This is a genomic window from Corallococcus sp. CA054B, assembly GCF_003611625.1.
Taxonomy (GTDB): domain Bacteria; phylum Myxococcota; class Myxococcia; order Myxococcales; family Myxococcaceae; genus Corallococcus; species Corallococcus coralloides.
Genome location: NZ_RAVY01000038.1, coordinates 1 through 57184, shown reverse-complemented (window position 1 = coordinate 57184; position 57184 = coordinate 1). Strand labels below are relative to the sequence as shown.

Here is a 57184-nt window from a genome sequence, read left to right as displayed (position 1 = left end):
GCACGCTGGTGGGAGGCGCCTCCATCTCGCCGGGCAATGCGCTGACGCGCTCGTCGCCGGACTCGCTGTGGCAGCCGCACGGCAAGGGCAAGGCGCTGGTGTTGCCCGGCGGGAGCGCGCTCACGGTGAACCTGGCGGACCCGTCCGGCACGGTGCCCGGGGTGGGCGCGTTCGTGCGCGGCCTGTCGGTGGAGTTCGCGGTGCGGCCGGACGCGGACATCCAGCAGGGGTGCACCACCGGCAATCCCTACCGCTACCTGATGCACAAGGCGGGCGGGCTGGACATCATCTACGAGGCCAGCAACCAGGTGCAGTTCTCCCTGGTCGTCAACGGCCAGCGCGTGCGGCTGGGCGGCGGCCGGTGCTGCCGGTGGGCCAGTGGAGCCACCTGGCCTATACGTGGGACGGCACCACCGGCGTCTTCAACGAATACCTCAACGGCGTGCCCACGAACCGCGCGCTGCCCGTCGCGCCGGGGACGGCCCGGCTGGGCACGGGGACGCTCTCCATTGGCGCGGGCGCGAACCTGGACACGCAGCGCTGCCCGGTGAACGGCGAGGGCTCGTTCCGGGGCGCCATCGACGAGGTGCGCATCTTCACGCACGCGCGCTCCAACCGGAGCATCTGCATGACGGCGCACGGCGCCAACTGCCGCGAAGAGGCCATCCAGCACACGCCCTCCGCGGGCCAGTTCGTGATGAGCGCCCAGGCGCCCGCGTGCAACGGCACCAGCGCGCTGAATTCGGCGGCGTGCCTGTCCGCGATGCACCGGGCCTGCGCGCAGCGGGGCGCGGGCGACGCGCTGGCGAACACGTCCAATACCTGGGACACCATCATGCAGCTCGTCAGCAACCGGCCGCCCATCTCGCTGGCGGGCGTGCCGGTGACTTCCACGGCCACGGACCTGACGGTGGCGTGCGCGCCCATCCAGCATGAGAGCGTGGCCGTGACGTTCGAGGAGCTGGCGCGCATCCACGCCGGCTGCACCGACGAGCGCGGCGTGACGAGCACCCACTGCACCGCGGCGGCGCACCGCTTCTGCAACAGCCAGGGCTGGACGACGGGGCAGGTGTTCGAGGTGACGTCCCGGCCGTGGGTGGGCTGCTTCAACTCCGGGCTCCGGACGGACGTGGAGAAGTCCGTGCTGGGGCCGGTGTCCAACCTGGGCGACTACACCGCCCCGGGTTCGCGCCTGGAGGTGAGCCAGTGGTGCCGCACGCAGGGCTACGGGGCTGGCGTCGTGCAAGAAATCCCCAGCGCCACCAAGGCCCACGTGCACTGCTTCCAGCCGGCCGCGACGGCGCCGTGGCGGTACCTGCCGTAAGGCCTTGCATGGCCTGTCAGTCTCCGGGGTTGTGGGCCTGGGGCCACGACGGCAACGGCCAGCTGGGCACCGGCAACGACGGCTACCGCGTGGCGCCCGACCAGGTGTCGCCCAGGCCCTGAGCGTCAGGGCCTGGGAGGCCTCCGCTGAAGTGGAGGCAGCGGGGGCCTTCAGCGGCGGGAGGCGATGTCGCCCGCGCGGACCACGCCCGCCCCCTTGCCGCCGGCCGCGGTCCGCCTCCGCGGTCGTGGACGCTCAAGACCCGGCATCAGACGCGGTGGAGGAGGGTTTCGAAGACCATCAGGTTGAGCCCCACGCCCGCCAGCCCTACCACCGCCACGGTCAGCAGCGCGGTGGACACGCGGCGCCGGAAGGACGCCTCCTTCGCCATGCTCCGGATGAGCGGGATGTTCACCACGATGCTGGTGAGGCTGGAGAGGATGACGCCGTTGACGCCCGTGACCGCGGAAATCTCATTGTGGCTGATGAGCGTGGCGGCGGAGGCGATGGAGGAAGCGCTCGACAGGAGGCCCCCCAGGATGCTGACGAAGTAGAAGCTCCCGGACCCGAAGTTGCGCTGCGCCAGCGCGCCCGCGACGTTGAGCGCCAGGAACACGGCGCCGAACTTGAGGGCCGCCATCAGGCGGAAGGGCGACTCCAACTCCAGGCGGGGCGCGCCCTCCGTGGGCGCCTGCCCGGGCGAACGGCGCCACAGCACCGCGCTCACCAGCAGCATGAGCGTGAACGGGATGGCGCAGTGCACGGCGGCCTGCGAGGCGAAGATGATGACGATGAGGCCGTTGCGCAGCAGCATCGCGACGGTGGCCAGGAGGATGCCCCGGTAGGCGGAAGGAAGCAGCGGCGCGCCCACCTCCTTCAGGCGCGTGGCCAGCTCCACGATGACCTTGCGGCTGTTCACCAGCCCGCCGAAGAACGCGGTGACCTCCATGCCCCTGGGCCCCAGCGTCTTCAGGAGCATGTAGTTCACGAAGCCCACCGCCGCGATGATGATGACGCTGGCCCAGTTGGACTGGGGCTCGATGAGGCCCCACGGGTCCACCGGGTGCGCGGGCAGGATGGGGAACACGACGAACGTCAGCACCGCGAGCAGGACGGCGGAACGCAGCTCCTTGTCGGACAAGCCGCCCACGAAGCCCACGAGGGACTGCTTCCAGGCGAGCAGCGCCGTCGTCAGCACGCCCACGAAGATGGGCGTGAACGTGTGGCCCATGCCGCACAGGATGCCGCAGAAGGCCACCACCATCAGGGCGGTGGACGTGGTGAGCGCCAGGCGCTGGTGGAGCAGCAGCTCCCGGGCGTTCATCAGCAGCACCAGCAGCGTGACGAAGCCCACGGCCACCAGCGCGAAGGCCTGACCGGTGAGCCCGCCCAGACAGCCCATCAGCGCGGTGAGCGCGAATGTGCGCACGCCCGTCTTGCGGCTGTGCTCTCGCTCCAGGCCAATGAAGAGGCCAATGGCGATGGCCAGCCCCACCCGGGTCATCACGGGCACCAAGGGCCATTGCGACGCCTGGGCAAGGAGGGGGGGCAGCTCTGCGGGTGCATCCATGGGGCGCTCCAGTCTCTCTGGCCTCACGGCCAGCGAAGACGACTGGACCGCGCGCCCCGGTGCCTGCTGGAGCGACCCACTCTCATGTCAATGATGATGGCCCCTGTCAACGCGACCGCCCAGCGAGCCAGCGAGGTGCTCGCGAGGGGGCGGTCGCCTGCCGGACGCCAGGCGCTAGATGCGCTCGATGATGGTGGCGATGCCCTGGCCGCCGCCGATGCACATGGTGACGAGCGCTGTCCCCTTGCCCGTGCGCTCCAACTCGTCCAGGGCGGTGCCCAGGAGCATCGCGCCGGTGGCGCCCAGCGGATGGCCCAGCGCGATGGAGCCGCCGTTGACGTTCACCCGGTCCGGGTCGAGGCCCAGCGCGCGCGTCGTCTGGAGGACCACGGCGGCGAAGGCCTCGTTGATCTCCCACAGGTCGATGTCACCGGCCTTCATGCCGGCCATGCGCAGGGCCTTCTCGCTCACGGGCGCGGGGGCGGTGAGCATGATGAGCGGCTCGGTGCCCAGCGTCGCCATGGCGCGGATGCGGGCGCGGGGCTTGAGCCCCTTCTGCTTCACGTAGCGCTCGGACGCCAGCGCCACCACGGCGGCCCCGTCCACGATGCCGCTGGAGTTGCCCGCGGTGTGCACGTGCTGGATGCGCTTCGCCTGCGGGTACGCGGCCAGCGCGATGCCGTCCAGCGTCTCTCCGTTCGGGCCCACGGCCGTCTCACCCATGGCGACGAACGCGGGCTTGAGCGCGGCCAGTCCCTGCGCGGTGGTGTCCGGGCGAGGGTACTCGTCGCGCTCCAGCAACACGGCGCCGGTGGCCGGGTCCTTCACCGCGAAGAGGGCCTTGGCGAAGCGGTTCTCCTCGATGGCGCGGGCCGCCTGACGCTGCGAGCGCAGGGCCCACGCGTCCACGTCCTCGCGGGTGATGCCCTCCAGCGTCGCGATGAGGTCCGCGCTGATGCCCTGGGGCACCTGGTAGACGCGCTCGCGCAGCCGCACGTTGCCGCCATCCTGGCCGCCACCGTCCGCGCCCAGCGACAGGTGCGACATGCTCTCCACGCCGCCCGTCACCACGAAGTCCATGGCGCCGGAGGCGACCCCCATGGCGCCGAAGTTCACCGCCTGGAGCCCGGAGCCGCAGAAGCGGTTGAGCGACACGGCGGATACGTCCTGAGGCCACCCCGCGGCGAGCACCGCGTTGCGAGCGATGTTCGCGCCCTGCTCGTTCACCTGAGACACGCATCCCGCGATGACGTCGCCCACCTCCCGCGCATCCCAACCGCCGCGCCGCTGGAGCGCGTTGAGCGTCTGGGCGAGCAGCTCCTGCGGATGCAGTCCCGTCAGGGCCCCCTTGCCCATCTTCCCGCGTCCACGCGGGGTCCGGACGGCGTCGATGATGTAGCTGGCGGTCATGTGCGGCTCCTTTGATTTTGAGTGTAATATTATCGTCGTAATTTGTAAGTCAAGGCGACCTGGGGTCGGAAGGCACGACGGGCCCGGCGCCTGGGGTTGGCACCGGGCCCGCGGTGGGGATGGAGCGTGGGAAGGCGGACCTATGCGGCGGGCAGCATGGAGAGGTGGATGGGGGTGGCGTGGGCCAGGTTGTCGCTGACAGGGCAGCGCGTCTCCACCTCGCGGAGCAGCCGCGCGAGCTGCTCCTGCGTGACGTCGCCCCGCACGTGGATGGTGGCGGTGAGGGACTGGTAGCCGGCGCGCACCTCGCGGTGGGTGCCGGCGAACTTCGCGGGGTCCAGCGAGCCCTGCACGGTGATTTCAGTGCCGGTGACGGGGATGCCCAGCTCGCGGGCGATGAAGAAGGTCATGTAGTTCAGGCAGCCCGCGTGCGCCGCGAGGATGAAGTCGAGCGGGCTGGGCGCGCCGTTGCGGCCTCCCAGCTCCACGGGCTCGTCCATGAAGATCTTGAACGCCTGCGCCTCCGTGGTGCTGCGGGCCATGCTCTCTCCCACGGTGCGGACCTGTCCGGTGTACAGCGGCTGTGCCATGACGTTGGCCTCCTGTCCTTCATACGGAGGCAGGGCGCTGGATGGGCCGGCCGAGCAGTGTTGATGACCTGGAAGTCCACGGCGTCCGGGGCAGACAGCGCGGCGGGAGGCTCGCTACAAGGGGTCGAGCGTCCCGAACTCCCCGGGCACGCGGGGGCGGCACACCTTGGGGGAGTTGGCGGATACCTTGACGCCTCCACAGCGGCTGGTCCTGGGAATCGCCGTGCTCGCCTCGCTCGTCACGTTCCTGGACGGGGCGATCATCAACGTCGCGCTCCCCGCGATGGTGCGGGACCTGGGCGGTGGGCTCAAGCTTCAGCAGTGGGTGGTGGATGCCTACCTCATCACGCTGGGCTCGCTGATGCTGGCCGCGGGCTCGCTGTCGGATGTGTTCGGGCGCAAGCGCATCCTGCGGCTGGGGTTGTTGGGCTTCGGGGCCACGTCGCTCCTGTGCGCGGTGGCTCCGACGGGCGCGGTGCTCGTCCTCGCGCGTGCGTTGCAGGGGGCCACGGGCGCGCTCCTGGTGCCGGGCTCGCTGGCACTCATCCTGTCCTTCTTCTCCGGCCCCGAGCAGGCGAAGGCCATTGGCGCGTGGACCGGCTGGACGGGTGGGGCGTTCATCGCGGGTCCGCTGGTCGGTGGGCTGCTGGTGGACACGGTGGGCTGGCGTTGGATCTTCGCCATCAACGTGCTGCCCATCGGGCTGACGCTGGCGCTGCTCGCGCGCATGGAGGAGCCCACGCGCCCGGAAGGCGCACGCATCGACGTGCTGGGCGCAGTGCTGGCGTGCGTGGGATTGGGTGGGCCCGTCTACGCGCTGATTGAGCAGGGGACGGTGGGCTGGACGCATCCCACGGTGCTGGCGTCGCTGGGCGTGGGCGTGCCGGCGTTCATCGCGTTCCTCTGGCAGGAGCGGCGGTCGCCGCACCCGATGATGCCCCTGGGGCTCTTCCGGACGCGGAACTTCTGGGTGGGCAACCTGGCCACCACGCTCATCTATGGGGCGCTGGCGCTGAGTGAGTTCCTCATCACGCTGTTCCTCCAGCAGGTGGGAGGCTTTCGCGCGACGCTGGCGGGGCTGTCGCTGCTGCCGACGACGATCATCATGTTGCTGCTGTCGTCGACGTTCGGTGGGCTCGCGGGCAAATTCGGTCCGCGCCTGTTCATGGCGGTGGGGCCGTGTGTCGCGGGCGCGGGGTTCCTGCTCATGCTGCGCGTCGGCACGCCGCTGGACTTCTGGACGCAGATGCTGCCGGGCGTGCTGGTGTTCGGGCTGGGGCTGACGACGACGGTGGCGCCGTTGACGGCGGCGGTGCTCGGCTCCGTCCAGAAGGCGCAGGCGGGCATCGGCTCGGCCATCAACAACGCCATCGCCCGGGTCGCGGGGCTCATCGCCATCGCGTTCGCGGGGCTCATCGTGGGCCCGCGACTGGATGTCGCGGGCTTCCACCGGGCGATGATCGTCTCCGCCGTGCTGCTGGTGCTGGGCGGAGTCACCTCCGCCCTGGGCATCCGCGATCCTCCGCGGAAGGCCTGAGCGCGTCAGTCCTCGGCAGGCTGGAGGGAGAAGTACACGGCTTCGGTCCCCAGGTTGAAGGTGTCCCCGTCCGCGATCTTCTGGCGCTTGATGCGCTGGTGGTTGATCCAGGTCCCGTTGGACGAGCCCAGGTCCTCGATGAAGTAGTCAGCGCCAGCGCGCGTGACGGCGGCGTGCTCGCGGGAGACCCTGCCGGACTTCACGACGAGGCTGCACTGCGGGCCGCGTCCCAGCGTGAAGCGCTCCACGTCCACCCGTGTGGCGGGACCGTCCGGGCTCAGCCGCACGAACAGGTCCATGCGCGCGGGGGCCCGGGCGGTGGAGGGCTTGCGGGGCGCGTCGTCCTCCGGCGTGGAAGGACGGAGCACACGGCCCTGCTTGCGGGCGGCGGGGGCCTTCGCGGCCGGAGGCGCCACGAAGGGCAGGTCCTGTTCCTCGGGTTCGCCGGAGCCCGAGTCCTGCTCTTCGTCCTCGCTGGAGGAGGTGGCCCGTGCATCAGGCTCATCGGCCGCGTCGTCTTCCTCGGAGCCCGTGGCCTCCTCTCCCGTCCTGGCTTCTTCGGGCTCGGAGTCGTCATCGGTGCCGGGGAGTTCCTCGGAGCCGATCGCCGCTGCGATGTCGGCCGCGGCGGCGTCGTCCTCCTCGGAGGACTGCGACGCGTCCTCGTCGTCAGAGTCCTGGTCCGCGGCGGCGGCGGCCTCGGATGCATCCTCGTCGTCCGAATCCTCAGCCGCTGCTTCGGAGGCGTCGTCGTCCGAGTCCTCTTCCTCGGACTCCTCGTCGTCCGAAGCTTCTTCGTCGGACTCTTCGTCGTCCGAGGATTCATCGGCCGCTTCGTCGTCGGAATCCTCGTCGTCCGAAGAGTCTTCGTCAGACTCCTCGTCGTCAGAAGATTCGTCAGACGCTTCGTCGTCGGACGCTTCGTCGTCCGAGTCCTCATCGTCGTCGGACTCTTCCTCCTCGTCCGCCTCCTCTTCCTCTTCGGACGCCACCGGCACGTCGCGGGGCTGCGTGACCGCATCCACCGCCGCGAGGACCTCCTGCATGCGCGCCCGCGCGTGAGCGGCCTCGTCCACGGCGGACTGGGGCTTCACGGGTTCGGACACCACGGCCGCCGGAGCGGCGGCCACGGGCTCCTTCGCAGGGACAGCGGCAGCCGCGGGGATGACGACAGCCGCGGGGACGACGGCAGTCGCGGGAACAGCGGCTGCGGCAGGGCGCTCCGCCGGACGCACGACGGGCTCCGGGGCCCGGACCGCTGGAGCCCGCACGGGCTCACCCGCGCCCGTCACTCCGAGCGCCACGGGCGTGGGCGCCACGTACCCGTTCTGTCTCGCGAGCATGAACAGCGCCTGGGCGACCAGGGCATTCCGATCCACGCCCAGGTCGTGGCTCATCTGCTCCAGCGCCCGCCACAGGGGCTCCGCGACCTCGATGGTTTCACGAATCCGATTCATGCCTAGCTGCCCCTCAGATTGCTCTGCCACGGAGAGACGTGATCCGGGTCATTGAGCCAATAGAACATCGCTTGCGTCTCCGCGTACTGCCGCTCCGCGATGGACACCAGGTTCGGGTGCAGGTCGCCCAGCGCCACGCCTTCGAACAGGAAGCCCTGGCCGGGCTTCGTCGTGCTGGCATTGCCGCGGTACTTGCGGTCCCGGCTCTGCCACAGCCGCTGCGAGGCCTGTCCCGCCGCCTGTCCGTAACCCGCCGGCGGCGTGATGCGCGTGGGCATCTGGAACGTCGTCTCACCGCACGACCACAGCAGCCACGACAGCGCGCTCCAGTCCCCGCGCAGCATCATCGCCAGGTCCGCGAACCCCATCTCCAGGTTGAGCGTCTCGTCGAGCTCCACCTGCTCGTCCTCGCCCAACTCCAGCTCTTCCTGCTTCAGCTCCACGGGCCCCTCACCCAGCAGGCCCGACAGGTCCGGCGGCAGCCAGGACACCGCCGCGCCGGGCTTGTACCGCTGGAGCAGCGCGCCGCGCATCGCCTGGAGCCGCGTGGCGTACTTGCGCACCAGCTGCTGGATGGCCTCCAGGGACTGCTCGGGCTTCTCCGGCAGGCCGTCGTAGGTGCAGTGCGGAGGCTCCTGTCCCGCCCAGAAGTCGAACCGGGGGAACAACGCCCGCGCGTACGTGGCCAGGAACCGGGCGGTGTCCGGCTCCACTGCCGCGAGCCCCTCCGCGTCCTTCTGCACCTGATCCGCCACGCCCAGGTTCAGCAGGATGAGGCCGCGCGTGAACAGGTACGCCTTGCGCTCCGGCGCGAGCAGCATCGCCGCGTGCAGGAAGTCCAGCGCCGCGCGAGGCCGGTCCGTCTGATCCAGCAGCACCGCGTAGGCCCGCAGCAGCGTGGCGGCCTCACCGCCGCGCATGAGCGCGTCCGCCATGGGGGCCCACGCCTGGCCCGCGTCCTCCACCACGCTGTGCGCGACCTGGCTCGCGGAGTCCTGCGTGCGCGGCAGCGTCAGCTCCTCCAGGCCCTGCTTCAGCGGCTGGATGTCCAGCGACGTGGCGCACGCGCGCGCCGTGGCCAGCAGGGCCTCGCGGTAGCGCCGGTCCGCGCGGGCCTCCTTCGCCAGCTCGCGCCAGCCCTCCGCGCTCCGGGGGAGGTTGGAGAACACCGGCGAGCGCGCCAGCGTCTGTTCATCCATCGCCCGGCCCAGGTCGCGCTTGAGCACCACCGCCCGCTGCGCGTCCATCAGGGACCACTCGTCACACGCGAAGTCGCCTTCCGCCCGGCCCTCCTCGAAGTGGACGCGGAAGTCCGCGTAGGTGTCCTCCGCGCGCGACCAGTAGCGCCCGTGCCGCCGTCCGTTGTCGAACTCGGCCTCCCAGAGCAGCTGGCCCTGCGCGTCCCAGAAGCGGGTGAGGCCGTGGCGCTCGCGGTCCGCGTTGAGCGTCACCTTGGCCCACTGGTTCAGGTCCTCGCGCAGCTCCGCGTCCTCGGGAAGGTGGGCCGGGCGGGTGGGGTAGGGCTCGCCGGTGGAGGGCACCACGCGCTGCCCATCGCCGTTGAAGTGCTCCACCCGCCGCACGGTGCCGCGCTCGTAGTGCATCACCGTCTTGCGCACGCGCTCGCTCACGCCGCCTTCGTGCATGCGCTCGGTGGTGAAGCCGTCGGACGCAATCCAGGTGCGAGGGCCGTGGAGCTGGCCCTGCTCGAAGGTGCCCTCCTGGGACACCGAGCCGTCCTCGTGGAAGCGCTTGAAGGGGCCGTGCGGCCGGCCCTGCTCCAGGATGCATTCGTTGCAGAGGGTGCCGTCGGCGCGCCAGTACCGCCACGTGCCGTGCGGCCGGCCCCTGGCGTCCTTCGGGCCGAAGGACCACTCCTCGTCGCCGGCGTCCCAGGTGGCGCCCTCGGGGACGCCGGTGGGGAGCTGGCCCGCCTCGGTCCGCTCGCGGTTCGCCTTGCGGCGCTCCTCTTCCGTCACGTCCACGGCGCGCAGCGCGATCAGCAGCCGGTCCAGGGCCTCGGCGGGCAGCGCCTCGGAGACGCGGCGGACCTCCAGGCCGTCCTTGAACGCGACGAGGGTGGGATAGGCGTCGATGCCCAGCGGTTCGGCCACGGCCTCGTGGGCCTCCGCGTCGAGCCGGGCGAAGGTGATGTCCGGGAACCGCGCGGCGGCCTCGGTGAAGACCGGGGCGAACGCATGGCAGGGTTCACACCACGGCGCCCAGAAGTCCACGACGCACATGCCGGGCTTCTGGGTGACGGCTTCGAAATCCTCCGGGGTCAATTCGACCGGGACGCCTGCCAACGGGAACTCCTGCTCAAGGGGAGAGGCAGATAAGAGGGGCGCCGGGGGCCCGCGTCAACCGGCGCGTCACGGGGAGTCCGGCTTCCCTCCCGGCCGGACAGGGACGGCGGGTGCGTCCGCGAGCAGCAGGGGGCGGGACATGGAACGATGGCCGGATGCGGCCCACCCTCGTGGTCATCAACGGTGAACAGTACTGGCAGCGTTACTTCCCGGAATACGAGGTCGTCTTCCGCAGGCTCCAGGAGTGTTCCTGGGTCCTGCGCGGTGGCGACCTCTGGTGCATCAACCGCGAGTCCGCGACACGGCTGGACGGCGTGCTCTGGCGGGTGGGCGCCATCCGCCCGGACCCCAGGCACCGCGCGGCGCTGGAGCTCATTCGCCTGAGCGGTGTGCCCTGCTCCAACCCGGCGTCCGTGCTGGCGCGCTGTCACGACCGGCTGTCGATGCTGGCGGAGATGCGTGAGGCGGGGCTGCCGGTCATTCCGTTCGACGCCGCGCTCGGTGACGACATGCTGCGCCGGCTGGAGCGGCCCGTGCCGTTCGTCGTCAAGGTCGGCAATCACCACGCGGGGCTGGGCAAGGCGCTGGTGCGCGACGCGGGCGCGTGGCCGGAGCTCGCGGACCTCCTCTTCGCCGCGGATGACTACGCGGTCGTCGAGCCCTTCATCGACTACGAGCGCGACGTCCGCTGCCTCGCGGTGGGCGAGCGCATGTGGGCGATGACGCGGGCGAGCGCGGGCTGGAAGGCCAACGTCGACACGCGCAAGTACCACGTCATCGACCCGCCGCCGGAGCTCGCGGAGCACACGCGCCGGGCCATGCGGCATCTGGGCGCGGACGTGCTGGGCCTGGACTTCCTCCAGGCGAAGGACGGCGCCCACACGCTGCTGGAGTGCAACGACACGCCGGGCCTGTCCGGCTTCCCGGAGGAGCTGCGGGAGGACGTCGCGGAGTGCCTGCGCGTCCGGATGCGCCAGCGCTGAGTAGAGCGCCGCGACGCCGCCACGGGATTTCGGATCGGGCCACAGGGGGACCACGGACGAGTGGATCGGTGGGTCGCGAAGTCGAGCCTGCGCGGAAGCAAGGATGAAGCCACGAGAGGAACCACGGGCCAAGGCCGCCCGTCGGGCGCGCTTGCCGGGAAACCTGTCCGACTGTCGGACAGGTTTTCACCGCTCGGGGCCGGAGGGGGCGCCCTCCCGGCAGTCGGCGCGGACGGGTGCTCATGTGTCGATGTCAGACCCCCATGGTTGGATGGCGATGCTAGGACAGGGATGGGGAGGAACCGGGGAGGGCTCGTGGTGTACGTGGAGGCGCAGCTTGAGCGCGATATCTCGCTGGAAAGACTGCCGCCTTCCGCATTCTCCGCGCCCCTTGGCCTCATGCGCGGCGACAGCTACACAGCGAAGGGCACGTACCGCGCAAGCCTCACCGTGACGGACTGGAAGGGCGTGCAGAACACTGACACGCGCGTCATCACCGTGAAGTGAGTCACCACGACAAGCTCCGCAGGTGGAAGTGGAACCGGAATCCCGCGTTCCGCAGCGCGTGGAACCGCGTCACCAATTCGTCGTCCATCAAGAGCGAGGCGAGGTCCTCGATGCGTACGCGCTCGGGAACGAGGGCGTGCGTGTTGAAATCCCATGCCTCCGCGCCCATGCAGCGAGCGAGGACCTCCGCCTGGAACGCCCTCAGTCCGACGTTGACGAAGGACACGATGACCCGCGTGCCGTCACGCGTAGTGGCGTGCTGCTTCTCGCCGTAGTCCATGTGGGCCGCGAGCTCATGGCGGAAGATTCCCGTGGCGAGCACCTCCGCCGCCACGCCCGACCCCTTGGACCCGACATGACGTCCGGTGTGTCGGAGGAGCGGCTCCACGGCGTCGGTGATGTCGGAGAGGCCCAGGTCCAGGCACCGGTGCACGAGCAGCACCGCTTCGAGCAGTCCCTCCCGGTCGAAGGTCGCCAGCACCTCTTCCACGTCCTTCGCGGAGATCGAGACAGAAGGGGACATGGGCTACCCATTCGGCCTGAAGTAGAACTCGAAGCCCGCATCCCGGAGCATCAGGAAGCACTCCAGCTGGTGCGCCTCGTCGGAGTACAGGAACCGCCGCACCGCCTCCACGTCCACACGCCACGGGTCGAGCGCGTGGGTGTTGAAGTCCCACGCCTCCGCTCCCATGCATCCGGCCAGCTCCCGGCTGCGCGAGCTGCCCTCAGGCGAAGCAAACACGCGCACGGCGATGACCGAGCCCTCGTGCGTTGCCTCGTGCCACTCCGCTGGCTGCTGGAGGAACGGCACCAGCTCGCGTCGGAACGGGCCGATGCCCAGGACCTCTCCGTACATGCCCATGCGCCCAAACCTCCCGTGTGTCAGGCCCCGGCGAGCGGCCGCGTCCCGCGAGTCTCCCGGGGGCCTCTGCTACCTTCGCCCCTCCTACAACGAGGCCGCGCCATGACGTTCTCCGTCCGCACCGCCAACCTGCGCACGCTCAACTCGCTGACGAAGTACCCGTCCATCCCGACGTACCACACGCTGGGCGACAAGGGCCGGCTGGCCGAGCCCGCCATCGCGTTCGACGGGCCCGTGGTCGGCACGGAGAAGGTGGATGGCACCAACGCGCGCATCGTGTTCCTGCCGGACGGCACGTACCTCCTCGGCAGCCGGGAGGAGCTCCTCTACGCGAGCGGTGACCTTATCGGGAACCCGGCCCTGGGCATCGTGGAGCACCTGCGCCCGGTGGCGGACGCCCTGCGTGAGAAGCGGCTCGACGCGGGCGGCATCACCGTCGTCTTTGGCGAGGTATACGGCGGCAACGTCACCGCCCACAGCAAGCAGTACACGGGCGAGAAGCGCGTGGGCTACCGCGTCTTCGACGTGGTGCGCCTCACCGACTACGAGACGCCCCTCACCTGGTCCGCAGAACAGCTCTCCGGCTGGCGCGAGTCCGGAGGCCAGCCCTTCGTGACCGAGGACGCGCTCATGGCCTTCACCCGCGAGCACGGGCTGGAAACCACGCCGCGCATCCTCGAACAGGACGGCGCCGCGATGCCCAGGGACCTGGAGGGAGCGTTCGCCTGGCTGCGCTCGCACGCGCCCGCGACCCGGTGCGCGCTGGATGCCGGGGCAGGGCAGCACCCAGAGGGCATCGTCGTCCGCACCCGCGACCGGCGCACCATCGCGAAGCTGCGTTACGAGGACTACGAGCGCACGCTGCGCGCGAAGCGCTGAAAAGCAAGAAGGCGGCGGTGTCTCCGTTCACCGCCGCCTCCATCCGAGCCACGCATCCAGTCGACCTGCGGCTCGGCGATATTCATGTGGCCTGTCGCGGATGAGATCTGGCTGCACCCCGAAGTTGCCCGCGTTGTCCGTACCCATTGCGGCTGGCGTGCCAGCCTCCGGCCTGCCGGGCCCTCCCTGATTCCAGGGGGTTGTGCCCCACGCCGGGGGCGGCCCCTGGTGACCGCCGTCCTGCCTCTGATGACGACTGTCACCAGGCAGGCGGCCGGGTTGACGCGCCGCGGAAGGATGTTCGGAGCGGGCGAGGGCCGGCGGTAGACTCGCGGGCAACGGCCCATGACGAAGAGAGACACCGGAAGGCGAAACACAGGCACCGGCTCAGGAGACTCCGCGCGCTCGGGCGCGGGGACGGGCCGGGGCTCGGGATACGGAACGGGCCCCCGTCCGCGCCGCGCGGAGGACGTCCCGCCCGTTCCCCAGGTGGGCCGCTACCTGCTCCTGCGCAAGCTGGGGCAGGGCGGCATGGGCGTGGTGTACGCCGCCTATGACCCGGACCTGGACCGCAAGATCGCCCTGAAGCTGCTGCACCCGAACGCCAACCACGACAACGAGGAGGCGCGGTCCCGGCTCTTGCGCGAAGCGCAGGCCATGGCGCGCGTCTCCCACCCCAACGTCATCCCCGTCTTCGACGTGGGCATGTGGGGCGACCAGGTCTTCGTCGCCATGGAGCTGGTGGAAGGCGGCACGCTGGGCTCGTGGCTGAAGGAGGCGAAGCCGTCCTGGCGGGAAGTGCTGGAGCGCTACCTCCAGGCGGGCCGGGGCCTGCAGGCCGCGCACGCGGCGGGGTTGGTGCACCGCGACTTCAAGCCCGCCAACGTGCTGGTGAGCCGCGCGGGCCGCGTCTACGTGACGGACTTCGGGCTGGCGCGGCAGGTGGGCGAAGGGCCGGAGGCCCCGGCCTCGCCGGAGGAGGCGCAGGTCCTGGAGTCCTCGGACCGGCGCATGCTGGACACCACGCTCACCGAAGCGGGCCTGCTGGTGGGCACGCCCAACTACATGTCCCCGGAGCAGTTCCGGGGCACGCAGCTGGACGCGCGCACGGACCAGTTCAGCTTCTGCGCGGCGCTCTACGGCGCGCTCTACGGCACGCGCCCCTTCGACCCGGGCAGCATCAAGGCCTACGCGTCCGCCAGCCGCGGCGCGGAGCTGGAGGCCACCGGCACGCAGTCGCTGGGCGGCACGCAGTCGCTGAACGCCGCGCCCGCGAAGGCCCCCGCCATCGCGCCGCCGCCCGCGCTCATCCGCGAGCCCCCTCGCGACGTGAAGGTGCCCGGCTGGGTGCGGCAGGCGGTGCTGCGCGGGCTGGCGCTGGACGCGGACGCGCGCTTCCCGTCCATGCAGGCCCTGCTGGACGCGCTCTCCCAGGAGCAGCGCCACGGACAGCGCAAGCGCTGGCTGGGCGCGGCGGGCGCGATGGCCACCTCGCTCGCGGTGGCGGGCGGCGTGGCGTGGCAGCAGTCCCAGGTGTGCGCGGACGCGGGCGCGCTGATGGACAGCGTGTGGACGCCGGACGCGAAGGCGAAGCTGGAGTCCGCCTTCCGCGCCACCGGGAAGCCCTTCGCGGAAGGCATGGCCGCGCGCGCCGTGCAGGTGCTGGGGCAGTACGCGGGCGCGTGGAAGCACCAGCGCGTCCAGGCGTGCGAGGACGCGCGCGTGAGCGGCGTGAAGCCGGAGGAGCAGTTGGACCGGCAGGTGGTGTGCCTGGAGCGCCGCCGCAAGGACCTGCGCGCCACGGTGGACCTGCTCGCGAGCGCGGACGCCGCCATGGTGGAGAAGTCCGTGGACATGGCGCACGCGCTGCCCGCGCTGCACGAGTGCGAGGACGTGGAGTCGCTGGCCGAACAGCAGCGCCGCCCCTCCGACCCCGCCCTGCGCGGCGCCATTGAAGCGCTGGAGGATCAGCTGTCGGAGGTGCGCGCGCAGGTGGACGCGGGCCGCTACCCGGCGGCGCTCGCGGCGGTGAAGGCGCTGGAGGCGCCGGTGGAGAAGACGGGCTACCTGCCGCTGAAGGCGGAGATGCGCTTCCACCTGGGCTGGCTCCAGGAGCAGACGGGCCAGTCGCCGGAAGCCTCCCGCCTGCTGTCGCGCGCCGTGTTCGACGCGGAGGCGGGCAGGGCGGACCGGCTGAAGGTCGCCATCCTCAACAAGCTCCTCTACGTGGAGGACGGCCAGAAGCACTTCGACCCGGCGGCGAACTGGGGCGCGCTGGCGGAGGCCACCCTCCAGCGCCTGGGCGGCGAGCCCGTGCTTCAAGCCGACGTGAAGGTGAACCAGGCCAACCTCGCCATGTCCCAGGGCCACATGGAGCAGGCCCGCGAGCGGCTGACGGAGGCGAGCGCCCTCTACGACAAGGCGCTGCCGCCCGAGCACCCCAAGCGCGCGCGGGCGCTCTTCCTGTTGGGGCGGCTGGTGCTGGGCACGGGCGACGCGAAGGGGGCGGTGCCGCTGCTGGAGGCGTCGCTCGCGAAGACCGAGGCGGCCGTGGGCCCGGTGCACCCGGACGTGGCCCGTCGGCACGGCCTGCTGTCCCTGGCCCTGCGCGACGCCGGCCAGCCCGAGCGCGCCCTGCCGCATGCCCAGGCGGTGGTGGACCTCTACAAGACCCTCCACGGTGAGAAGAGCGCCCAGGTGGCGGAGGCGCTGGACGAGCTGGGCATGTGCCAGCTGGGGATGAAGCGCTACGACGACGCGCTGAAGACCTACGAAGAGGCCGTGGCCCTCAAGCGCGAGCTGTTGCCCAAGGGCGACGAAGGCCTCCAGCCGTCCTACGACGGCGTGGGCCAGGCGCTCTTGGGCCTGGGCCGCGCACGCGACTCCGTGGCGCCGCTCCAGCTGGCGGTGTCCTTCGCGTCCGCGCCCCCGGATGCGCTGGCGGAGTCCGGCTTCGCGCTGGCGCGGGCGCTGTACCAGACGGGCCAGTCGCCAGAAGCCCGGGGCGAGGCCACCCGCGCCCGCGAGCGCTTCAGCGAGTCCGGGATGGACGAGCGCGTGGGCGAGGTGGACTCGTGGCTGGAGACCCTGCCCAGGGAGCCCCCGCGCCCGCCTGCCCGAAAGCCTTCCCGGGGCCGGCGCAGGTAGGACGACACGCGCGGCTGCTGGCGACCCTGGCGGGGCGTGCTACCGTCCCGCGCCGTGTCGCTGCCACCAGACGAGGACGAGGCGCTCCTGGATGCCACGGCCACCCTGAACCGGGGCCGTGCGGGACAGGTGCGGATGGTGCTCCGGGTGCTTTCCGGCGCGGAGGCCGGCAAGTCCCATCCGCTCAAGCAGGGGACGTACGTGGTGGGCAAGAACCCCACGTGTGACATCGTCCTCACCGACAAGGCCGTCTCCCGCCAGCACCTGAAGCTGGAGGTGCACGACGAGCACGTCGTCGCCACGGACCTGGGCTCGCACAACGGCTCGTTCGTGGAGGGGCTGCGCTTCACCGCCATGGAGCTGCGCCCCGGCAGCGTCATCACCCTGGGCGCCACCGAATTGAAGCTGGTGCCGGAGGACACGCGCGAGCGCTCGCTGCCCCTGTCCTCGCGCGACCGCTTCGGCGCGCTCGTGGGCCAGAGCCGCAAGATGCGCGAGGCCTTCACCGTGCTGGAGCGCCTGGCGCCCGGCGGCGCGGACGTGCTCATCCACGGCGAGACGGGCACCGGCAAGGACCTGTGCGCGGAGGCCATCCACCAGCAGAGCCCGCGCGCCAAGGGCCCCTTCGTCATCGTGGACCTGGCGGGCGTGCCCTCCACCCTCATCGAGTCCGAGCTCTTCGGCCACGTGAAGGGCTCCTTCACCGGCGCCCAGGCCGACCGCGCGGGCGCCTTCGAGCGCGCGCAGAACGGCACCGTCTTCCTGGACGAGATTGGCGAGCTGCCCCTGGAACTGCAGCCGCGCCTCTTGCGCGTGCTGGAGCGCCGGCAGGTGAAGCGCGTGGGCGGCAACGACTACTTCACGGTGAACGTGCGCGTGGTGGCCGCCTCGCACGTGAACCTGGAGCAGGCCGTCCAGCAGGGGAAGTTCCGCCGCGACCTCTTCCACCGGCTCGCCGTGCTGCGCGTGACGCTGCCCGCGCTGCGCGAGCGCCCGGAGGACATCCCGTTCCTCATCGACCACATGCTCAAGCAGATGGGCCGGCCGCAGAGTGCGCTGTCGGACCAGACGCGCGCGCTGCTCATGCAGTACCCCTGGCCCGGCAACGTGCGCGAATTGCGCAACGTGGTGGAGCAGGTGGTCAACCTGGGCGAGGAGGCCCTGCCGGACCTGGAGGCGCCCCCGGGCGCGGACGGCCGCAAGGGGCCGGACCTGGACCTGCCCTTCAAGGAGGCCAAGGAGCACCTCATCGAGGTCTTCGAGCGCGACTACCTGAAGAACCTCATCGAGCGCTGCGAGGGCAACATCTCCCGGGCTTCCCGAGAGGCGGACATCGACCGTGTCTACCTTCGGAAACTCCTGCGCAAGCACGGGTTGGATCCGTCCGGGGACCCTTAACACGGGGCGCCATCCCAGGTAGGATGGAGTCCCCCATCCCCTCCGGAGCCACGACCGTGAGCGTGAACATTTCTTCCAACGTCCTCCGCACCTTCCAGCAGCTGGTGGAGGCGAAGCCGTCCGCCCAGCCGCAGCAGGCCGCTCAGCAGGCCGGGTTGCCGGAGGAGAAGGTCGTCTCGCAGGTGGAGGGCGCGCCCACCCCCGTGCAGCTGGAGCAGGCCACGGACGCCTTCGCGGCGGTGCAGGCCCTCAACCAGGCGTGGGCGAACCGCTTCCAGCCGGTGTCGGGCGCTTCCGCGCAGGACGTGGGCGTCGCGGGGAAGCTCGCGAACGCGCCCCAGGCTCCGGAGATTGGCGGCTGGGACACCGCGGGGGCGGACCCCGAGGTGGTCAAGCAGACCAACCCGAACGACTGCGGCGCCGCGGTGGCGGTGATGCTGGGCAAGGAGCTTGGCACCAGCAAGGCCCAGCCCACGTCGGACAAGGAGAAGATGGCCGCGCTGGAGTCGCGCTTCACGCAGGGCCAGGGCACGTCGCCGCATGAGCTGTCCAACATGCTGGCGAACCAGGGCACGAAGGTGACGCAGACGTCGTCCAAGCTGGACACCAAGGCCCTGGATGACGCGCTCGCTCGCGGCGCCAAGGGCGCGGTGATGGTGGACTCCTGCCTGGTGGACCCCACGACGAAGCCGGGGGAGACGGGCCGCGCGCACTGGGTTTCCGTGGAGGGCAAGGACGACAAGGGCCGCTACCTCATCAAGGACCCCAGCACCGGCTCCAAGATTCCGGTGGACGCCCAGCGGCTCGCGGACTCCATGCAGATCAGCTGGGACCGGCACCAGGGCGGCGGGCAGATGATCGTCGAAAGCGCCCAGGGCATGTCGGAGGCCCAGGCCGCGCAGGAGGGCGGGCTGAAGGCCGTCGCGCTGGGCAACACGGACGGCGGCGGCTCCCGCGCCATGTCCAACTTCGGCCGCGAGTCTTCATAGGCCCTGAAGACGGACGGCGGATGGACTGGAGGAGTCCCTCCGCCACGGCCTTCAGACGGTGAGGTGCTGCACGGCCTGGAGCCGCAGCAGCTGGCGCGCCAGCTCCTGCACCTGCTCCACCTCCTCCAGGCCCATCGCCTTGCGCAGCGCGAGCCGCTTGTCCGTGGAGGCGCGCAGGAGCAGCGCGCGCAGCTGGGGATTGCTGAGCAGCGGGTTGAGCTGGCGCAGGTGGCCCACCAGCGCGCCCAATTGGGGCAGCGTGAGGCCCGCCACCATCACCAGCGTCGCGGAGCCCTCGTCCGGGCTCTGGCTGGTGGCCAGCATCCACGGCGACAGGAGCAGGGACCGGGTGAAGTCCCCGTCGCAGGAGAGCCCCAGCCGCGCGCACTCCTCCACCACGGGGCCGGAGTCGTGGCCCGCGATGATGGGCTGGATGCGGGCGGCCTCGTACTTCTGGAGGACGGCGTCGTACAGCTTCCGGGCCTCCACGCCCTGCGGCGTGCGCGGGAACTCCGCGAAGGCCTGACCAATCTCCGCGCGCAGCGTGCCCAGGAGCGTGGCGTCGTCCGCCGTGCCGGGCTCGCCCAGGACCTGGGCCAGGTAGGCCCGGTCCTCGGGGACCGCGTTCGCGGACTTCCACCACTCGAAGGTGACGGTGCTCACGCTCAGGACCACCGGCAGGGTGACGACGCCCTGGCGGCCGGGGTTGGCGAGGAAGGCGGCCATCTTCCCCTCCACCTCCGTGAGGCCGCGGTAGAGGCGGTTGAGGACGGCGATGCGCAGCTTCGCGCGGCCCTCCAGCGCCTGCTTCGCGGCCTCCGAGGACTGGCCCTCCGAGGCGGTGCGCTGCTCCCGAACGGATTCGGAAGCCGCGGGCCGGCGCTCGAGCTGCGGCGCCACGGGCCCCTGCGGTGTCGTGGGGGGAGGCTGGGGGAGCGCCGGGGCCGTCTGGGGCGTCTGGGCCGCGAGGGCCGGGGGCTGCTCCAGGGTGCCCAGGCTTGCGGCGCCCTGCGACGTGCCCGGCGCCATCCCGGCCTGCTGCTGGGCCCCCCTGGCACCGCCACCGCCGGCTTCGTTGCGCTCCGTCTCGCCGGAGCGGCCGAAGTCCATGCCGTCCTGGGGGCCGGTCTGCTCCAGGCCCCCCTTGGCGGAGGCGCCCTTGGCGGAGCCTCCCTTGACGGCGACGCCTCCCTTGCCCGCGCCGCCCTTGCCGGAGGCCTTGCCCGATGACTTGCCTTCACCGGACTGCGCCTTCTCCTCCTTCTCCTGCGCGGGGCTCTGCAGGGGCAGGCCCGGGCGGGGAAGGCCAGATGGAAGGCGGACGCTCATGGACGGGGGCCTCGCTGGGGAATCAGGCCAGGTTCTTCAGGTGGACGACGAGGTTGCTGTCCTTGCTGCCCAGCGTGCTCGCGTCATCCGTGGGGATGACGTAGCCCTGATCCGCGCCGACGTGCTTGCGGAAGAAGTCTACCACCTCCGGATCCTGCACGTTGGACGTGGTGCTCTTCTTGATGCCGTACGCGGAGCCGTCCGCTCCCTTGGCCTTCACGGAGTCAGGCGCGTTGGCGAGCAGGTTGTCCATCGTGCCCGACAGGCGGCCGCCGCCATCCGGCTGGATGGTCATCGCGGTGTTGTGACCCTCGATGTAGCTGACGTCGTAGTACGTGTTGCCGAACCCGCCGTCGAACTTCACTTCACCGAGCGTCGCGTTCTTGCCGTCGCCGCTGTCGCTGCGGAAGTTGCCGGACCAGTTGTCCGGGAACTGCACCGTGCGGCTCTCACCGGGCTTGAGCGTGACGGAGTCGACGGCCTTCTCGCCCGCGTTGGGGGTGAAGTTCACCGTCATCGGCTTGTCGCCGTCGTTGTTGAGGGTGATGGTGTTCTTGCCCTTCGCCGCGCTCGAGCCGCCCACGGACTGGGGACCGGCGACGGCCGCGTCCTTCTGGGAGGCCGCCGGAGCCGGGGTGCCCTGCGCGGCGGGAGCCGCCTGCGCGGGAGCAGGCGCAGCGGCCTGGGCGGCGGCAGGAGCAGCGCCCTGCTGCGCACCGGCGCCGTTCATTCCACCGAGCAGGTCCACCAGCTGATTCACCATCTGGACCATCTGGGCCAGCTGCTCCACGGGATTGCCGCCCTGGAGCGCGCCCTTCCTGCCCACGCCCGCCGGCGCGTCGAAGCCATCCGCCTGGAACATCCCCTGGAGCGAACCCGGGCCGCACTTCGCCTTCGCCGCATCCGCCGTGGGGCGCGACACCGGGCTGGAGAGCTCCGTGGCGGACGTGCGGGGCGAGAAGGAGGAGCTGGCAACGGACGACTGCGACAGGGGGGAGAGCGCCATGGCGGGGTTCCTCGGAGATGGGATGGGGCGGCGGGAAGAAGCCGTCCGGTTCAGCGATGCAGGGGGCTAGAGCACGGCGCGTGCCATGCCCCCCACACCCATCTCGACGAGGCAAACCCCTGGAATCGCTCAGGGGCCAGACGCGGCGGCCCGGCCAGAGGGCCACCGCCCTGATGACTGCCGTCAGGCCCTGGTGTCTGGTGTCATCAGACCCTTCGGACCGTGCTCGAATGGATGAGCCGCAGTATCAGCAGCAGCACCACCGCTCCGATGAACGCCACGAAGATGGTGCCCGCGATGCCACCGAACGGGGCTCCCGTGCCGAGCGCCCGGAGGATGAAACCTCCCAGGAACGCGCCCACCACGCCCACGACGATGTCGCCAATCAGGCCGTAGCCACCGCCCACCACCGCGGACGCGAGCCATCCAGCAATGAGGCCGATCACCGCCCACAACAGGATTGTCTCCAGCGCCATGTCTCCTCCTCCCATCGAGGTGATGGGCGAAACATGGGCATGATTCCCGGCCGCGCCCGCCCCTCCTTCAAGGGCGACAGCAGGGCGACCGGGCAGCCGGCGCCGGGTGGTTTTCAATTCGTTTCACACCCCACGACTTCGACTGTCTTCAGAGGGACGCGGGGCAATTTGCCCCATGAAAACGCGGGGCAATTTGCCCCAATTTGAACCTCTGTTCGCGCTCTGCTGGCATTGAGTGAACACCTGTCGCTGAAGGCGGCAAGGAGTCACTTCCATGAAGCGCATCTTCGAGTCTGTCGGGTCGCCGTTGCAGTTCGACCGTGAGTCCTTCCGGTGCCGTCACACGCTCCTGGGACATCCCGCGTTGGAACTGGAGAACCTGGCGGGCGTGGTGCAGCGGCTGCCTTCCGAGAACGTGTTCTTCAGCTCCGGCCTGGTGCCCAAGGACGCGGACTTCGACCGCGCGCACCTGGACTACCGCACCGGCCTGTCGCTGAAGGACACCGTGGAGAACATGATGACGAGCAACTCGTACATCATGCTGCGCGCGCCGGAGCAGGACCCCAGCTTCCGCGACCTGTACCGCGCGCTCCTGTCGGAGGTGGAGGACCTGATGCGCCAGCAGGGCGTGGGCACCCACGCGGTGGATCCGATGCTCTACCTCTTCATCGCGTCCCCCGGCAGCGTCACGCCCTTCCACCTGGACCGCTACTCCACGCTGCTGATGCAGTTCCGGGGCAGCAAGGCGGTGCACATCTCGAAGGCGTGGGACGAACAGGTGGTCCCCGCGCCGGACCTGGAGGACTTCGTCGCGCGCTCCGGCTCCAAGGTGAACTACCGCGAGGCCTTCGATGCGACGGCGGAGCGCTACGCCTTCGGACCCGGAGACGCGCTGCACATCCCCTTCGTGGCACCGCACTACGTGAAGAACGGCACGGAGGATGTCTCCGTGTCGCTGTCCATCATCTTCAACACCCGCGAGACGGCCCGGCACCTGCGCGCGCTGCGCACCAACCACGTGCTGCGCAAGCACCTGGGGCCGCTGGGGCACCGGCCCACGCCGGTGAACCGCTTCCTGCCGCTGGACCACGTGAAGAGCGGCATGGAGCGCGTGGTGCGCCGGGCGCGCGGCCTGCTGCACGCCTGAAGCCCCACGCCGGTGCACGCATCCCGGCCCTGGTTGCCCCAGACGTAGGCGCCAGTGAAGCGCCGCATCGTGTGGATCCAGTGGGTGAGCCCCACGGAGGACGAACCGTGCGTCCGGGGGATGAGGGCGGAGAAGACAGACACGGTGCCGTCCTCCCGGTGCACCCGCCACCACGGCGTGCCGTCCCCTAACGTTAACGTGGCCGGCACCACGGAGCCTGGCGGCAGCTCCAGCACCAGGGATGGCTCGATGCGAGGCAGCTGGATCTCCTCGCGAGGCACGGCCCTGCCCCGCCAGGCAGGCGTTCCTCAGCCAGCCAGGACAAACCCGGCCACGACGGTGGGCATGAGGCGATGGCACATGCGCCAGAAGCTGGCCCGATGCCCGGAACCACGGGGTGTTGACGGCGGGACCCTTAAAGATGCATTCAGGATGCATCTTTTTGGGGCGTGGGCCCGGAAAGCGAGCGAAGTCATGACGAGCGTGTACGAGAAGCTTGGCGGAGAGCCGGCGATGGCGGCGGCGGTGGACGTCTTCTACCGGAAGGTGCTGGCCGACGATCGCATCAGCCACTTCTTCGAGGACGTGGACATGGAGCGCCAGGCCGCGAAGCAGAAGGCGTTCCTCACGATGGTGACCGGCGGGCCGGCGAACTACTCGGGCAAGGACATGCGCGCGGGGCACAAGCACCTGGTGGAGCGCGGGCTGAACGCGACGCACTTCGACGCGGTGGTGGGGCACCTGAAGGAGACGCTGGAGGAGCTGGGCGTGCCCGCGGAGCTGGTGGGCCAGGTGCTGACCGTCGCCGAAGGGGCGCGGGTGGACGTGCTGAACCGCTGAAGCAGCCGTCAGGAGGCACGTCATGGCGAAGGTGCGGCATGAATCCGAGTGGTATCCGCTGGAGCCCGGAGAGACGGTGCTGGACGGACTGCTGCGCCAGGGCGTGCGCGTGCCGCATGCGTGCCGGGCGGGGGCCTGCCAGTCCTGCCTGATGCGGGCGACCTCGGGCCCCGTGCCCGAGGCGGCGCAGGTGGGGCTCAAGGACACGCTGCGGGCGCGAGGCTACTTCCTCGCGTGCACGTGCCGGCCCCAGGAGGGCACGGCGCTGGAGGTGGCGGGGGCGTCGGAGCTGCGCGTCCCTGCGCGCGTGGTGGACCTGGAGACGCTCAGCGCGGACGTCTTCGCGGTGCGGCTGGAGGTGGAGACGCCGCTCGACTATCGCGCGGGGCAGTACGTCACGGTGGTGCGCGCGGACGGGCTCGCGCGCAGCTACTCGCTGGCGAGCCTGCCCCGCGAGGGCCGGCTGGAGCTGCACGTGCGGCTCGTGCCCGGGGGCGCCATGAGCGGTTGGTTCGCCCGCGAAGTCGGACACGGCGACCGGGTGGACGTGCAGGGGCCGGCCGGGGATTGCTTCTACGTGCCCGGGCAGCCGGAAGCACCGCTGCTCCTGGCGGGGACGGGCACGGGGCTCGCGCCGCTGTATGGAATCCTGCGGGACGCGCTGGAGGCCGGCCACACCGGCCCCATCCACCTGTTCCACGGGGCGAAGGACCCGGGCGGGCTGTACCTCGTGGACGCGCTGCGGGCCCTGGCGGCGAGCCATCCGAACCTCCACTACCGGCCCGTCGTGCTTGCGGGGGGAGGTGGGGCGGTGGAGGAGGGGACCCTGGAGGCGAAGGTCCTCACCTGCCTCCCGAAGCGCCCGGTGGGCTGGCGAGCGTTCCTCTGCGGCAACCCCGAAGCGGTGCTATCCCTGCGCAAGAAGCTCTTTCTCGCGGGGTTCTCGCTGAAGGACATCCACGCGGATGCCTTCCTGCCGAGCGTGTCGCGAGGGGGCCCCGTCGCCGGAGCCGCCTGACTTGCACCTGACCCTTCACGCCGACTACTCGCTGCGCGTCCTCATGTACCTGGCGGCACGCCCCGGGCGGCCGTCCTCCACGCAGGAGATCGCCGACGCCTACGGCATCTCCAAGCATCACCTGGTGCGCGTGGTGCAGACGCTGGCGCAGGAGGGGCACGTGGAGGTGAAGGCCGGGCGGGCCGGCGGCGTGCTGCTGGCCAAGGCCCCGGGAGACATCCGGCTGGGCAAGGTGGTGCGCGCGGCCGAGCCGGATTTCCACCTGGTGGAGTGCTTCGACCGGGAGCGCAACACCTGCCCCATCGCGTCGCTCTGCGGCCTCAAGGGCGTGCTGGCGGAGGCGCGCGATGCGTTCTTCGCCACGTTGGACAAGTACTCGCTGGAGGACCTGCTGCGCCGCTCCAAGCCCGGCCTGACGGACCTGCTGCTGAAGCCGGCCGCGCCACAGGAATAGGCGCGCCCGGGGTCACTGCGCCAGCAGGATACGCCGCACGTGCTCTCGCACGTTCTCCTCGGTGGACCCAGGAACAGAGGACAGGAAGGCGCGGGCCGCGCCCAGGGGCTCCAGGAACGGCCCCGCCGCCATCACCGCCTGCCGCTCGGCCTCGTCCGCAATGTCTCGGGTGGCCTGCTCCGGCGTCCACACGGCGGCCTCGAGCGCGAGCACGATGGCCCGGCCCGCGGCGACGCACCGCTGGCGCTTGCGGATGAGGTCGGCACCTCCGCCGGCTTCGTCCTCGGTGAGCTCCGCGGACCGGATGAGCTTGCGCAGCGCTTCCACGTGCGGCGCGAGAGGCGTCTGGGACTCTCCCAGCCATCGCCGCAAGGCCGTGAGCGCATCCCGGGGACTGGAGGCGCGGGCGAAGGTGAACTGCCAATCTCCATCCTCCGGCACGCCGTGCTCCCAGATGCCCAGACAGGGCTCCGCCACCGCGAAGGCCGCGAGCGCCAGGGGACGGTGGCCCCAGCGCGACAAGCCCTGGAGCCACTCCGACATGGAACCCTCGTGCTTCGCGGTGAGGTAGGCCTCCAGGCTGTCCTCGCTCGCGGGACGGGCGCGCTTGCGGTCCCGGGCCTCCGTGGTCATCTGCTGGAGGGCCTTGAACAGGGCTTCGTCCTCCACATTGAAGGGATCCGAATAGCCCGTCCCGCGGGCCGCGGCGATGGCGAGCGCCTGCCCCACGCGGTAGTCGGGCATCTCCGCCAGCAGGTCCAGCAGGGCCTGCATGACCTGCTCCGGCATTCGTTCCTGGCTCCGCCTCTCCATCGCGCACGTCCTTGTCAGTGGGAGGCTGTCGCTAGACCCCTCCGTTACCCGGGCTTGCTGACGAAGGCCGCCCAGTCGTCTGACTGAACCGTGACGCCCGACCCCTTCCGCCAGGCGGTGACCTCCGCCTTCCAGGCCGCGGCGCCGCCTCTCAGGGGAAACGCGCGCGTGACCGCGAGCCGGTAAGCCGTTTCGTGTTCGCGCAGGAGGCTGCGATTGACCGAGTCGACTTCACCGGGCCTCGCGCGCAGGCGCAGCTCCGCCGCCTTCATGGCGCCGTCCTGGCGGAACAGCGTGGACAGGTCCTCCCCCACGGGTATCTCGGTGAAGGACCAGAGGCCCAGCAGGGGCGGCTCGCGGCCTTCCAGCAGCGCCGCGTGCAGCCGGTCATGGCCATCCACCACCAGCCAGCGCTCGACCAGGGCGAAGTAGGTCAGCAGGACCGGTGGAAGCGTCCCGTCCCGGGCGTGCTTGCGCCAGGCCTTCACCCGGCTGTCATCCCTGGGGGACGGTGCGCGCAGCGGCATCACCCCGCCACTGCGCTCCGGAAGGGCACCGGCTTCCGCCCAGGACCAGTCCTCCGCGCGGAAGGGCGGGAACCGCAAGGCCGCGTCGAGCCCGCATGGCGGCTCCGGAAGAAATCCCGTCCCGATGATGGGAACCGTGGAGTAGCCCTGGGCCTTCGTGACGGGGGCTGTCTGGAGTGGCCTCAGGCACCAGTGCCCCGCATGGAGCAGTGAAGGCTCGGACGCCTCGAACTGGTGGACCCACCACCGGTTCCACGCGGCCCACCACCCGGGCGAACCCGGATCCGGGGGACGCCGGGCCTCCTCGGCCGTGATGTGTGGGAATGCGCCCGCGAGCTTCGCCGGGCCGCGCAGCCAGGCACACCCATTCCACCAGTCGTCCACCCGCATCCAGAGCAGCGGCTGCCCGCCCAGCATCATGCGCAGCAGGTACGGCCGGGTGGCCTCGACATGGAGCAGGGGCCGCCGCAGCCAGTGTCCCTTGGAGGGAACGGTCAGCCGCAGCCCCGGGCCTCCCACGGGCATCCGCCAATCCGTGTCATCCGCCGTCACGGCGATTCGTGGCTGCATCGGGCATCTCCTCGGCCCGACACTACACGCGACGGCGGGCCCGGCCTCCAGGCCCGCCGCGAGGCGGCTTCATCCACTCAGCGCCAGGTGTCGTTCACGGTCGAGGTGCCCGTGGCCGGCGTCGTCAGGGTGCGGTTGGCGCCGCTCTCCCAGGTGACGTTGTTGGCGGCGTCCTTCTTGATGAACTTGTACTCAATCGCCGTGGAGCCCGGCAGCCCGACGGCCACGCTCCACGTGGGGTAGTTGGCCGCGGACAGCAGGAGGGCGCTGGCCGGGCTCCAGCTCCCCAGCGCGGCGACGCTGCCCACCACGTACACGTTCTGGCCCATCACGGTGCTCGCCGTGACGTTGAACGTCACCGTGGCCCCGCTGGTGGACGTGGTGACGGAGAGCGCGGAGGACTGCGCGGACGCGTTGCCCGCCGTGTCCCTCGCCCGCACGGTGTAGCTGTACGCCGTGCCCGCCGTCAGCCCCGTGTCCGTGTAGTTGGCCGTCGTGGGCGAGCCCACCAGCGCCCCATTGCGATACACGTCATAGCCCGCGATGCCGCTCGCGTCGGTGGACGCCGTCCAGGTCAGCGACACGGTGGTCGCCGTCTTCGACGGAGCCGTCAGCCCCGAAGGCACCGAGGGCGCGGTGGTGTCCTGTGACGGCGCACCCGCGGAGATGGTCCCCGCGTTGAACGTGGAGGTGCCCGCGGGGAAGAAGTAGTTGAGCCCCCCGTTGTTGTCCCACGTGCCGCTGCCGTTGTTGAAGACGGCCTCCAGCTGCGTGGCCGAGCCCAGGCTCACCGTGTACTTCGCGTAGCCCGAGACCTCCGCCGTCGCCATGGCCACGCCCGGCGACGTCGTCCACGTGCCGCCCGCCGGACGGTAGTGGAGGTAGGGCGTGGCATAGCCCTTCTTGTAATAGACGGTCACCGTGTTGCCCGTGCTGGTGGTGACGGAGAGCGCGGTGCTCGCCGCGGACGTGTTGCCCGCCGCGTCGCGCGCCCTCACCGTGTAGCTGTAGGCCGTGTTGGAGGACAGCCCGCTGTCCGTGTAGCTCGTGGACGTGGGCGTGCCCACCTGTGTGCCATTGCGGAACACCAGGTAGCCCGTCACGCCGACGTTGTCCGTGGACGCGGTCCAGCTCAGTGACACCGTCGTCGCGGACTTCGACGGTGACGTCAGCCCCATGGGCACCGACGGCGCCGAGGTGTCGCTCACCGGAGCGCCCGCCGTGATGACGCCCGCGTTGAACGTGGAGGTGCCGGTAGGGAACAGGTAGTTGCCGCCGTTGTTGTTGTCCCACGTCCCGCTGCCGTTGTTGAACACGGCCTCCAACTGCTGCACGGAGCCCAGGTTCACCGTGTACTTCGCGTAGCCCGTCACCTCCGCGTCCGGCATCAGCACGCCGGGTGGAGTCGTCCACGTGCCACCCGCCGGGCGGTAGTGGATGTACGGCGTGGCGAAGCCCTTCTTGTAATAGACCGTCGTCGTGTACCCCAGTCCGGTGGTGACGGAGAGCGCGGCGCTGGCCACGGAGGTATTCCCCGCCGCGTCGCGAGCCTTCACGGTGTAGCTGTACGTCGTGCTCGAGGACAGCCCCGTGTCCGTGTACGTCGTCACCGTGGGCGCGGCCACCTGCGTGCCATTGCGGAACACCAGGTAGTCACTCACGCCGTAGTTGTCCGTGGCGGCCGTCCAGCTCAGCACCACCGAGGAGCTGGTGACACCCGACGCGGAGAGCCCCGAGGGCGCCGACGGCGCCGTGGTGTCCGGGGGCAGGGTGGTGACAAAGAGCGCGCTGCTCGCGGCGGAGGTGTTGCCCGCAGCGTCCCGAGCCCTCACGGTGTAACTGTACGCCGTGCCCGCCGTGAGCCCGCTGTCCGTGTAGCTCGTCGTGGAAGGCGAGCCCACCTGCGTGCCATTGCGGAACACCTGGTAGCCCGTCACGCCGACGTTGTCCGTGGCGGCCGTCCACGTCAGCGTCACGGAGCGGTCCGTGCGCGTCGCCGCGAGCCCCGTGGGCACGGACGGAGCGGTCGTGTCCACGCGGAGGAACGGATAGGTGCCCGTCACCGAGCCGTTGAGGTCCTCGATGTACTTGCCGCCCTCCAGCCGGTACTTCCCGGCGCCCACGTAGACGGATTGGATCTCGCTCCGGGTGACGTTGCCGCGCGAGTCGGTGGCCTCGATGTAGTAGTCGAGCAGCTGGTCACGGTAGGCCCCGAGGTACACGTAGTAGAGGTCGCCAATCTCCTGCGCGGCCACCTTCTGCATCACCGGCAGGTGCGCCGGCTGCCACGCCACGCCGTTCATCACTGGCCGCAGCTCGCGGCGGCTGAGCGGGTAATCCACCCACGCGCCCACGCGCGACGGGTCGATTCCAGGCACGCCCGCGGCCTTCAGCGCCACCGGGTCATAGACGCGAGGCGTGTTGTCCAACGGGTCGATGCTCTTCGCCGTGTGCACACGCACGCGCGCCTTGATGCTGGTGATGCCGCTGACGTCGAACGCGTAGGTGTACAGCGCGAAGTTGTTGTCGAAGTGGTGCAGCGTCCACCCTTCGGACTTGTCCGTGTTGGCGCTGCCCGGGTTGTACGGCCAGCGCTGCGGCCACCAGACGGACGGGCCCGTGCGGTCCTGCGCCAGCCGGTCCTGCACGTACGGCTTGGAGAAGTAGAGCGACTGGTTGAAGGACAGCGTGGGCTTCACGTTGTCGTCCACGTTCTCGTCGTAGTAGCCGAAGCCGGAGTCCATGGCCGGCAGCAGGAAGTACCAGGCCAGCTCCGCGGGGTTCGCGCCGCCCGCCCAGTCATTCGCCGCGTCGCCCTTCACCGGGAAGGACAGCATCCACGGGTTGAGCTGGTTGCCCGCGTGAGTCACCTGCGAGTCCAGCGCCGTGGTGGGCTTCCAGTGGTTGGGGTGCGCGTCCAGCCAGACCTGCTCGGCCGTCTTCGCGTAGTTCATCGCGGCCTGGAGCAGCGCGAAGTTGCGCTCCAGATAGTGCCAGCCGTGCTCCAGCGACACCGTCATCCCCTCCTGCACGCCGCTCAGGTTCGTCTTGGGCGCCAGGTTGAGACCGGTGGCGGAGTTGAAGGCCGGGAACTGCCCCTTCCAGATGCCGAAGGGCAGCCGCCAGTGGTGCCACTGCGGGTCGGAAGACGAATCGCGCGTGTCCACCCACGAGCCGTCCTGCACGTGCACCACGTCCGTGGCGACGGGCGTGTTGTTGACCAGGTACTCGTCAATGCCCAGGCACTGCACGCCGCCGGTGCAGGTGACGGCGCGGCCGTTGAGCCACGTGTCGAGCGAACCCGCGCGCCCGCCGGAGTTGTCGCCGTCATGCGCGAGCACGAAGAACTGCTTCTGGGACACCAGCCCTTCGAAGTTGCGGAGGCCCACGACGTCCACGGTGGCCTGTCCCTCCCAGCCCTCCAGCCAGGAGCCGTTCTGGTTGACGGGGATGCCCACGACGCGCGACTCGGCGCCCGTGGCCGGGTCCACGTAGCGCACCCAGTGCGGCGTGGAGGCGAAGGGGTACTTGTTGCGGATGACCTGCTGCTCGTGCGCCATGGACTCGCTCACCCAGGCGCCCACGGTGCTGGTGTTCTGGAGGTCCGCGCGGTTGGGCGGCGACACCAGCGTGTCGGAGCCCGGGTCGTTGAGGAACGGGTAGTCCTTCAGCGTGCGGGAGAAGTGGTTGTCACCGATGACGGCCCACTTCACGCCCAGCTTCGCCAGCGTGGGGATGAGCCGCTCGCTGAAGCCCAGCTCCGTGGGGAAGAAGCCCTTGGAGGCCGTGAAGCCGCTGCCCAGGAAGTACGACTGGGACAGCGTGGCGCTCTGGTAGATGAGGTCCTTGAGGAAGTAGTCCGGCCCCACCAGCGGGCCCATGGAGTGGTGGCCCGTGAAGTGGATGAGGTCCAACGAGCGGTTGCCCGCGGGCGTGCGCAGGTTGGCGTAGCGATCCCTCCAGGGGGCGCCCCAGTTGGCGTTGTCGTAGCCGGACACGTTGCGGCGGGTGACCAGGTCGTTGACGTTGTTCACCACCGCGCCGGACATGGTGACGTGAACCTGCCCCGTGGAGGCATTGGCCTTCATGTCCGCGGCCACGTCCGGCGGCCAGTATTGATACGCGCCCACCTTCGCGTGGTGCGAGTAATACGTCACCAGGTCGTCGTGCGGCATGGGCGCGCCCGACGGCAGGAAATAGGTGTAGTTGGCCGGAGGTGACTGCTTTATCTGGATGACCTGTCCGTCATACGCGTAGCGGATGGGGCCACCCACCGGCGTCGCGTTGTATTGGGTCAGGTCGTAGTACGCCCAGAAGTTGGGCATGTGATTGTGATACACGTGCGCGGCGGCGATTTGAGCCTTTGCCGGCTGCGCGTGTAACAGGATGACGGCGAACACCGCGAGCAAGGCCAGTTGCGGCTGTCTTTTCATGGCGCGTCCTCACCGGACGAGAGGGGCCGTCCGGTGGGCGCTGCTTACTGGCGTTTGACTCAAGGTTTCCCATGTAAACTGGGAATGACAATCTGTAAACCGATACTGCGATGCGTCAGGCATTCGCGGACAAGCGGTCGTTGACAGGGGCCATGCGGGCCCGGACAGTCGGGCGCGCCATGGCCACCTATCCCGCGTCAGCCCGTGAAGCCTTTGTCCAATTGCGTACGCTTTCGGAGGCGCTGGCCCGGCCGGAAGAGCGCGCGCGGGCGCTGGCGGAGCTGCGCGAATTGGCGGAGCTGTCGCGCGACCAGCCCGAGGGTGCGCCGCTGCGGTTGGCGTCGGTGGTGGTGGCGGTGGGCGCGTCCCAGGAGCGGCTGGAGTTGTTGATTCCGCCGTCCATCTTCGCGCCCGAGGCGTGGGCGTTCACGTTCCTGGAGGGGCTCCTGAAGGTCCCGCTGGACGAGTACGCCGGCAAGCAGCTGGTGGAGGTGGGCTCCGGCTCCGGGTGGATCTGCATCGCGCTGGCGAAGTTCACGGGGCTCGCGCGCATCCGGGGGCTGGACCTGAACCCGCAGGCCCCGGCGGTGGGGCTGTGCAACGCATGGCTCAACGGCGACGAGGCGCTGGTGTCGCGGCTGTCCTTTGGCGAGAGCGACCTGCTGCTCGGCCTGCCGCAGAAGCCGGAGTGGGACTTCATCGTCGGGTGCATCCCGCAGGTGCTGCGGAGTGATGACCTGCCCGCGGAGCTGGCGCAGGCGGATGAGCAGGCGCTGCTGGACCTGTCCAACTACACCTCGTTGCAGAACGTCTACGAGGACCACTTCGGCCTGGGGCTCATCGCGCGCCTGCTCAACGAGGCGCCGGAGCGGCTGCTGCCCGGGGGCCGGCTGCTCTTGAACCTGGCGGGCCGTCCGGGCCGGGCCATCATCGCGCGGATGTTCACCCGGCGCGGCTTCACCACCCGCGTGCGCGTGGCCCGGCGGGTGATGCAGGCGGCGGACACGGACATCCGCCCGCTGGTGTCACTGGAGCAGCGCACCGGGCGGGAGTTCGAGTTCTTCATGGAGGCCCACAGCCCGGAGCCCCTGCGCGCGGCGACGGCGCTGGGCTGGCTGCAGTCGGGCCACCCCATCTGGCACGAGGTGGCGGTGTGGGAGGCCCAGCTGTCGCTGCCCCGGGAGACGCTGGCCCTGCGCGCCGCGCTGCGCTCGCTGGGCATCGCGGCGCTCCAGGAGGAGCTGGACCTGGGAGCGGCGTCCGCGGAGCAGCTGGGCTTCGTCACGGCGCTGGCGGAGCGGCTGTCGCAGGCGCCCTTCCTGCCCTACGCGCACGAGGCCGGCGACGCGTCCTTCCGCAGGCTGGTGGCCCGCTACCTGGACCGCCACTTCGGCCTGAGGCTGTCGGAGGACTCGCTGTTCGTCGCGCCCGAGCGCGAGCAGGCCGTCTATTCCTTCCTGCTCGCCACGTGCGACCCCGGGGACACGGTGCTGGTGTCGCGCAGCCTGCACCCGCTCTACGCGCGCGCCCTGGACAAGGCGGGCGTGCGCGCCACCGTGACGCACAACACGCTGGGGGAGATCCGCCGCCTGCTGAGCGCCTTCGACGTGAAGGCCGTGCTCCTGACGGTGGAGCCGGGCGAGCGCACCAACCTGGCGGTGCTGCGCGACATCGTGGCGGAGGCCTCGCGGCGGGGCATCTGGGTGGTGCTGGACGAGAGCGCCTTCTTCAACATCACCGGCGACGTGGAGCCGCGCACCCTCTTCGAGTTCCTCGCGCGGACGCAGCACGCGCCCAACCTGGTCATCCTGTACGGCCTCATCAAGAACGCGGTGTGGCCAGACCTGGAACTGACGTTGCTGTTGCCCGTGCCGGAGCCGCTGCGCGCGGACCTGGAGGTGGCGGCGGAGGTGACCTACTCGCGCATCAGCGTGCTGGCGGAGTGGTTCTACGAGCGCACCTTCTCGGAGCTGCTCGCCTTCCGCATGGCCTTCGCGGAGCCGGTGCCGCCCTCGCCGCACCGTGCGCCGGAGGTGCCGCTGCCGCGCTCGAACCGCATCGCGAGGCTGTCGGAGCTGCCCGCGTTCGCGCCCAGGTTCTTCCGCGAGGACGACCCGGAGCTCGTGCGCCTGGACTACGGCGAGAACGAAGGCCCCATGCCGCTGCCGTTGGTGGAGGGGCTCATCGCGGCGGGCGTCGCACCGCGCGCGGACGGAGCGCAGACGGGGCTGGCGGAGGCCGTGGCGGCCTTCCTGCTGGAGACGCGAGGGGCCCGCTATGTCCCCGAGGACGTCGTGGTGGCGCCCGGCGTCTGGCCGCTCATGCACCACCTGGGCGTGGCGCTGCGCCAGCGGTTGGGCCGGATGCCGCGCGTGTTCCTGGTGACGCCCTGTTACGGAGTGCTCGCGCCCACGTTCCTCGCGGCGGGGTGCGAGGTGGAGTCCGGCCCGCTGGGCACGCTGCTGTCGCGCCGCGCGCGGGGGGCGACTCCGGACGCGGTGGTGCTGTCGCAGCCGGCGAACCCCACGGGGCACTACCTGTCGCACGAGGAGTTGATGGCGCTGGCGACGTTCGTGGTGGAGCAGCGCTGCCTCTGGATCTCGGATGAAATCTTCGGATTGGTGAACCTCACCAACCCCACGGCGGAGACGGTGCACAGCCCGGTGACGCTGGAGGGTGCGGTGCCCGGCATTGGCGCGCGGACGGTGCTGTTGGGCGGACTGTCGAAGGAGTTCGCGGCGGGGGGCCTGCGCGTGGGGTGGGTGGCCACGAAGGACCGGGCGCTGGTGACTGCGCTGCGCGACAGCGCCCCGGGCGTACTGCACACGCCCACCGCGCGCGCGGCGGCGTACCTGTACGCGGCCCATGCGCGAGGACCGGACGGGCAGCTGCTCTACGCCGCGCGGCACAAGGCGCTGAGGAACTACCTGGCGAGGATGCGGCGCGACCTCGCGGAGAAGCGCGCGCTGGTGGCGGAGGCGCTGCCGGACGATGGCCGCGCGGAGGCCACGGAGGCGGGGGGCTTGTTCCTCGCGCCGCCGATGACGGCCTGGCTGGGACGCTCGGTGGATGGGGTGAAGCTCACGCCGGAGAACCTGCCGCGCGTCGTCTACGAGCACACGCACGTGGTGCTCAACGGCGGCGCGTGGTGCGGCGACCCGGAGCGCGTGCGCGCGGTGTTCTCCATTCCCCGGGAGAAGCTGTTGAAGGCCCGCGACCGCCTGCGGGCCTTCGGTCAGAGGCTGCGCTGACGGACCGGCGCGGCTTCAAGGGATGACCCCGGCGGCGGGCCGGAGCGATCCAAACCTGTCCGACAGTCGGACGGGTTTCCGCCGCCCGGGCGAGGCGGACGCTCCCGGCCGAGCCGTTCCAAACCTGTCCGACAGTCGGACAAGCTTCAGCCGCCGGGACAAAGTGGGCGCCGCCCGGCCCCAGCTTCAGGCCCGTTCGATAGTCCGACAGGTTTGCGCCGCCCGGGCAAAGCGGGAGCCCCCAGGCCGCGCCGTTTCAAACGTGTCCGACAGTCGGACAGGTTTCTGCTGCCGGGCGAAGCGGACGCCTCCGGGCCGCGCGGTTCCGAACCTGTCCGACAGTCGGACAGGTTTCTGCTGCCGGGCGAAGCGGACGCCTCCGGGCCGCGCGGTTCCGAACCTGTCCGACAGTCGGACAGGTTTCCCAGGCTCGGATGGAAAGGGGGGGCGTCCCGACCACGCAGTTCCAAACGCGTCCGACAGCCCGACAGGTTTCAGCCGCACGAAAGCGGGCCTCATCCGCCACGCGGTTCCGAACCTGTCCGACAGTCGGACAAGTTTCCGCCGCCCGGCATGAACGGGCGGCTCCCGCGGCGCCTTCCGGACCATGTCCAACAGTCCGACAGTCGGACAGGTTTCCGAGGCCCGGGTGGAAATGGGGGCGTCCAGCGCCGCGCCGTTTCAAACTTGTCCGACAGGTTTCCGTGACCCGGACGAAGCGGGCGCCTCCGGGCCGCGACGGCCCAGACGTGTCCGACAGTCGAACAGTCGGACAGGTTTCCGTGACCCGGACGAAGCGGGCGCCTCCGGGCCGCGACGGCCCAGACGTGTCCGACAGTCGGACAGGTTTCCGCGGCCCAGAGGGAAACGGGCGCGTTCCGGCCGCGACGGCCCAGACGTGTCCGACAGTCGGACAGTCGGACAGTCGGACAGGTTTCCGCCTTCCGGAGGCGGACGCCTTCCGACCGCGCCGTTCCGAGCTTGTCCGACAGTCGGACAGGCTTCGGTCACCCGGACGAAACGGGCCGCTCCCAGCCGCGCCGTTCCGAACTTGTCCGACAGGTTTCGGCCGGCTGGACGAGGTGGGCGGCTCCCGGCCGTGCCTTTTCAAACCTGTCCGACAGTCGGACAGGTTTTGGCTGTGCGCCGCCGGCAGGGGCGTCTCCGGAGGGTTCTCGTGTTCTCATCCCTTTGGAGGGGGCGCATGCCCGAGGGTTGCGAGCCCGCGGTCACCGGCTGAGGCGACGCGGACCCGGGACCGTTCCTCTACACTGCGCCGGCCCATGATCCGCTCCCTCGCCGTCCTCCTCTGCTGTCTGCCTGCCGGCGCGCTCGCGGCCTCCGAGTCCTGGCTCGTGACGACCGACCTGTGGGGCAACCCTGCCTACCAACTCCTCACGCTGGAGCGCGACGGGAAGCGCCTCTCCGGTGAACTGGACGGCGATGCGCTGAAGGGGGAGCGCACGGGCAACGCCATCCACTTCGTCGTCACGGACTCGCGCCAGAAGACCTACGTCTTCGACGGCAAGGTGAGCGGTGAATCGCTGCGCGGCACCGCCGACTACCCGGACAGCAACAACCCGAAGACGCGGGTGTCCCATGCCTTCACGGGCCGGTTATTGCCCTCTCGCCCCACGGGCGGTCCTCGCGTGCATGACTTCACGCCCACCTCCTGGTCCAACGAGTTCACCGCGCACCGTGCGCCGGTGCTGACCGTCTGGCCGGGCGACACGGTGCGTACCTCGACGCTCGACTCTGGCGGCATGGACTCGAAGGGCGTCACCCGCGCCCTCTTCGGCAACCCGCAGACGGGGCCCTTCTTCATCGCCACCGCGAACCCGGGCGACACGCTGGCCATCCGCATCCGCCGGCTCACGTTGAACCGCACGTTCGCGGACAGTCTGGATGGCATCGTGGGCCGGGCCCTCACGCCGGGCCTCGCCGCGAAGGCGACGGAGCTGGGCAAGCCCGTGCGCTGGAAGCTCGACCCCGAGCGCGGCGTCGCGTCCCCGGAGTACCCGACGGAGCGCCTGAAGGCCTTCACCGTGCCGCTGCGGCCCATGCTGGGCGGTCTGGCCGTGGCGCCCGGCTTCGGATCCGCGCCGCTGTCCACCGGAGACACGGGCCGCTACGGCGGCAACATGGACTTCAATGAGGTCGTGGAGGGCAACACCGTCTACCTGCCCGTGGCGCAGCCCGGAGCGCTCCTGTACCTGGGCGACGCGCACGCCGCGCAGGGCGACGGCGAGACGTCGCAGTACGCCCTGGAGACCTCCATGGACGTCGAGTTCACCGTGGACGTCCTGCACGGCAAGCCGCCGCCCTCCACGCCTCGCGTGGAGTCCCTCACGCACCTGATGGCGCTGGGGCAGGGCGGCTCACTGGACGACGCCCTGCGCTCCGCGACGCAAGGGCTGACGCAGTGGCTGGAGCAGGACTACGGGCTCACCCTGTCGGAGAGCGCGCAGGTGCTGGGCAGCTCCGTCCAGTACGTCGTCGCGAACCTCGCCGGGCGCAGCGTGGGCGTCGCCGCGAAGCTGGACAAGGCCCGGCTCCAGGCCCTCCGCCCCTCGGTGAAGTGAGCTGTAGTCCCGGGTGTGCCCGCGGCCCCGGAAAATGGGGCGGAAATGCCGTGTCGATTCCGCGGCCCCTCGTTCGACGTGGAGATGAACCCTCCCGGTCACCCGGGAGCACTTCTTCCATCGAATTGGGAGCCTCCCATGGCCAGCAAGATCGCAATCGCCGTCCTCGTCATCGTCGTCGCACTGGGCGCCTTCGTCGCCACCCGCCCGGACCACTTCCGCATCGAGCGCAACGCGCACGTGGGCGCGCCCCCGGCCACCGTCTTCGCGCTGATCAACGACCTGCACCGGTTCGACACGTGGAACCCGTTCCGCTCCGAGCCCGCGCCCGGCGTGACGAAGTCCTTCGACGGGCCCAACGAAGGACCGGGCGCCAGCTTCGCCTATGCCGGCGGTGAGTCCGGGGATGGACGCATGACCATCGTGGAGAGCCAGCCCGGCGCGCGCGTCGTCATCAAGCTGGAGTTCGTCAAGCCGTTCGAAGCCACGAACCAGGCCACCTTCACGCTCACGCCGGAGAACGGCGGCACCCGCGTGAGCTGGGCGATGGAGGGCGAGAACACCCTGATGGGCAAGGTGATGTCGCTCGTCGTGAACATGGACACGATGCTCGGCAAGGAGTTCGAGCGGGGCCTCGCGAACCTGGACGCCGTCGCGCGAGGCGCCACCCCGCCCTCCAGCGCGAGCGCCCAGGCCGACGCGGCGACGCCCGCCCCGGCGCTCTGAAACGCAACGCCTCAGTCCTCCAGCGCCCGGTAGGCGCCCTTGGAGAACTCCAGGGCCAGGGCCTCGTCGTCGGGGCCCTGCGCCCGTCGCTGCATCAGCAGGATGGCCGTCAGGTCCTGCCGGGGGTCGATGAAGAACGTCGGGCCGTAGCCGCCGGCCCAGCCGTAGCGCCCGGCGGTGGGGGAGATGCCATCCGGCTTCGTGCACACGGCTCCGCCGAAGCCCCATCCGGACGCATCCCAGAAGCCGGGGAAGAAGGGCGAGGCGGCCTTCTGCTCCTCCGGAATCTGATCCGTCAGCAGCTCCTGGACGCTCGCGGAGGACAGCAGGCGGGTGTTCCCGGCCTGTCCTCCGCCCAGCAGCATCCGGCAGAAGGCGAGGAGATCATCGGCCGTGGACACGAGCCCTCCCTGGCCTCCTCCCGACAGAAACGCGGGAGGCCGCGACCAGAAGCTGTCCGCCGGTGTGTCCCACGCCTCCAGCCTCCCCGTGGCGTCGTCGCGCGCATAGGCCGTCGTGAGCCGGTCGAGCTTCTCCGCGGGCACGGTGAACGCCGTGTCCTTCATGCCCAGCGGGACGAAGAGCCGCTCGCGCAGGAAGTCGTCGAAGCGCATGCCCGAGGCCCGTGCGACGAGCACGCCCAGGACCTCGTAGCCGGTGTGATAGAGCCACCGCTCTCCCGGCTGATGCATGAGCGGCAGCGCGCCCAGCCGACGCATGAATTCGTCGGGCGGATCCGTGATCGCGTCGAAGCCGGGCGCCACCCGGGCTTCGCTCATGGCCCGCTGGATGGGATGCGTGCCGGGCGGCGCCATCACCGCGCCCAGCCCCCAGCGCAGCGTGAGCAGGTCCCGCACGGTGATGGCGCGCTTCGCGGGAACGGTGTCATCGAGCGGGCCGCCGGGAGTGCGCAGGACGCGGCGGTCCGCCAGCTCCGGCAGCCACGGGTCGACGGCGCCGTCGAGCGGGAGCTTCCCGTCCTCCACGAGCATCAGCGTGGCCACCGCCGTGATGGGCTTGGCCATGGACGCGAGCCGGAAGAGGCTGTCCCGCCGCATGGGCGGACCGGAGGGGGTAAGGCCCTGCGTGCCCAGCACGTCGACGTGCACGGTGTCTTCGCGAGCGACCAGGGCGACGACACCGGGCAGGTCACCGTGTTCGACGTGGCCGCGCAGGGTGGAGGTCATGTCGGCGAGCCGTGACGGGGAAAGCGCGGCGGAGCGTGGGTGCATGGCCTTGAGTCTAGATCCGCGACGCCGGACGCGAGTCCCAATGCGTGGGGGCAGGCCGGCGCTTCAGCGCTTCGCGAGGATGAAGGCGGTGACGGAATAGCGCTGGTGGCCCTGGGCCTCGGACGTCCATTCCGTCACGCGGTGCGGGGCACCCCTCGCGCGGAAGATGAACACCGAGTTGAAGAGCGGCGGGACGCGCATCATGTCCGCGTCCACTTCGGGATGCCGGAAGGTGAGGACGCCGCCGAAGCGGTCCTCCCACGGGCGCGTGAAGTTGTAGACGACGGCGAGCCCTTCCTCGTCCGTGTCCCGGTGCTCCGGGAAGAACTCGCCCACCTCCATGCGCGACACCTGCACCTGCCGCGTCTCCAGCGGCTCGGGCCAGCCCACCAGCGCGGCGTGGAAGGCCGCGCCGTCCGCGCTCTGAAGCCACGCGCAGAAGTCCGTCAGGGCGGAGGACTCTTGTTGATGCAGCGGCGCGATGTGCAGCGGATAGGGCCCGTGGTGGTGGCGCACGAAGCGCGCGTCTCGCAGGGCCTGGTGCAGGGCCTCGGCGCGCTCGGGGAAGAGGGCGTCCGTGAGGCAGAGGTGCGGCACCCGTCCGCCTTCGATGAACTCCCGGCGGAGCGTGGCGTGCAGGGCTTCCGAGACGGAGGCCAGGCGCGTCCACGCGGTCGCGGACGCCGGGAACACCTCCGGCTTCGGGGCCGGGACGGGGCCGAAGATGCTGTCGGCGTAGTCCGTGATGAAGAACCCGCTCGGGCGCTCAGGCCTTGGAGACGAGGTAGCTGGCGAGCCGGGTGATGACTTTGCCGTCGCGCGGATCATCGAAGAAGGAGATGGCGGGAGTGGGGTTGAACTCAAGCGCCACGAAGGCGCCGTCAGGCGTACGCCGCAGGTCCACCGCCGTGAAGACCATGCCCAGCGCTCTGGCGCCCTTGAGACACACCGCCCAGGCCTCCTTCGGCAGGCGGGCGGGCTTCACCCGGTGCAGGTTCTGCCTCGCGTCCACCACGCCGTCCGTGGGGATGTGGAAGGCGGACACGGGCTCTCCGTCGAGCACGTAGGCGCGGAACTCGTCGCCCTGGATCTGCTCCTGGAACAGCACCGGGCAGTTGGCGAGCAGCTGGAGTCGTTCCTCGGTGAGGTCCGCCTCCTCCACCTTGCGCACCAGCGCGCCGCCGCTCAGGGGCTTGTAGATGACGGCCCCGTGGCGCGCGACGAACTCGCGCACCGCGTCCGGCGAGGCGGTGGCCAGGGTGCTGGGGACGGGAATGCGGTGGCGGCGCAGCAGGGCCAGCTGTTGCAGCTTCAGGTAGTGCAGCTCCACCGCCTCCAGCGGGTTGACGAACGAGCCGCCGCGCCGGTGGAGCGAACGCAGCACCGAGTGGAGGAACGACTGGCGCTCCCGCTCCGCCAGGTACTGCTCCTGCCAGCGCGGGAAGTTGCGCTCGGACAGGGCCTCGGCCTCGGGGACCGGGAGCGAGAGGCGCACGAGCTTGAGGTAGAACGAGCGCAGGTCGCTGAGACACTCCCCGTCCCAGTGCACATCGCCGTCCTCCCAGCTCAACGCGGCGGAGTCCGGGACCCGGTCCGTTTCCAGGACGATGGCTCGCGCACGCCGCCGCTCCACCGCTTCCGCGACGAAGCGGGTGGCGTCATCCGAGCGCGAGCCGATGACCACGACCTTCTTGCGAGACGTCATGGGGTCCCTGACTTCGCCCGCCCGGTGTTCAGACCGGGCTGTCCATCTTGACCTTCACGATGCCGCCATCCAGCGGCTTGAGGTCCGGGAGCTTCGAGCCACGCGTGGGGTCATCCATCATGACCTTCACCATGCCGCCGCCCGGCGTAGTGAAGTCCGGCAGCTTCAAGCCACCGGTCGGATCATCCATGCGGATCTTCACCCGGCCGCCGTCCGGCGGAGTGAAGTTCGGGAGCTTCGAGCCGCGGGTGGGGTCGTCCATCATGACCTTCACCATGCAGCTGTCCTTCGGCGGCTTGAGGCCGACGCCGTCGCCCACGAACTGGTCCGCGAGCTCACGGGCCTTCGGGGTCAACTTGACCTTCTCGAAGGCGTCACGCACCTGGGTCTTCTGCTGGGGGCTCAGCTGGTTCGCGTCAGCGCCCTGGAGCGCCTTCTTGAGAGCCGGGGCGCCCACGGCCTTGCCAGCCGTGCTGGCGGTCTTCAGGGCGGTCCGCAGCGACGAGACGAAGCCCGTGGGGGATTTGATCTGGGTCATGAAGATTCCTTTGGAAAGGTTATCGGCATGCCTGATCAGGAGTTGCTTGATTCTCTGAGGATGAGAGCCCCGGTAGAGCATGGGGCTGCCTGGCTGGCCGCCGTCTTCCTTCGGGACGTGGGCGACCCAACCCTTGAAGACAAGGGGAGGTGACACCATGGCGCACCGAGACGACGGACTGCTGGTGCGAGCGCTCGCCGAGTCCGTGCGGCCGCTCCAGGGGACGCGGGAGGACTTCGGGCCCCTGATGGACCTGGTGGGGGACGCGACATGCGTGCTGATTGGGGAAGCGACCCACGGCACGCACGAGTTCTACCGGCTGCGCGCGCTGCTGACGCGGAGGCTCATCGAGGAGAGGGGCTTCAACGCCGTCGCGGTGGAGGCGGACTGGCCGGACGCGTACCGAATCAACCGCTACGTGCGGGCCATGGGCACCGACGCGGACGCGGTGGAGTCGCTCTCCGACTTCCAGCGCTTCCCCGCGTGGATGTGGCGCAACGCGGACGTGCTGGACTTCGCGGGCTGGCTGCGGACCCACAACGACCGCCACTCCGCGCGGGAGAAGGTCGGGTTCTACGGGCTGGACCTCTACAGCCTCCACGCCTCCATGGGCGCGGTGCTGAAGTACCTGGACCGGACGGATCCCGAGGCCGCGAAGCGCGCCCGGTACCGCTACGCGTGCTTCGAGCACTTCGGCGAGGACCCGAAGGACTACGGCCACGCGACGTCGCTGGGCCTGTCGGAGGATTGCGAGCGGCAGGTCGTCGACCAGCTCCGCGAGCTGCAACGGGAGCGCGAGGCCCTGCTGCGCCGGGATGGATTCATCGCGGAGGACTCGCAGTTCGAGGCGGAGCAGAACGCGCGGGTCGTCCAGAACGCGGAGGAGTACTACCGCTCCATGTTCCATGGACGCATCTCGTCCTGGAACCTGCGCGACACGCACATGGCGGACACGCTGGATGCGCTGATGGGCTTCCTGAAGCGCCGGCTGGGGGCCGCCCGGATCGTCGTCTGGGCGCACAACTCGCACGTCGGGGACGCGCGCGCGACGCAGATGGGGGAGTCGGGCGAGGTGAACCTGGGCCAGCTGACGCGCCAGCGGCACCCGCGAGCGACGCGGCTCATCGGCTTCAGCACGTACCGGGGCACGGTCACCGCGGCCTCCAACTGGGGTGGGACCGCCGAGCGCAAGCAGGTCCGCCACGGGCTCGCGGGCAGCTGCGAGTCCCTCTTCCATCAGGTCGGCCTGCCGGGCTTCCTGCTGGACCTCCGTGAGCTGGGAGAGGCCGCCGGAGCACTCCGCGAGCGGCGCCTGCAGCGGGCCATCGGCGTCATCTACCGGCCCGAGACGGAGCGCAGGAGCCACTACTTCCACACGCGGCTGCCGGAGCAGTTCGACGCGATGTTGCACATCGACGAGACGCGCGCGCTCGAGCCGCTGGAGCGCACCGCCGGATGGGAGCGCGGTGAGGCACCGGAGACCTATCCGACGGGCCTGTAGTCGCCAGGAATCGCGGCTACCTCCGGGGCCGGCTGGACGCCTTGCGGGTGGCCGCCGCCTTGCGGGCGGACGTCTTGCGAGCGGTGGCCGTGCGCTGGCGTGAGGCGCTCTTCGCCTGGGCGGACAGGGCCTGCTTGGAAGCCGCCTGACGGCCCTCCCGCTTGAGCGCGCCCTGCGTGGCCTTGCTCCGCTTCTTCGACGGTGCCCGGGGCTTGCGCTCCTGTTGCCCCACCTCCAGGTCCTGCTTCGCCGAGCGCCGTGTGCGCGCGGAGGCCTGCTTCTCCGTGGGAGGCTTCAGCGGGACGCCCGCGCGACGCGCCTTCGACAATCCAATCGCGATGGCCTGCTTCGAAGAGCGTGCCCCATGCTCGCCTTCGCGGATGTGCTCCAGTTCCTCGTGCACGAACCCACCCGCGGCGGTGCTGGGGCTCTTGCCCTCGCGCAGGTCCTTCTTCGCTCGTGCAACGGTCGCCTTGTCGGGCATGGCTTCCTCCCATTCGGGTTACGGTCCTGGCCCAAAGGTGCGGACGCTCCGCGCCCAGGCAAGCCGTGCCCCGTGTCCGGAGGGAGCCCCATGCGGTGGTGGTGCCTCATGCTGTTGCTTGCTTCCTGTTCGGCGCACCGGTCCTCCGGTGGCGGCGCGCCTGACGAAGCGAACGCGCGGGACCTGCGCGCCCGCATCCACGAGGCCCGGGGCGAAGCAGCCGCCGAGTCCCGGCAGTGGAGCATGGCGGCGGCGTCGTTCGCGCTCGCTCGGGCCTCGCGGGATTCGCTCGCCGCGCAGTGGGGACAGGGCCAGGCGGTGGACCGCGCCTCCACGCTGCGCTGGTCGAAGCGCATCCAGGGCTCGGTGCTCGCCCTGGCGTTCACGCCGGATGGCCGCGTGCTGGCGTCCGGGCATTACGACTCCGTCGTCCGGCTCTGGGACGTGGAGCGCGGCGAGTTATTGGCGGAGCTGAAGGGCCACACGGCCGAGGTCCACGCCGTGGCCTTCTCGCCGGACGGCCGCTGGCTGGCTTCCGCGGGAAGACCCGGCGAGCTCCGGGTCTGGGATTGGCGCCAGGGCAAGCCGCACGCGGTGATTCCCGGCCACGCCGACGTCGTGCTCGGGCTGGCCTTTTCGCCCGACGGCAGGCGGCTGGCCTCCGGCGGCCTGGACAAGGCGGTCCGCGTCTGGGACTTCGAGACGGGCGCCGAGCAGCTGCGCTTCGAGCACGGCGACTACGTCATCGCCGTCGCCTTCGCTCCGGACGGCAGGCGGCTCTTGTCCACGAGCGCGGACCGGAGCGCGCGGCTCTGGGACCTGGAGTCGCGCAAGGAACTCCACCGTCTCGTGGGGCATGAAGAGAGGGTGGTGGCGGGCGCGTTCTCCTCGGACGGACAGCGCGTCATGACGGCGGCGGGCGACCGGACCGTGCGCTTCTGGGACGCCCGCTCGGGACAGCTCACCGACGTGTTCCGCAATGCATGTGACGTCTCCGTGGCCGCCATCGACAGCGGGTTCCAGCTCCTGGTCCAGGGCGGATGGGAAGGGCGCGTGCAGCTCGTCGATGGCCATGGGGGCGCGCTGCTGGAGCGGATGGATGCGCATCACGCCGCCGTGATGAGCGTGGCCTTGTCACCGGACGGGCGCACGTTCGCTTCGGGCGGGATGGACGGCGTCCTCGACGTGTGGCGCCGGCCGGGGGCTCCCGCGCAGGTGCTGCTTCGTGGGCCTGACGTCTGGGTGGAGGCGCTGGCGTTCTCCCAGGACCGCGAGCTGATGACAGGCAGTGAGGAAGGCTGGCGGCGGTGGCGCATCGCGGAGGGAAGGGAACTCCGTCCGGAAGTGGGAGGAGCGGAGTCCGCGGTGTCCCTGGCGGTGAGCCCGGATCGCGAGCGCATCGCGGTGGGCACGCTGAAGGGGAAGGCGCTCGTGCTGGACGCGCGTTCGGGGCGGGTGCTGCTGGAGCTGCCAGGGGCGAACGGCTCCGTGCGCGCGGTGGCCTTCAGCCCGGATGGGGCGCTCCTCGCGGTGGCGGGCGATCCGGACATCCAGCTCTGGTCCGTGTCCGACAGCAGGCCCGTGGGACTGCTCCAGGGACACACCGGCAGGGTCTGGGCCCTGGCCTTCGACAGCACGGGGCGCAGGCTCGCGTCGGGCAGCAAGGACACGACGGTGCGGACCTGGGACGTGGAGCGGCGTCAGCCCCTCTTGCGGCTCGACATGGGCGAGCCCGTGCGCGCCGTGGCCTTCACCCCGTCCGAACCCCACCTGGTGACGGCGGGAATGCGTCAGCCCCTGCGCGTCTGGGACGTGACGGAGGGCCGGCTGTTGAAGACGCTGGGCGAGAAGACCGTGGGCGTGCTCGCCCTGGCCATGTCGCCGGATGGCCGCTTCCTGGCCTCGTCGGGCATGGAGGCCGGGGTGAAGGTCTGGGGGCTGCCCTCCGGAGAACCGCTGGGGACGCTCACGGGCCAGCAGGGCTTCGTGGCGGCCCTGGCCTTCTCCCCGGACGGTGCGCTCCTCGTCTCCGCGGCCTCCGACCGGAAGCTCCAGCTGAACCGGTTCGACTCCGTGGCCCATCCGCCCCCGGCGGGGGCGGGCATCGACCAGCTCCTGCGCCGCTACGGGCTCGTCTGGGACGAGGCGCGGTTCCGCCTCACACCAGCCGCAGGAAGCGATTGAGGTCGCGGAACAGCCAGAGAGGGCTGCCGTGCCACACGGCCACCTCCAGCACCCCCGCCCAGACGACAAGCCCCATCCGCACCGCCGAGGGCCAGCGGGGAGCGCGCAGCACGCCCACGCACAGGGGCACCAGCAGCAGCGCGGACGCATGCCACCAGTGGCGCGTGTCGATGACCGCGAGCAACACCCCCAGCCCCACCGACGCGGTCACCAGTCCGTCCGACCCACGCCAGGACAGCGCCAGCACCACCGCGCTCAAGCCCATCACCAGGGCCACGGTGCCGGGCTCGCCCAGGATGGAAGGCGTCGCCGCATCCGTCTGGGCGGCCAGCGGCGCCATCCACAGGAACGTGCGCACGCAGAGGATCCCCGCCGCAGCGACCCCGAGCAGCGTGCCCCACGGCCACTGACGCACCGGCCGCGCATGCACCACGCGCCACAGCGCCACCACGCCCACCGCGATGAGGACGAGCGCCCGGTAATGCAGCAGCGCCGCGAGCGCCAACCAGCGCAGCGCCACCACCGGGCGGTCCTTCGCGAGCGCCGCCAACGCCAGCACCCCGCAGACGAGCCACGCGCCGTCGTACTGGCCATGGAGCGCCAGCCGCATCAGCGCCAGCCAGCAGAGGAGCCCCACCGCCCAGCGGCCTCCCGCCGGTTGCCCGTCCAACAGCCGCAGCGCCGCGTAGAGCGCCACGTGCGCGAAGACGAGCAGGTACAGCAGGCACACCTGCCCGAAGGTCTGGGGCGACATGGGCACCCACTCGCCCACGAGCGCCAGCGGCAGGAAGAGCACCAGCGCGCCGGGGGGATAGACGTACGGCACCTCCAGCCACTGGTCGATGGCTTGGCGGTACGGGACGCCCTCGCGAAGCTCGCCCAGCGGCGCGGTGTAGAGGGGCTGGAGTCCGCGATGCAGTCCCACCCAGACCACGTACGGATGGCGCACGTGGTCCGAGTAGCCCTCCTTCAGCGTCCCCAGCGACGTCACCCCGGACAGGGGAACGGCGGAGAGCACGAGGAGCGACAGCAGCGTGAGCAGGCCCCACCGCGCGGCGGGATGTCGTACGAGGATGCCGGGGCCTTCCATGACGTCAGACGCTGGAGGCCGCCACGCGCGCGCGCAGGTCCTGCTTGAGGCCCAATGAGAAGAGCACCAGGGTGAGCAGGTACACGGGCTCGATGAAGAAGAGCTGCGGACCGCCGAGGGACAGGCCGTGGGTCTTCTTCTCGAAGACGACGTGCGCGCCCACCACCATCGCGAAGCGGAACACCATCACGCCCACCGCGATGCCCGCGGCCGTGCCCGTGGGAAGCTGGGCCACCGCTTCCGCGGCGAGCAGCGTGGGCACCAGCGGCAGGGCCATGAGCAGGCCCGCGGTCCACTCCAGCGTCATGGCGTACACGGCCACCGCGGCCACCAGCAGGTGCGCGGCGGTCAGCGGCGTGCCGGGAATGCGCACCCAGCACAGCGGCACCAACAGGGCGAACGTGAAGAGGTAGGCCCCCACGAAGTGCACGGCGCGGCTGACACCATTCTCGTGCAGGGGCATCCAGACGCGCATCTTGTCGGCGAAGCTCATGGACCCCCACCGTAGGCCATCCGCGCGCGGGATGCCCTCTCCGTGTGAAACCCGGAAGGCCTCGGCGCATCAGGGGGGCGCAACCTGAATTGGAAGACGGGGTGGACCATGAGAATCCTTGTGACGGGCGCGACGGGCTACATCGGTGCGGCGGTCGTGGACGCGCTCAAGCATGCGGGGCATCAGGTGGTGGGGCTGGCGCGGTCGGATGAAGCGCGGAGCAAGCTCACCGCCAAGGGCATCCAGGCGGTGCAGGGCGACCTGAAGGACACGGCGAGCCTGACGGCCGCGGTGAAGGACGTGGACGCGGTCATCTGGACCGCGACGTCCAACGACAAGGACGTGGACACGCCGGCCGTGGCGGCGATGCTGGGCGCGCTCCAGGGCTCGAACAAGACGTTCCTCTACACGAGCGGCGTCTGGGTGCACGGCCACACGCAGGGCGTCGTCAACGAGGACGCGCCGCTGAACTCGACGCCCATCGTCGCGTGGCGGCCCGCGGTGGAGCAGCGCGCGCTGAGCACGCCGGGCGTGCGCGGCATCGTCGTTCGCCCGGGTGTCGTCTACGGGCAGGGCGCCGGCATCCCCGCCATGCTCACCGGCTCCGTGAAGGACAAGGGCTCCGTCACCTACGTGGGCACGGGGGAGAACCACTGGGCGGTGGTGTTCGTGGAGGACCTGGCGGACCTCTACGTGCGCGCCGTGGAGAGGGCGCCCGCGGGCAGCGTCTTCGTCGCCACCCAGGGGGCGGGCGTGAAGGTGAAGGACGCCGCGCAGGCCGCCAGTGAAGGCGCGGGCGTGGCCGGCAGGACGGTGGCGTGGCCCCTGGAGGAGGCCCGCAAGCAGTTCGGCCCGTTCGCGGACGCGCTGGCGTTGGATCAGCGCTTCACGTCCGAGAAGGCGGAGAAGCTCCTGGGCTGGGCGCCCAGGGGCCCGGGCCTCATCGAGGAACTGCGCACCGGCTCCTACGCGCACCGCTGAAGCGGCGGCTCAGGCGGAGGCGTTCAGCGCCGCGTTGTGCGCGTCACACGCGGCCTGCGCCAGCCGCGAGCCCACCGCGATGTAGAGGATCCAATCCGCGGGGTCGCTGTCCGTGAGCACCCGCAGCGCGACGAGCCCCCGCAGGCGCGCGTTGCCGACGATGGCGAGCTGCGGGACGTAGTCGCTGCGCGGCAGGGGCATGGCGTCCCCGGGGTCAGTTCCGGATCGCCTTGAGCACCTTGGCGATGAGGCCCGCGTCCGTCACGCGCTCGTACGTGAAGAGCTGTCCGTATACCGCGTGGTAGCGGAAGACCGTGAAGGGTCCCTCTTCGTCCCTGGCGTGCTCCGGCACGAGCACCGCGAAGCTCTCATCGCCCACGCCCACCATCTCGGTGCAGCGCAGGCGCTCCAGCTTCCCGGCCGGGTCGCGCAGGTTGTAGACGTCGTCGAGGCCGAAGCCGACGACGCCTTCGACTTCGGGCTCCTTGGGGAGGTACTTGCGCAGCACGCCCAGCACCTGCTCCAGGTACTGGCGGGCCGCCGGGGCGGTCGCCGGCAGCTCCTGGCGCTTCGCGTCCTCGCGGACCAGCGACACCAGCGTCGAATCCGGCAGGCGCGTGTCCGCGAGGATGGCCTCCAGCCCCTCAATGCCCGTGAACAGGGGGATGCTGTTGAAGTTCAGCGCGTGCTGGATCTGGTCCTCCACGTCGGACAGGGTCGCGTTGGGCGCACCGTAGGCCTTGAGGAAGGTGCGCGCCTTCTCCAGCGGAGGCGCGTTCTTGAGGGCCTCCATGCGTGCCTTGAGCTCTTCGAGGCGGGCGCTTGTCTTGGGATCGGCGGTCATCGGGAGTGTGCCTCAGGGACCAGGGAAGGCGGTCAATACCATCACCTGCGGCGGGGTGCCGTCGATGAGGCGCAGCCGGAGGTTGTAGCTGTTCGCGTTCGCGGGGACGGCCGTGCGGTTGCCCGCCGAGTCCACCGAGGCCGTGAACCCCTTGCCCACCGTCGTGCCGGGAGGCGCGGCGATGTTGAGGTGGTCGCTGTAGCCGTACATGGCCAGGTCCGTCTTGATGGTGTTCCAGTTGTCGGCCACGAACTTGTTGATGGTCGCGTCCATGGTCGCGTCGCTGGACCACTGGAAGGAGTTGTTCTCAATCTTGCCCCAGCCGTCGCCGGTGGTGACGCGGCTCTGGATGCTGCGCGTGCCCGGAGGCTGGCCCGCGGAGGAGTAGGGCAGCTGGGCCCCGTGCCGGTCGATGGTGTGCGCGTTGTGGGCCGCGCCGTGCGCCGCGTCGTTGGCGTTCACGTCGAGCTTGGGGCCGTTCGGGAGCACGTCGGCCAGCTGCTGCTCGCGGATGATGCCCCGGCGGAGGATCTCCGTCTGGGCCTGGTCCGCGCGCACCTTGGCGTTCTGCTGCGTCTCGATGGCGACCTTCTGCCCGGTCGACGGATCGAACCGGGTGTAGGGACTCGGGTCCGCGTCCCGGTTGAGCTCGGTCTGGGTCCGGGTCTGCGGGTCGTACGTGCGCTCCGAATACACGCGACGTCCCTCGGCCTGGCGGGCCTTGAACTGCGCCTTCGTCTCGTTCGCGGCCTGCGGGTTGTTGATGGCGGCGGTTTCCGCGGCCGTCATGGGCATCTGCGGGGGCGGCGTCACCTGGGCTCCGGTGTTCACCGTCGTGCCCACGCCCGCCCAGTCCGGCGTCGTGGAGGCCGGCGTGCCGTGCATGGCCACGGAGCCCACGCCCGGCGCCAGCGAGTCCAGCCGCTTCGCGTGGAACTCAATCTGGAACTCCACGTTGGCGATGTCGCGCTGGAGCGCCGCGCGCTCGGCGACGGTGGCCGCGGTGGGCTTGCCGCTCATGCCCGCGATGCTGTCGTCGATTCGCTTCTGCGCCGCCTCCAGGCCACCCAGGATGTTCTTGAGCTTCTGCACCTCCAGCTTGGACTCGAAGCCCTGCGTGCCGTAGCCCGGCGTGCGGGTGAGGGCCTGCTGGACGCGGTCCTTGAGCTGGCGGATCTGCCCGGTGGGCCCCTCGTACTTCTGGAGCAGGCGCGCCGTCTCCTGGTGCGCGGCGATGTCCGCGGGCGTGGCGTGCGGCCCCGCCTCGATGCGCACCTGGCCGTTGTCGTAGCGCACCTTCGTGGTGTTGCCCGGCAGGTCCGGGTTGCGCAGCACCGGGATTTCGCGCGGCTTGAGTAGCTCCTCGCCCTTGGCGATGCCGCCGCTGACGACGCCGCCCGTCACCGCGCCCACGGTGCCGTCCGTCACCGCGCGGGTGGCCACGCGGCCCACGCCCGTGAGCGCGCCGTCCTTCCACGTCTCGGACTGGGTGGCCGCGTCCATGGCGCCACCGGCCGCGCCGCCGTAGGCACCTTCCTTGATGCCCTGCTTGATGGCGGTGCGCACGGTGCCCTCCGCCGTCTCACGCACGGTCGTGCGGACCGCGGCCTCCGTGGCCTGGGTGGCCGCCGCGCGCGTGCCACCCGTGACGGCGGAAGCGCCCTTGCCGATGGGGATCACCGCCGTGCCGCCCTCCACGGCGCCGATGAGCGCCTGACGGCTCAGGTCCTGCGCTCCGGCCGCGCCGCCCTGGATGGCGGCGTACGTCGCCGCGCGCGTGGTGGCGCCCACCGCCGCGTACCCGGCGATGGCCAGGGGCGTGGCCGCGCCGCCCGTCGCGACGACGGCCACGGTGGTCGCGGCGACGACGGCCACGGTGGCCGTGGTCTCCGCCAGCGAGTCCTTGGCGGACTGGAGCGCCTTCACGTCCTCCGTGGCGTAGCCCGTCAGCGTGTCCGCGCGCTGGGTGTCACCCGTCGCGATGGCCCGGTCGGCGCGGTCCAGGTTGCGGTTGAGGATGTCGTTGTCCGACTCGCCCTTGGTGAGGTGCTGGATGCCGTCCAGCAGGTTCACGCCGAAGCCGGACTCGTTGGACTGGACCTCGCGCAGCCGCCGCACGCGCTCCTGCGCGGCGTTGGGGTCGTTGGGGTCGATGGCGCCCAGGTCGTAGTCCTGCTTGAGCAGCTCCAGCTCGTCGCGGCCGTCCAGCTCGCCGTCCAGCTCCGCGCGCAGGTCCTTGCCGTACTTCTGCTGGTAGGCGGCGGCGATGTCGTTCAGCTGGGCCTTGGACTTGCCGCTCAGCTCGGAGCGGATGGCGTCCTCGTCCGTGCCCATGCCATCCATGGCCAGGAACAGCCGCTCCGCGGAGGCCTCCGCCTGCCCCTTCGCGTCGTCCGCGGCGGGCGGGTTGAGCAGGCGCATCGTGACGTCCCGGTCGCCGCCGTCCCACTTCTGGATCTGGGCGTCCAGCGACTGACCCGTCTGCTTCTGGTACTCGGCCTTGATGGCGTTGATCTGCTCCGGCGTCTTGCCCTGGAGGATGTCGCGCACGCCGCTCTCGTCCGCGCCGAAGAAGCCGCCCATGGCCTCGCGCAGCCGGGCCGCGTCCGCCTGGGCCGGGTTGCCCTGCATCAGGCCGACGGCGCGGTCGTACTCCTCGGTGGACAGCTCGTCCTTGAGCTTCGCCTTCAGGCCCTCGTCCTGCGCGAGGAGGGCGCGCTGCTCCGGCGTGGCCCGCTCCAGGCGCTCGAAGATGCGGCCCTCGTCGGTGCCCCAGCCGGCCATGTCCTCTTCCAGGCCGGCCTTGAGCGCCTGGGTCTCCAGCGCGGTGGCCTCCGCGGGCGTGGACGCCTGACCCGCGCCGAGCATGCTCCGGGCGCGCTCCAACTGCGCGCCGTCCATCTCCCGGCCCATGCGGGCCAGCAGGACGTCCTCGGGCTTCTGGCCCGCCGGGGTGCCGCCGTTCATGTCCGCGTACTGCTGCGCGATGGCGTGGCGCTCCGCGGGGGAGCGCTTCTCCAAAATCTTCAGCATGTCCTCGTTGGAGCCGAAGAGGCCGTCCATCTCGGACTGGAGGTTGACCGCGTCGCTCCTGGCCGCATTGCCCTGGAGCAGGCCCTCCGCGCGCTGCAGGTCGGAGCCGCCCAGCTCGTCCCGGATCTTCTCATCCAGGTTCTTGCCGTAGTGGTCCTGGTAGCTCTGGCGGATCATCGCGATCTGCTCGGGCGTCTTGCCCTCGAGCGTCTTGAAGATCTTGTCCTCGTCGGTGCCCCACCCGGTCATGCCGCCGTCCATGGCCTCGCGCAGGGCGCTGGCGTCCTTGTCCGCCTGGGCCTGCGTGTACGCAGGCGCGGCCGGGGCGGGCGCGGGAGCAGGCGCCGGGGCCTGCGGGGCGGGCGGTGCCGGCGGACCGGCGACGGTGTTGCGCGTCGTCGCGACGTTCGCGGTCGGCGTCCCCAGCGACGGGCCGGTCCGGCCCTGGGGGCTCTCGAAGCTGGAGCGGTCGCGAGGCGCGGGCTTGGGCGCGGGAGGAGGCGGCGGAGGCGGCGGTGGAAGAGGCTTTGGGGCCGGCGGCTGCTGCGGGAGCGTGCGCGGAAGGCCGTTGTTACGAGGTCCGTCGATCGCCATCGTCTGTCTCCGAAGACTTCTCTGCCCTCGGTGGGTCCAATACTGGCGCCCTGGAACCGCGGCGTCCCCCGCCACCGGGTGCAATCCTTTTCATCATTATCGCATCCCCCCGCCTCCAGGTTGCCTGTTGAGCCGGGCGGGCCGGAATCCCAGGTAGGCACTGGCCTACACTGTGCGGGTGGCGCGCAGGCGGGGCGGGGTGAAGGACAGCTCGCGGACCTGGAGCCGGGAGGTGGTGAAGCCGTCGAAGCGCTTGGGGGCGTCCGGCGTGCCGGCACGGACGGCGACGTGGGACTCCACGTCCAGCTCCAGGCGGATGGGCCACAGCCGGTCCAGGGAGAGCAGGCAGCCGCCGTGGCCCTTCGCCTCGGTGTGCATGGAGGCTTCGCCCTTGACTCCCGGCGGTGGGCGGAGCGAGGCGGGGATGGGCTGGGGCGTGCGCGGCGTCTCCATCTGGAGGCGGAGGCCCACGGACTGGCCCTCCAGGCTGCGCAGCTCCACGCGCGTGTTCGCGCCGGTGAGGGCGCCGCTTCCCGCGCCCTTCTCCTCCCAGCGGGCCCCGACGCCCACGGGTTCGCCAGGCAGGAAGGTGCCCAGGTCCTTGAGCAGTCCGGCCATCTGCTGCATCTGGCCGCGCACGGGCGCGGAGAGGTCCGCGGGCAGCTTCCACTCGAAGCCGCTGGCGCGGCCGTTGGGGGCCACCTGGCCTTCGCCCTTCAGGCCGGGCAGGGGAGACAGCTGCGCGCGGGCCGCCTCCACGGTGCGCACGGGCGTGCGCGCGGCGACGAGCAGGTCCACCTCCTCCAGCGTGAAGCGGTAGCGCGCGCTGCCATCCGGGAGCACGCGCAAGACCTCCACGGCCATCACCATCTGCACCCCCGGCATCGCGGGGCCGGGCTTGCCGCGGCCCGCGTCGCGAAGCGTGGTGGTGGTCTCCGACCGCATGCCGATGCGCTGCACCCCGCCGAACAGGGGGCGCAGCAGGAGGGGCTTCTGGGGGGCCTGACCGCGATGCAGGACGTGCATGGACCGCGACTCTAGCCCCGCCGCGCCGCTTGTGAATCCGGGCGGTGAACGCTGGGGCCAGGTGGGAGCCGTGGATGTCTGCGATTGCGCCCCGGGGCCACTGTGCTCGTCGCGAAACACCGGGACTGTGTTGCTTTTGAATAACGGGAGATTCCAGGCAAAGCCAGACAGCGTCGTCTCGGTCTGTGAGTGTGTTTTTCCAGGGCGCGAGAACTTGCTTCCGAGGGGCGAAACACGTCGCGGAGACAGGATTGATTGTTTATAGGTGAGCAACCTCTGGATCGCCGTCGCGCTCATCACCCTGGCCTCGGCCTGGATGCTGTTCAACTGCATCCGCGCGCTGGGGAAGCTGGACCGCCCGGTGCGGCTCATCGGCCGGGACGGCATCCGCTTCCCGGATGGCGTGCTCATCGCCTGGGGGGACATGGAGGAGAACGTCTACTACGCCCAGTCCTACATGGGCCTGCCGATCCTCAAGATGGTGCAGATCAAGACCACGCTCGCGAAGCCCCGCGTGAAGAAGCTGCGGGTCGCCGCGCTCGCCATGGACAGCGACGAGTACATGGCGCTCTGCGACAGCTACAGCCAGGGCGGCGGGGCTCCCGCCGCGCGCTGACCCAAGGCCGCTGCGCGCTTCAGCGCAGCGGGGGACGCAGCACGAGCACGGGCCGGCGGCTCAGGGAAAGCACCTTGCGCGCCACCGACCCGAGCAGGGCTTCCCTCACGCCTCCGTGGCCGCGCGAGCCCAGGCAGAGCAGCTCCGCGTCCATCCGCTCCGCGGCCTGCACGAGCGCGAGCGCCACGTCCTCGCCGTGGAGGACCTCCAGCCGCGTGGTGACCTCCCGGACCTCCAGTCCCCTCGGCACGCGCTCCAGCAGGCGCTGCTTCAGGTCGCGGTGGAGCTCCGCGCCGGCGCGCTCGGGAATCACCGTCACCAGGTGCACCTCCGCGCCCGCGGGCGCCAGCGCGAAGGCGAAGGGAATGGTCTCGTCCGCGAGCGGCGACAGGTCCGTGGCCACCAGCAGCCGCCGCACCTGGGGCAGCGGCACCTCGCCCCGGGAGGCCGCGGGGCTCACCGGCACCACGGCCGCGGACATGGGCGCGAGCCGCAGGGCGTGGTGCGCCACCGAGGCCAGGTTGCCCAGGGCGTTGTGCGGGTGCGTGCCCACCACGAGCAGGTCCACCTCCTGCTCCCGGGCCAGGTCCACCAGGTGGTCCGCGGCGCGGCCCACCGCCATGCGCAGGTGCACGCGCGGCGCGACGCCCTGGCTCGTTTCCGCCAGCGCCGCCACCTCGCGGTGGAGCACCGCCTCGATGCGGGGCGCCACCTCATCCAGGTTCATGGGGGTGGGCAGTCCCAGGCGCCGGCACTGCTCGAAGGCGTAATAGACATGCCCCGCCAGCAGCTCGATGGGGCCGTCCGCGCCCAGCTCCTCCAGCCAGCGCCGGGCGGCCTCGCTGCCCCGTGAGCGGTCCACCCCGAACATCACCCGCAGGGGCCGCGCACCCGTGAGCCAGGCCTCGAAGGGGGCGGCGTCACGCACCCGCAGGAGCGGCACGGCGCAGTTGTTCGCGATGCGCTCCAGGCTGACGCCCGACCCCAGGCCGGCGGGCTCCTCGCGGGGCGTCCCCACCACCAGCAGCCGCGCCTCTTTCGCGTCGCAGAAGACGGCCAGGGCTCGCGAGGAGCCGCTCTCCAGCAGGGAGGACTCCACCCGCGCCCCCAGCGGCTCCAGCCGCCGGATCTCCTCGCGCAGCAGCGCCCGCAGGCCTTCGCGCACGGGCTCGGCCGCGACCCGGAGCTGATCCGGGTGGACCTGGTGGACGAGCCAGAGCGGCAGGCCCCGGCGGGCGGCGATTCGCGCGGCCACCTCCGCGGCCTGACGGGAACCTTCGGAGAGGTCGGTTGCGCAGAGGATGGCCATGGCTGGGCTCCGGACGGGGGGAAGGTGCCGCACCGGGGCGTTCCGGTGGGTGGGCTCGCGCTGGGAGCGCGCCCCGCTGTGGCTTCCAGGCCTCTTCAGGATGCGTGCCGTCCCCGCCCCACCTGCGTCCCCGGCCCGGCCCGCGCAAGGGTTGCGGCGCCTGGAGGCGCGGGCGCAAAAGCTGCGCGTCCCGGGGACCCGGCCCGCGTCCACCCTCTCGGCATGGGCTTCGCAACCCGGTGGGGCATCCCCTGGCGCAGGAGCGACCCGAGATGAGCCTCCCTGGTTGGCTGGACCCCGAGCGTGACCCCCGCGTGGCGCGCCGTGGCGAGCGGGCGGTGCCGCGATGAGCGCGGCGAATACCGGGGCGGCGGTGGCGGTGGCGCCGGAGCCGCGCTGGGGCCTCACCCAGCGGGAGGCCGAGGCGCGCCGGGTCCGGCACGGGCCCAACACCCTGACGCGCGAGCAGCCCCGCTCCGCGTGGCTCTTCCTGGGCCGCCAGTTCCGCTCCGGCATGGTGTGGCTGCTGCTGGGCGCGTGCGGCGTGGCGGCGCTCCTGGGCGAGGGCGCGGACGCGGTGGCCATCGCCACCATCGTGGTGCTCAACGCGCTGGTGGGCTTCCTCCAGGAGTACCGCGCGGACCGCGCCGTGCTGGCCCTTCGCGCGCTCACCGCTCCCAGCGCGCGGGTGCTGCGCGACGGCGTGAGCGCCGTGATACCGGCGTCCCAGGTGGTGCCGGGGGACGCGCTGGTGCTGGAGGCGGGGGACGTGGTGGCGGCGGACGCGCGGCTGCTGTCGGCGCATGCGCTGCTCACGCTGGAGGCGGCGCTCACCGGGGAGAGCACGCCGGTGGACAAGCAGGTGGGCGCGCTGCCGGACTCCACCCCGCTGGCGGAGCGCAAGGACCGCGTCTTCATGGGGACCTCCGTGGCGGCGGGCGCGGCGGTGGCGGAGGTGACGGCCACCGGCATGGACACGGAGTTGGGCCGCATCGCGCACCTGGTGCGCACGGCGCAGGAGCCCCAGACGCCGCTGCAACAGCGCCTGGAGGGCGTCACCCGCATGCTGCTGGTGCTGTGCGTGGCCGTGGGCGCGCTGGTGGCGGGCCTGGGGCTGGCGCGGGGACAGGCGGGGGTGGACCTGTTGCTCGCGGCGGTGGCGCTCGCGGTCGCGGCGGTGCCGGAGGGCCTGCCCACGGTGGTGACGCTCGCGCTCGCCGTGGGCGTGCAGCGCATGGTGAAGGGGCACGTGCTCGTGCGGCGGATGCAGGCGGTGGAGGCGCTGGGGGCCGCCACGGTCATCTGCACGGACAAGACGGGCACGCTCACCCAGGGAATCATGGAGGTGCGCGAGGTGTGGCCCCCGGAGGCCGCGCCGCGCGTGCTGGAGGTGGCGGCGGCGTGCTGCGACGCGGAGCTGGGG

45 protein-coding genes are annotated in these 57184 nt (G+C 71.0%); 20 read left to right on the top strand and 25 right to left on the bottom strand.

What is annotated here, in order from left to right; all coding sequences use genetic code 11:
* Positions 1-67: 67 nt before the first annotated feature.
* Positions 68-1324, top strand: a complete 1257-nt coding sequence (locus D7V80_RS42700) for a LamG domain-containing protein (RefSeq protein WP_370452486.1) — start codon at positions 68-70, stop codon at positions 1322-1324.
* 268 nt (positions 1325-1592) lie between these two features.
* On the opposite strand, the gene D7V80_RS12580 is transcribed toward D7V80_RS42700, so the two are convergent.
* From D7V80_RS12580 to D7V80_RS12570, 3 genes are all read right to left on the bottom strand, one after another.
* The gene (locus tag D7V80_RS12580) at positions 1593-2894 is read right to left on the bottom strand and encodes an MgtC/SapB family protein (protein ID WP_120588385.1); all 1302 of its coding nucleotides are present in this window, start codon (positions 2892-2894) and stop codon (positions 1593-1595) included.
* A 174-nt stretch (positions 2895-3068) separates the two neighbouring features.
* The gene (locus D7V80_RS12575) at positions 3069-4304 is read right to left on the bottom strand and encodes an acetyl-CoA C-acetyltransferase (protein WP_120588384.1); all 1236 of its coding nucleotides are present in this window, start codon (positions 4302-4304) and stop codon (positions 3069-3071) included.
* Positions 4305-4444: 140 nt separating this feature from the next.
* Entirely contained in the window at positions 4445-4894 is a 450-nt protein-coding gene (locus tag D7V80_RS12570) for an OsmC family protein (RefSeq protein WP_233585285.1), read from the bottom strand.
* Positions 4895-5081: 187 nt separating this feature from the next.
* On the opposite strand from D7V80_RS12570, the gene D7V80_RS12565 reads away from it, so the two are divergent.
* A complete protein-coding gene (locus tag D7V80_RS12565) occupies positions 5082-6431 on the top strand; it encodes an MFS transporter (protein ID WP_233585284.1) in 1350 nt (449 codons plus the stop codon).
* Positions 6432-6436: 5 nt separating this feature from the next.
* Here D7V80_RS12565 and D7V80_RS12560 read toward each other — a convergent pair whose 3' ends face one another.
* The gene (locus D7V80_RS12560; protein WP_120588382.1) at positions 6437-7888 is read right to left on the bottom strand and encodes an FHA domain-containing protein; all 1452 of its coding nucleotides are present in this window, start codon (positions 7886-7888) and stop codon (positions 6437-6439) included.
* Between the two features lie 2 nt (positions 7889-7890).
* On the bottom strand, positions 7891-10194 hold the full coding sequence (locus tag D7V80_RS12555) for a thioredoxin family protein (RefSeq protein WP_120588381.1): 2304 nt from the start codon (positions 10192-10194) through the stop codon (positions 7891-7893).
* 155 nt (positions 10195-10349) lie between these two features.
* Between D7V80_RS12555 and D7V80_RS12550 the strand changes: the two genes are divergently transcribed.
* Complete coding sequence (locus D7V80_RS12550; RefSeq protein ID WP_120588380.1) at positions 10350-11177, top strand: RimK family alpha-L-glutamate ligase; 828 nt, start codon at positions 10350-10352, stop codon at positions 11175-11177.
* 291 nt (positions 11178-11468) lie between these two features.
* A complete protein-coding gene (locus D7V80_RS12545; RefSeq protein ID WP_120588379.1) occupies positions 11469-11684 on the top strand; it encodes a hypothetical protein in 216 nt (71 codons plus the stop codon).
* Position 11685: 1 nt separating this feature from the next.
* Here the strand turns inward: D7V80_RS12545 and D7V80_RS12540 are convergent, their stop codons facing one another.
* Positions 11686-12207: a hypothetical protein gene (locus D7V80_RS12540; RefSeq protein ID WP_120588378.1), complete on the bottom strand. Its 522-nt coding sequence runs from the start codon at positions 12205-12207 to the stop codon at positions 11686-11688.
* A 3-nt stretch (positions 12208-12210) separates the two neighbouring features.
* Entirely contained in the window at positions 12211-12546 is a 336-nt protein-coding gene (locus D7V80_RS12535; RefSeq protein ID WP_120588377.1) for a hypothetical protein, read from the bottom strand.
* Positions 12547-12648: 102 nt separating this feature from the next.
* Here D7V80_RS12535 and D7V80_RS12530 point away from each other — a divergent pair, with 102 nt between their 5' ends.
* The 4 genes from D7V80_RS12530 (at position 12649) to D7V80_RS12515 (ending at position 18959) form a co-directional block, all read left to right on the top strand.
* The gene (locus D7V80_RS12530; protein ID WP_120588376.1) at positions 12649-13425 is read left to right on the top strand and encodes an RNA ligase family protein; all 777 of its coding nucleotides are present in this window, start codon (positions 12649-12651) and stop codon (positions 13423-13425) included.
* A 345-nt stretch (positions 13426-13770) separates the two neighbouring features.
* Positions 13771-16572: a serine/threonine-protein kinase gene (locus D7V80_RS12525; RefSeq protein ID WP_120588375.1), complete on the top strand. Its 2802-nt coding sequence runs from the start codon at positions 13771-13773 to the stop codon at positions 16570-16572.
* Positions 16573-16707: 135 nt separating this feature from the next.
* On the top strand, positions 16708-17970 hold the full coding sequence (locus D7V80_RS12520) for a sigma 54-interacting transcriptional regulator (protein WP_233585287.1): 1263 nt from the start codon (positions 16708-16710) through the stop codon (positions 17968-17970).
* A 56-nt stretch (positions 17971-18026) separates the two neighbouring features.
* Positions 18027-18959 (top strand): hypothetical protein, encoded by a 933-nt coding sequence (locus tag D7V80_RS12515; RefSeq protein ID WP_147447075.1) that lies wholly within the window; start codon positions 18027-18029, stop codon positions 18957-18959.
* A gap of 51 nt (positions 18960-19010) precedes the next feature.
* Here D7V80_RS12515 and D7V80_RS41755 read toward each other — a convergent pair whose 3' ends face one another.
* The 3 genes from D7V80_RS41755 to D7V80_RS12500 all read right to left on the bottom strand — a co-directional run bounded on the left by D7V80_RS41755 (position 19011) and on the right by D7V80_RS12500 (position 21770).
* Positions 19011-20288 (bottom strand): hypothetical protein, encoded by a 1278-nt coding sequence (locus D7V80_RS41755; RefSeq protein WP_158616614.1) that lies wholly within the window; start codon positions 20286-20288, stop codon positions 19011-19013.
* Between the two features lie 22 nt (positions 20289-20310).
* Positions 20311-21294, bottom strand: a complete 984-nt coding sequence (locus D7V80_RS12505) for a hypothetical protein (protein ID WP_120588373.1) — start codon at positions 21292-21294, stop codon at positions 20311-20313.
* A 206-nt stretch (positions 21295-21500) separates the two neighbouring features.
* Positions 21501-21770: a GlsB/YeaQ/YmgE family stress response membrane protein gene (locus tag D7V80_RS12500; protein WP_014394573.1), complete on the bottom strand. Its 270-nt coding sequence runs from the start codon at positions 21768-21770 to the stop codon at positions 21501-21503.
* 274 nt (positions 21771-22044) lie between these two features.
* Between D7V80_RS12500 and D7V80_RS12495 the strand changes: the two genes are divergently transcribed.
* From D7V80_RS12495 to D7V80_RS12480, 4 genes are all read left to right on the top strand, one after another.
* Positions 22045-22917 (top strand): JmjC domain-containing protein, encoded by an 873-nt coding sequence (locus D7V80_RS12495; protein ID WP_120588372.1) that lies wholly within the window; start codon positions 22045-22047, stop codon positions 22915-22917.
* A 474-nt stretch (positions 22918-23391) separates the two neighbouring features.
* The gene (locus D7V80_RS12490) at positions 23392-23757 is read left to right on the top strand and encodes a group 1 truncated hemoglobin (protein WP_120588371.1); all 366 of its coding nucleotides are present in this window, start codon (positions 23392-23394) and stop codon (positions 23755-23757) included.
* Positions 23758-23779: 22 nt separating this feature from the next.
* Positions 23780-24775, top strand: a complete 996-nt coding sequence (locus tag D7V80_RS12485; RefSeq protein ID WP_120588370.1) for an FAD-binding oxidoreductase — start codon at positions 23780-23782, stop codon at positions 24773-24775.
* Position 24776: 1 nt separating this feature from the next.
* Positions 24777-25229 carry an Rrf2 family transcriptional regulator gene (locus D7V80_RS12480; protein WP_120588369.1) on the top strand — a complete coding sequence of 151 codons (453 nt, stop codon included), beginning with the start codon at positions 24777-24779 and terminating at the stop codon, positions 25227-25229.
* Positions 25230-25241: 12 nt separating this feature from the next.
* Here the strand turns inward: D7V80_RS12480 and D7V80_RS12475 are convergent, their stop codons facing one another.
* From D7V80_RS12475 to D7V80_RS12465, 3 genes are all read right to left on the bottom strand, one after another.
* The gene (locus D7V80_RS12475; RefSeq protein ID WP_120588368.1) at positions 25242-26018 is read right to left on the bottom strand and encodes a hypothetical protein; all 777 of its coding nucleotides are present in this window, start codon (positions 26016-26018) and stop codon (positions 25242-25244) included.
* Positions 26019-26086: 68 nt separating this feature from the next.
* On the bottom strand, positions 26087-27139 hold the full coding sequence (locus D7V80_RS12470; RefSeq protein WP_120588367.1) for a hypothetical protein: 1053 nt from the start codon (positions 27137-27139) through the stop codon (positions 26087-26089).
* Between the two features lie 77 nt (positions 27140-27216).
* A complete protein-coding gene (locus D7V80_RS12465; RefSeq protein ID WP_120588366.1) occupies positions 27217-31572 on the bottom strand; it encodes a carbohydrate binding domain-containing protein in 4356 nt (1451 codons plus the stop codon).
* Positions 31573-31751: 179 nt separating this feature from the next.
* Between D7V80_RS12465 and D7V80_RS12460 the strand changes: the two genes are divergently transcribed.
* The 3 genes from D7V80_RS12460 (at position 31752) to D7V80_RS12450 (ending at position 38131) form a co-directional block, all read left to right on the top strand.
* Positions 31752-34823, top strand: coding sequence for an aminotransferase class I/II-fold pyridoxal phosphate-dependent enzyme (locus D7V80_RS12460; RefSeq protein WP_120588365.1), 3072 nt, complete (start codon positions 31752-31754; stop codon positions 34821-34823).
* Between the two features lie 1283 nt (positions 34824-36106).
* Positions 36107-37405 carry an acetamidase/formamidase family protein gene (locus D7V80_RS12455; protein ID WP_120588364.1) on the top strand — a complete coding sequence of 433 codons (1299 nt, stop codon included), beginning with the start codon at positions 36107-36109 and terminating at the stop codon, positions 37403-37405.
* Between the two features lie 138 nt (positions 37406-37543).
* Entirely contained in the window at positions 37544-38131 is a 588-nt protein-coding gene (locus tag D7V80_RS12450; protein ID WP_158616613.1) for an SRPBCC family protein, read from the top strand.
* A gap of 11 nt (positions 38132-38142) precedes the next feature.
* On the opposite strand, the gene D7V80_RS12445 is transcribed toward D7V80_RS12450, so the two are convergent.
* From D7V80_RS12445 to D7V80_RS12430, 4 genes are all read right to left on the bottom strand, one after another.
* A complete protein-coding gene (locus tag D7V80_RS12445; RefSeq protein WP_233585283.1) occupies positions 38143-39318 on the bottom strand; it encodes a serine hydrolase in 1176 nt (391 codons plus the stop codon).
* Between the two features lie 108 nt (positions 39319-39426).
* Complete coding sequence (locus D7V80_RS12440; RefSeq protein WP_233585282.1) at positions 39427-40056, bottom strand: 2OG-Fe(II) oxygenase; 630 nt, start codon at positions 40054-40056, stop codon at positions 39427-39429.
* Between the two features lie 73 nt (positions 40057-40129).
* Positions 40130-41068, bottom strand: coding sequence for a RimK family alpha-L-glutamate ligase (locus D7V80_RS12435; RefSeq protein WP_120588360.1), 939 nt, complete (start codon positions 41066-41068; stop codon positions 40130-40132).
* A gap of 28 nt (positions 41069-41096) precedes the next feature.
* Positions 41097-41606: a hypothetical protein gene (locus D7V80_RS12430; RefSeq protein ID WP_233585281.1), complete on the bottom strand. Its 510-nt coding sequence runs from the start codon at positions 41604-41606 to the stop codon at positions 41097-41099.
* A 157-nt stretch (positions 41607-41763) separates the two neighbouring features.
* Here D7V80_RS12430 and D7V80_RS12425 point away from each other — a divergent pair, with 157 nt between their 5' ends.
* Positions 41764-43107, top strand: a complete 1344-nt coding sequence (locus tag D7V80_RS12425; protein ID WP_120588359.1) for an erythromycin esterase family protein — start codon at positions 41764-41766, stop codon at positions 43105-43107.
* A gap of 16 nt (positions 43108-43123) precedes the next feature.
* On the opposite strand, the gene D7V80_RS12420 is transcribed toward D7V80_RS12425, so the two are convergent.
* Positions 43124-43591 (bottom strand): DUF6496 domain-containing protein, encoded by a 468-nt coding sequence (locus D7V80_RS12420; protein ID WP_120588358.1) that lies wholly within the window; start codon positions 43589-43591, stop codon positions 43124-43126.
* Positions 43592-43681: 90 nt separating this feature from the next.
* On the opposite strand from D7V80_RS12420, the gene D7V80_RS12415 reads away from it, so the two are divergent.
* On the top strand, positions 43682-45775 hold the full coding sequence (locus D7V80_RS12415; RefSeq protein WP_120588357.1) for a WD40 repeat domain-containing protein: 2094 nt from the start codon (positions 43682-43684) through the stop codon (positions 45773-45775).
* On the opposite strand, the gene D7V80_RS12410 is transcribed toward D7V80_RS12415, so the two are convergent.
* Both D7V80_RS12410 and D7V80_RS12405 read right to left on the bottom strand, forming a co-directional pair.
* Positions 45750-46865: a hypothetical protein gene (locus D7V80_RS12410; RefSeq protein ID WP_120588356.1), complete on the bottom strand. Its 1116-nt coding sequence runs from the start codon at positions 46863-46865 to the stop codon at positions 45750-45752. The two genes, D7V80_RS12415 and D7V80_RS12410, sit on opposite strands and share 26 nt — an antisense overlap.
* Before the next feature lie 4 nt (positions 46866-46869).
* The gene (locus tag D7V80_RS12405; protein WP_120588355.1) at positions 46870-47358 is read right to left on the bottom strand and encodes a DUF962 domain-containing protein; all 489 of its coding nucleotides are present in this window, start codon (positions 47356-47358) and stop codon (positions 46870-46872) included.
* Positions 47359-47466: 108 nt separating this feature from the next.
* Here D7V80_RS12405 and D7V80_RS12400 point away from each other — a divergent pair, with 108 nt between their 5' ends.
* Complete coding sequence (locus tag D7V80_RS12400) at positions 47467-48339, top strand: NAD-dependent epimerase/dehydratase family protein (RefSeq protein WP_120588354.1); 873 nt, start codon at positions 47467-47469, stop codon at positions 48337-48339.
* Between the two features lie 9 nt (positions 48340-48348).
* Here the strand turns inward: D7V80_RS12400 and D7V80_RS12395 are convergent, their stop codons facing one another.
* From D7V80_RS12395 to D7V80_RS12380, 4 genes are all read right to left on the bottom strand, one after another.
* Complete coding sequence (locus D7V80_RS12395) at positions 48349-48540, bottom strand: hypothetical protein (RefSeq protein WP_120588353.1); 192 nt, start codon at positions 48538-48540, stop codon at positions 48349-48351.
* 13 nt (positions 48541-48553) lie between these two features.
* Complete coding sequence (locus D7V80_RS12390; protein WP_120588352.1) at positions 48554-49183, bottom strand: hypothetical protein; 630 nt, start codon at positions 49181-49183, stop codon at positions 48554-48556.
* Between the two features lie 12 nt (positions 49184-49195).
* Positions 49196-52810 carry an annexin gene (locus D7V80_RS12385; RefSeq protein ID WP_120588351.1) on the bottom strand — a complete coding sequence of 1205 codons (3615 nt, stop codon included), beginning with the start codon at positions 52808-52810 and terminating at the stop codon, positions 49196-49198.
* 165 nt (positions 52811-52975) lie between these two features.
* The gene (locus D7V80_RS12380; RefSeq protein ID WP_120588350.1) at positions 52976-53836 is read right to left on the bottom strand and encodes a hypothetical protein; all 861 of its coding nucleotides are present in this window, start codon (positions 53834-53836) and stop codon (positions 52976-52978) included.
* A 265-nt stretch (positions 53837-54101) separates the two neighbouring features.
* Here D7V80_RS12380 and D7V80_RS12375 point away from each other — a divergent pair, with 265 nt between their 5' ends.
* Positions 54102-54452, top strand: coding sequence for a hypothetical protein (locus tag D7V80_RS12375; protein ID WP_199738539.1), 351 nt, complete (start codon positions 54102-54104; stop codon positions 54450-54452).
* 19 nt (positions 54453-54471) lie between these two features.
* Here D7V80_RS12375 and D7V80_RS12370 read toward each other — a convergent pair whose 3' ends face one another.
* On the bottom strand, positions 54472-55761 hold the full coding sequence (locus D7V80_RS12370) for a universal stress protein (RefSeq protein ID WP_158616612.1): 1290 nt from the start codon (positions 55759-55761) through the stop codon (positions 54472-54474).
* 346 nt (positions 55762-56107) lie between these two features.
* Here D7V80_RS12370 and D7V80_RS12365 point away from each other — a divergent pair.
* Positions 56108-57184 (top strand): HAD-IC family P-type ATPase (locus D7V80_RS12365; RefSeq protein WP_147447074.1); only part of this gene is annotated, 1077 nt, incomplete at its 3' end.

Bases quoted from the DNA above. Each gene is read 5' to 3' on its own strand.
- D7V80_RS12370 (WP_158616612.1), bottom strand. From the start codon at position 55,761: ATGGCCATCCTCTGCGCAACCGACCTCTCCGAAGGTTCCCGTCAGGCC.
- D7V80_RS12450 (WP_158616613.1), top strand. From the start codon at position 37,544: ATGGCCAGCAAGATCGCAATCGCCGTCCTCGTCATCGTCGTCGCACTG.
- D7V80_RS12485 (WP_120588370.1), top strand. From the start codon at position 23,780: ATGGCGAAGGTGCGGCATGAATCCGAGTGGTATCCGCTGGAGCCCGGA.
- D7V80_RS12500 (WP_014394573.1), bottom strand. From the start codon at position 21,770: ATGGCGCTGGAGACAATCCTGTTGTGGGCGGTGATCGGCCTCATTGCT.
- D7V80_RS12405 (WP_120588355.1), bottom strand. From the start codon at position 47,358: ATGAGCTTCGCCGACAAGATGCGCGTCTGGATGCCCCTGCACGAGAAT.
- D7V80_RS12380 (WP_120588350.1), bottom strand. From the start codon at position 53,836: ATGCACGTCCTGCATCGCGGTCAGGCCCCCCAGAAGCCCCTCCTGCTG.
- D7V80_RS12520 (WP_233585287.1), top strand. From the start codon at position 16,708: ATGGTGCTCCGGGTGCTTTCCGGCGCGGAGGCCGGCAAGTCCCATCCG.
- D7V80_RS12415 (WP_120588357.1), top strand. From the start codon at position 43,682: ATGCGGTGGTGGTGCCTCATGCTGTTGCTTGCTTCCTGTTCGGCGCAC.
- D7V80_RS12575 (WP_120588384.1), bottom strand. From the start codon at position 4,304: ATGACCGCCAGCTACATCATCGACGCCGTCCGGACCCCGCGTGGACGC.
- D7V80_RS12435 (WP_120588360.1), bottom strand. From the start codon at position 41,068: ATGACGTCTCGCAAGAAGGTCGTGGTCATCGGCTCGCGCTCGGATGAC.
- D7V80_RS12540 (WP_120588378.1), bottom strand. From the start codon at position 12,207: ATGTCCCCTTCTGTCTCGATCTCCGCGAAGGACGTGGAAGAGGTGCTG.
- D7V80_RS12475 (WP_120588368.1), bottom strand. From the start codon at position 26,018: ATGCCGGAGCAGGTCATGCAGGCCCTGCTGGACCTGCTGGCGGAGATG.
- D7V80_RS12550 (WP_120588380.1), top strand. From the start codon at position 10,350: ATGCGGCCCACCCTCGTGGTCATCAACGGTGAACAGTACTGGCAGCGT.
- D7V80_RS12580 (WP_120588385.1), bottom strand. From the start codon at position 2,894: ATGGATGCACCCGCAGAGCTGCCCCCCCTCCTTGCCCAGGCGTCGCAA.
- D7V80_RS12535 (WP_120588377.1), bottom strand. From the start codon at position 12,546: ATGGGCATGTACGGAGAGGTCCTGGGCATCGGCCCGTTCCGACGCGAG.
- D7V80_RS12445 (WP_233585283.1), bottom strand. From the start codon at position 39,318: ATGACCTCCACCCTGCGCGGCCACGTCGAACACGGTGACCTGCCCGGT.
- D7V80_RS12490 (WP_120588371.1), top strand. From the start codon at position 23,392: ATGACGAGCGTGTACGAGAAGCTTGGCGGAGAGCCGGCGATGGCGGCG.
- D7V80_RS12525 (WP_120588375.1), top strand. From the start codon at position 13,771: ATGACGAAGAGAGACACCGGAAGGCGAAACACAGGCACCGGCTCAGGA.
- D7V80_RS12425 (WP_120588359.1), top strand. From the start codon at position 41,764: ATGGCGCACCGAGACGACGGACTGCTGGTGCGAGCGCTCGCCGAGTCC.
- D7V80_RS12495 (WP_120588372.1), top strand. From the start codon at position 22,045: ATGAAGCGCATCTTCGAGTCTGTCGGGTCGCCGTTGCAGTTCGACCGT.
- D7V80_RS12545 (WP_120588379.1), top strand. From the start codon at position 11,469: ATGGGGAGGAACCGGGGAGGGCTCGTGGTGTACGTGGAGGCGCAGCTT.
- D7V80_RS41755 (WP_158616614.1), bottom strand. From the start codon at position 20,288: ATGAGCGTCCGCCTTCCATCTGGCCTTCCCCGCCCGGGCCTGCCCCTG.
- D7V80_RS12560 (WP_120588382.1), bottom strand. From the start codon at position 7,888: ATGAATCGGATTCGTGAAACCATCGAGGTCGCGGAGCCCCTGTGGCGG.
- D7V80_RS12395 (WP_120588353.1), bottom strand. From the start codon at position 48,540: ATGCCCCTGCCGCGCAGCGACTACGTCCCGCAGCTCGCCATCGTCGGC.
- D7V80_RS12400 (WP_120588354.1), top strand. From the start codon at position 47,467: ATGAGAATCCTTGTGACGGGCGCGACGGGCTACATCGGTGCGGCGGTC.
- D7V80_RS12465 (WP_120588366.1), bottom strand. From the start codon at position 31,572: ATGAAAAGACAGCCGCAACTGGCCTTGCTCGCGGTGTTCGCCGTCATC.
- D7V80_RS12570 (WP_233585285.1), bottom strand. From the start codon at position 4,894: ATGGCACAGCCGCTGTACACCGGACAGGTCCGCACCGTGGGAGAGAGC.
- D7V80_RS12455 (WP_120588364.1), top strand. From the start codon at position 36,107: ATGATCCGCTCCCTCGCCGTCCTCCTCTGCTGTCTGCCTGCCGGCGCG.
- D7V80_RS12530 (WP_120588376.1), top strand. From the start codon at position 12,649: ATGACGTTCTCCGTCCGCACCGCCAACCTGCGCACGCTCAACTCGCTG.
- D7V80_RS12385 (WP_120588351.1), bottom strand. From the start codon at position 52,810: ATGGCGATCGACGGACCTCGTAACAACGGCCTTCCGCGCACGCTCCCG.
- D7V80_RS12410 (WP_120588356.1), bottom strand. From the start codon at position 46,865: ATGGAAGGCCCCGGCATCCTCGTACGACATCCCGCCGCGCGGTGGGGC.
- D7V80_RS12470 (WP_120588367.1), bottom strand. From the start codon at position 27,139: ATGCAGCCACGAATCGCCGTGACGGCGGATGACACGGATTGGCGGATG.
- D7V80_RS12505 (WP_120588373.1), bottom strand. From the start codon at position 21,294: ATGGCGCTCTCCCCCCTGTCGCAGTCGTCCGTTGCCAGCTCCTCCTTC.
- D7V80_RS12460 (WP_120588365.1), top strand. From the start codon at position 31,752: ATGGCCACCTATCCCGCGTCAGCCCGTGAAGCCTTTGTCCAATTGCGT.
- D7V80_RS12390 (WP_120588352.1), bottom strand. From the start codon at position 49,183: ATGACCGCCGATCCCAAGACAAGCGCCCGCCTCGAAGAGCTCAAGGCA.
- D7V80_RS12420 (WP_120588358.1), bottom strand. From the start codon at position 43,591: ATGCCCGACAAGGCGACCGTTGCACGAGCGAAGAAGGACCTGCGCGAG.
- D7V80_RS12430 (WP_233585281.1), bottom strand. From the start codon at position 41,606: ATGACCCAGATCAAATCCCCCACGGGCTTCGTCTCGTCGCTGCGGACC.